A 54871-nucleotide genomic window follows, 5' to 3' on the forward strand; every position below is an offset into this window, starting at 1 on the left:
GCCAGCGCATCGAGCACCATGCCAAAGGGCTCCTTGAGCGTCAGCGTGAACGTGCGCGCGTCGACCGCCTTCCACTCGGCGCCGGCTTCGCCCATGGCTCGGCCCAGGCTGTCGCGCGCGCCCCAGCGCTGCAGCGAGGCGATCGCGTCGGCCGAGGTAACCGCGCTGCCATCCGAGAACTTCAGGCCGGGACGCAGCGTGAAGCTCCACTGCCGGCCATCCTTCGAGCTGCTGTACTTCTCGACCATCTGTGGTTGCGGCTTGCCCCTGGCGTCCTGCGCGAACAGCGTGTCGTAGACCATGTAGCCGAAGTTGCGCGTGATGTAGGCCGTGGTGAAGGTCGGATCGAGGATCTTCAGGTCGGCATGCGCCACGACCTTGAGCGTCTTGGTCTGTGCCAGCACGGGAAGGCTGGCGCCTGCCAGGACCAGGGCGCCCGCCGCGAGCGCGGCGGACAGGGATCGGTTTGGTGTCATGTGCAGTCTCCGCTTTCTTCGTTGTCGTTGTTGTCGTGATCGCAGCCAGGCGGCCGGCGCTCAGGCCGCGGCGCTGTCCAGGGGCCACTTGGGCCGCTGGATCTTGCGATAGGGCAGGGTCGTGAGGTCAAGCGTGACGGCCCCCGGGGCGCCTGCGTAGATCACGTGCCTTGCCACTTTCGAGAAGGACGCGTAGAAGTGCTGCGAGGACTTGACCACGATGATCTGCTTGCGCGCCAGGTCACAGCCCAGCTGGGTGAACATGTCCGTGCCCATGGCCTGGTTGCGCAGCGTGTTCAGCACGATGTCGATGCCGTTGGCTTCCACCAGCGCGCAGTCGCCCATCGGCACCGGCGCGTCGGACAGCCCGGTCATCACCATGTCGGGCAGCAGAGCCTTGACCGTGCAGTCCAGATCCAACGGGTCGCCCGATAGCGGACTGATCTTGCCGCCGATGCGCATCCGCAGGCGTGCGCCCACGCCGGCATCGAAGGCGATGCGCACCGCGATCGGGTCCCACATCGGGCCGACCGCCGCATTGCCGATGCCGCGCTCGATCATGCGACGCAGGACAAAGGTGGAGTCGCTGGCTGCGCCGCCGCCGGGATTGTCGGCGCCGTCGGCCAGCACCACTGGCCCGCCGTCGCAGGCCAGCGCCTCGTCAAGCGAGGTGTCGATGTCCGGGTAGCGCACCGTGAGCCCGTCGCGCATGGCGATCAGTTCGTCGGCGAGTTGCCGCGCCAGCGCATCGGCCCTGGCCTGGTTGCCATCGACGTAGACCAGGACCTTGGTGCCCATCGCCGGCACATCGCCCCATGAAAACCCATGCGCCAGCGAGATCGACAGCACGCCGTCGCGCCCTTCCAGCGACTGGATGCGGTCGATGAAGCCGCGCGCCGGCTCGCGCGAGGTGTGGACCGTGACGATCATGCTGCAATCGACCACCGCCGCCACCGGGCGAACCTTGCCTGCCACCGTGGCCGCGCACAGGTCGACCAGTTCCAGCGCGCGTTCCAGCACGTCGGTATGCGGGTATTCCTTGAAGGCGACCATCACGTCGGCGTATGCCGTCATCTCGGGCGTCAGGTGGCAGTGCGGGTCCAGCTCCGCGCCGATCACCACGTCCGGGCCGACGATGGCGCGCACACGCTGCAGCAGGTCGCCCTCGCAGTCGTCATAGCCATCGGCCACCATCGCGCCGTGCAGGCCGAGCAGCACCATGTCCACCGGCAGCGCCGCGCGCAGGTCGGCCAATAGTTCCTCGCGCAGGGTTTCGTAGGCATGGCGGGTGGTGGTGCCGCTGGGCTGCGCGCCGGCGACCATGCCTTCGCACAGCTGCCAGCCGCGCTCCTTGCCGCGGATCCGTGCAGCCCACAGCGGCCCTGAGAAAAACGTCATCTGGTCAGGATGCTGGCCGGCCGCGAAGTAGCCGCGATCCCTGAAGGACGCCAGGCCGGTGGGCATCGGCGCAAAGGTGTTGGTTTCGGTAGCGAGGGAGGCACTGAAGACACGCACGATGGTTGGCTCCTGGTCAGTCGGGGATTAGCGGTTGGGGGAAAGCGCGATTCAGGCCGAAGCGGCCAGGCGGCGCAGGCGCGCCGGCCCAAGCATCCCGGCGCTCAGGCCGAACGAAGCAGGATGCGCCGGCACCGGCAGGCCGCGCGCCAGCGCGGCACAGGTCTCGCCCATGGCCGCCGAGGTCTGGATGCCGTAGCCGCCCTGGCCCGCCACCCAGAAGAAGCCCGGCACGGCGTCGTCGAACCCGCCCACCAGGTCACCGTCGGCGACGAAGGAGCGCAGCCCGGCCCAGGTGCGCGCAGGGCGGCGGATCCTGAGCGAGGTCGCGGTCTCGATGCGGTCGATGGCAAGCGCGATATCCATTTCCTCGGGCTGGACGTCCTGTGGCTCGACCGGGTCGGCATTGGCCGGGGAGCCCAGCAACATGCCGGCATCGGGCTTGATGTACCAGTCCTCGTCGGCGCCGAAGACCATGGGCCAGCCGCTGGTGTCCATATCCGCGGGCGGAGCAAAGACGAAGGCAGAGCGGCGGCGGGGTTCAATCCCCAGCGGCTGCACGCCGGCCAGCCGCGCGATGACGTCGGCCCAGGCGCCGGCGGCGTTGAGTACCACCGGTGCCGCATATACCGCCCCGCCAGCCTCCACGCGCCAGTGGTCCCGCACGCGTGCCATGGCCGTGACTTCGGCATCGCACACCAGCTTGCCGCCGGCCTGGCGCATGCCGCGCAGGTAGCCCTGGTGGATCGCGTCCACATCCATGTCCGCGGCGCCGGGCTCATAAACGCCGCCGATCACTTGCTCCGCGCGCAGCGCTGGTACGCGCTCGCACGCTTGCGCGGCACTCAGCAGGCGGGCGTCGGGATCGACGGCGCGCACCACGTCCCAGTGCGCGTCAAGCAAATGCTGTTGCCCGGGGCCGGCGACCATCAGCGCGCCGCGCGGCGTGAGCAGCGGGTGCGAGGCAAAACCCGGCGGCGGATCCTGCAGGAAGGCGCGGCTTGCCATCGTCAGCGCGCGGACCTGCGTGGTGCCGTAGCTTTCCATGAACAACGCCGCCGAGCGGCCGGTCGAGTGGTAGCCAGGCTGGGCTTCGCGTTCGAGCAGGATGACGCGGCCATGGGGCGCGAGCCAGTACGCGACGGAAGCACCGGCAATGCCGCCTCCGATGATGAGATAGTCGGCTCGAATCGGTGAGGCAGCGTGAGTCGGGTGCATGGATCAGGTGGCAGGAGAGCGCCTGCGGGGCGCTCATGCATTCGGAATGGGAGTGAGTGTAGGCAAGAATTTGCGTATATGCAAATTGCGGATACGCAAATCTTGCGCTAAGGTGGGCGGCAAGGGGATAAGCCTTGGCGCGGTCTGCTCTGTTAGCATTCCGTCCAACGGAAAAAAGGACGCAGGCTTGAAACCACACACCGCCCAGGGGCGCGGCAGCGGCATCGGGACCGATGACGGCGAGTCGCGCACGCTCGACCGTGAAACCTTTGGCAAGCGCCTGCGCGCGGCGCGCAAGGCCTTTGGCTGGACGCTGGCGCACCTCGCCGAACTGTCGGGAGTCTCGATCACCACCATCTCGCGTGCGGAGCGCGGGCAACTGGCGCTGGGCTACGAGAATTTTGCCGCGCTGGGCCAGGCGCTGCAGATGGACATGGGCTCGATGTTCGCGGGTGCCGGCACGAAGACGTCACCGTTCCAGGGGCCGGTCGTGACCCGGGCCGGCGCGGGCGTGACCTACCGGGGATCGTCGCTGACCTATGAGTTTCTTGGCACAGAGGCCGTCGGCAAGCAGATGAGCCCGGTGGTCGGCACCGTGCATGCGCGCCGCATCGAGGGCCCCGGTGACTTCTCGCGCCATCCCGGCGAGGAGTTTGTCTATGTGCTCAGCGGCGAGATCGAAATCCATTTCGACAACGGCGAGAAGCTGCACCTGGCGCGGGGCGATGCGTTGTATTTCGATGCCCGCATGGGCCACGCCTACATCAGCGTAAGCCGGCAGCTCGCCCGGATCGTGGGTGTGACCACCAGCGAAAGCAACTTGATGAAGTCGGCCCAGGCGGCGAAGCCGGAGGCCGTGCCAAAACGGGCCGTCGGGCGCACGCAGGGGAAAGCCGCCGCGACCAGGGGCAAGGGCAAAGGCTGAAGGGGGCGGAACCCGCGCTTTCAGGTTCCGAGGTGAAACATTGCTTGCGGAGCCCCGTGTGGCCGTGGATACGGCATGGGGTCGGTGTTCTTCGCCATATTCTTCGTGGCCGACCAGCAGCTGTCGCATTTCTTTACGGCGGCGGCGCGGCTTGCATGCCGTTGCGAGCAGGCTGTCCCTGGTGAATTCGGTTTTTTTTGAATTCTGGCTTCATTTTTCTTGAAGAGCAAAATCAGAATCGCCTGATTTATTTTTTCGGCAGCACCATTTTTACTATCCATCTTGAGTTGCAGCGCCGTCATTCAATGACCGCCGCAGCGATAGCGTGCCGCGAGACGCAGCGTATCCAGTCACTAGTTTGTTTCGGCACGAAAGCGTTCAACTCCACGGAGTGCTTCGCATGGGTAGCCGATTACCGTTTTCCTCCCGTACCGTTACCGTATCCGGTGATGGGTTGCCGGAACTATTGGGACAGCCGCTGCTAGTATTTTCCAGGCTGTCCGGCACCGAGGGTATCAATTCGCTGTTCGAGTATGAGCTGGAACTCAAGACGCCGGACGACCGCAATGTCCTGTACGGTCCGGCGGGCGATTTCGACCTGGAAGCCATGCAAGGCAAGGAGCTGACAGTCAGTATCGAACTGGACGGCTCCGGCAGCGGCCTGGACGGCGGCCTCGGCAGGGGCAAGCGCGAGATAACAGGGATCGTCACCGATGTGCGCGGCCCTTACCACGAAAACGAGCGCATTCGCTATCGCCTGACCTTGCGCCCCTGGTTTTGGCTCGGCACGCTCACCTCCACCTTCAAGCGGTTCCAGAACATGAATGTCCTGGAAATCGTGGAAGTGGTGCTGAGCAGATATACATTTCCGGTCGAGCGCCGGCTTTCACTCATCGAGTATCCCAAGCGCCAGTATCAATTGCAGGCCGGCGAGACCGACTACCAGTTCGTGCGCCGGCTGCTCGCAGAGTGGGGCCTGAATTTCCATTGGGAGCACACGAACGGCCATCACCGCATGGTGCTGACGGATGGCAATGGCGCCTTCCAGAACATCCCCAGCCCCGCGTATCACACCATCAACTGGTATCCATCCTCGGACCGGGTGGACGAAGAACACCTCCACCAATTCGAGGTACGCGATTGCCTGATTACAGGCTCGTGGGCGCACGGGGATTACGACTACAACCAGCCCCGCGCCGACCTGAATGTCTCCGTTGACGACCCCCGCGAGACCAGCCATGCCACCTATGAACTGTACAGCTGGCCAGGCGATTACGTTCAGCCCAAGTCCGGCAATGACGCCCGCAAGGAAGGCGACATGCTGGCGCGCATCAATATGGAACGCCTGCGGCAACACGGCGTGCGGGTGCGCGGCCAGGGCAACGTGCGCGCAATGGCGCCGGGCCACACCTTTACGCTGAAGCGCTTCCTGCGTGCTAAGGCCAACCGCGAGTACCTGATTTTCGCTACGCGCCTGCTAATCGAGGACGTGGGCGAGTTCGCGGGTAGCGACCAGCAATGGCGCTGCGAGGTGGAATTCGAAGCCCAGCCCACCAGCGAAATCTTCCGGCCCGAGTCGGTCAAGAAGCCTTACATCGGCGGGCATCACATCGCCAGGGTCGTCGGCCCGGCCAATCAGGAAATCTGGAGCGATGATCTGGGACGGGTGCGCTGCCAGTTTGTCTGGGATCGTTACGGTAGTTTTGACGAGAATAGCTCCTGTTGGATTCGCGTAACCGGTTTTTCATCGGGCGGTCGTTTCGGCAACACGCACCTGCCGCGCATCGGCCAGGAAGTCATTGTCATATACGAGGGCGGAGACCCGGATCGGCCAATCATCATCGGGCCTGTCAATAACCGGCTGAACCTGCCGCCGTGGCAGTTGCCCAGCCAGCATGCATTGTCCGGCTACCAGAGCAAGGAACTGTTCGGCGAAGGCCGCAACCAGACCCTCTACGACGACACGCAGGGCCAGCAGCAGGTGCAAGTCGGGTCGGACTACCAGAACAGCCTGCTGGCCCTGGGCCACATTGTCCGGGTGAGGGGTTGGGAGGGACGCAAGGACAAGCGGGGAGAAGGGTTCGAACTGCGCACCGACGCGCATGGCGCGCTGCGTGCCGCACTTGGCCTGCTTATCACCACCTTTTCGCGCCTGAACGCTGAAGGCAACGCGATGAATGTGCGGGATGTCGTCCAGTTGCTCGAACAGGCACAGGGCATTGCCGCCACCATGGGAGAGAAGGCGACTGAAGCCCAGGCCCAGGACGGCGAACAGACCGACATTGCAAAACTGCTGGAGAAGCAGCTCGAGCAAATCCAGGGCGGAGGCGAACTGAAGGAATTTACCGCCCCCCATCTGGTATCGGCCAGCCCCGCCGGCATCGTCTCCACGGCAGCGGGTTCGACCCACATCGCCAGCGGTGGCGACACCGCACTGACCACGGGGGAACACCTGTCCGTCACCGCCGGTGGCGGCTTCTTTGCCAGCGTGCGCAAGGCGCTGCGCATGTTCGCCTATGAGGCTGGCATGAAGCTGGTTGCAAACATGGGCGATATCGACCTGCAAGCCCTGAAGAACAATATCAATCTGCTGGCGAAGCTCAAGATCACCCTGACCGCCGACGAGATCACCATTCAGGCCAGGCAGAAACTGTTGCTGGCAGGCGGCGGCAGCTACCTGCGACTGGACGGCAACATCGAGCATGGCACCAACGGCAGGTTCACCGTCCACGCCGCCAGCAAGCTGCTGACCGGGCCTAACAGCATCCCGACGGAACTGAGCACAAAGCAGGTCTGCCTGGAATGCCTGCTCAAGGCAGCCAGGCGCAACACGGGCCTGCTGCTGCGCTGACCCGAGACCGGCGATGACAACCGAACCAAACACCGTCTATATCTACGCGCTCGCCGACGGCGCCCAGCACCCGCTGCTGATTGGTGACCTGATGCGCGAGGCCACCGAGCACCGTAATGTGTATGCCGGCCTTCCCGAGGAAGAAGCGGGCGACGCCTCGCTGTTCCTGGCGCACATTGCAGATGCAGGCGAACCGTGGCTTGCCAGGCTGGATGAACTGGACTTGCTCGCCCCCTGCATGACCCTGATCTGGAGCCGCATCGGAATCGACGCGCTCGCCACGCACCTGCGGCAGTTCCTGATCGCCGACCTCGGCGACGGGCTGAACGCCATGGTGCGTTATTTCGATCCGCGCAACCTGCGCACAGTCATGACGCTGTGGGGCGAAGAGACGACGCACAAGCTGATGGAACCCATTCTCCAGTGGAAGTACCGCGGCCATGATCCCGAGTGGAAGCGACTGGATGGGCCGCTGAACGGCAATCAGTTCGAGACGACACCAGTTGCCATTGCATTCGATGAGCAGCAGGTTGATGACTTCATGGCGCACTGCGAGCCGGATCAGATGCTGGCGGGCCTCGTTGAAGACGGCACCGTACCGGGCGATGGTCCCTACCTGCCGCGCTTCCTGGATTTCGTTGCGCGTTACAAGCGCGTGGCTGCCTGGCGGCTCATCGAGCCCGCCGACCGCCTTGGGTACTGCCAATACTCGTACCGCTATGGCGCCGACTTTGATCAAGATCCAGACGTGTACCGCGCGTTGGAACAACGGATGCACGAGGGCTGCAGCTTCAACGCCTGCATGGCCCATGTTCCTGACTACGTGTGGAAGCGCGTGCTTGCCAGGCAGGCCGATCAACAAGCGGAGAGAAACGATGACAAGAAATAGCTTGAATCGGAAGCGCGCACATCGATGGCAAGCCGCACTGGTGTTGCTGGGCGCGCTCGGTGTCCTTTCCGCATGCTCAGGCGAATCGCGGACTGACTTGGCGGCAAAAACCACGGTTGGAGCTGAGAAGGAGCACGTAAGTCCCGGCAGCGCTCGCGGTCTGAACTACTCGTCCGATGCCATCTATAGCTATTACGTCACGGGGCCACGAGGAATGAACGGTGGCGGCGCAAACATGGGGCCTGCATACAAAGAAGGGCCTGCCGAACCTGGCGAGATGTGTTGCGTCGGCATCCCTCAGCCATGGAAGCCCGGCACGCAACTACGCATCGAATGGGAGCGCGACCGCAAGCCGTTTGACTACAAGGACAGAAGCGGGCTGGCGGTGCTGACCGCAACAGTCACCGTGCCGGAATACGGTCCGGATACCTACGGATTCTGGGCGATATTCCTACCGGGGGATCGTGTCAAGGTGATGGTCATGGACGGCAATGCGAATGGTCACAATTCCGTCAGAACGAAGCCCGCAGATGACGACCCTTTCCTCGTTCAAGGTGTACGTGACGAGGCCCTGACCCAGCAAGCACTGAAGAGGTTCCAATGATGAGCGAGGGCGCACCTTCAACGCCTGCATAGCGGACTACGTGGGGAACCGTGTGATCGTCACGCAGGCCGATCAACAAACGGAGAAGAACGATGAGAACAAGTAGCTTGATGCGAAAGCGCCTTCCTTCATGGTTCGCCGCGCTGGTGTTGCTGGGCGCGCTTGGAGCCCTTTCGGCATGCTCGGGGGAATCGCGGACTGACTTGGCGGAAAAAACCACCGCTGGAGTTGAGAAGGAGCACCTATCGGCCGATACCGCCGGCGGAGCCGCCAAGGAAGAAATCTATGGGGGTGGGGTGCGCGGGCTGAACTACTCGTCAGATGCCATCTATAGCTTCAGCGTCACCGGGCCGCGGGGCATGAACGGCGGCGGCGCAAACATGGGGCCTGCATACAAAGAAGGCCCTGGCGAAGCGGGCGAGAAATGCTGTATCGGGATTCCGAAATTCTGGAAGCCAAATACGCAACTGAAGATCAAATGGGAGCGTGACCGCAAGCCCTTCGACTACAAGGACAGAAGCGGGCTGGCAGTGCTGACCGCAACGGTCACCGTGCCGGAATACGGTCCGGATACCTACGGATTCTGGGCGATATTCCTACCGGGGGATCGTGTCAAGGTGATGGTCATGGACGGCAATGCGAATGGTCACAATTCCGTCAGAACGAAGCCCACAGAAGACGACCCTTTCGTCGTTCAAGGTGTACGTGACGAGGCCCTGACCCAGCAAGCACTGAAGAGGTTCCAATGATGACCGCTTTCCGCCTGCCTATTGCCATGCCGGAAACGGATAAGGGTCGCCTTCCCGAGGGAAAGCGCGCCTACCAGAATGGCAAGACCACCGTGGACGATCCCCATGGCGACTGTGAACAGACAATTCACATCAACCTGTTCTTCGATGGCACCAACAACAATGATGATGTCAGAACTCCTGCCCGCTGGCGGGATTCTACCTACAAGACGCATACCAATGTTGCGCGGTTGTTCCGGGCCTGCCCTACCCGCCCGCAGCAGGGGATCTTCAGTTCTTACATTGCGGGAGTCGGTACGCTCTTTCCCGAATTGGGCGAACACACCTATAGCAGTAGTGGCAAGGCTTTTGCGAGCGGCTTTGCCAAACGCTGTGCTTGGGGTTACACGCGCGTGCTGAACGCCGTGTACCAAGCTATGGTTCCGGGAGACGAAAATGGTCTCATCAAAGATGACGAAGCTGCCAAGATTTGTGCGAAGCTCGACTGGAACCTGGGTTCCTCCCTACTCACTGCCAAGGAGAAGCACCTCGGCAGCCTATACGACTCGCTGGTTCGCCAGTGCAAACGCAATCGTCTCGTCAGGAAGGCATACGTCAACGTTTTTGGCTTTTCGCGCGGCGCGGCGGGCGCCCGAGTGTTCGTCAGCAAGCTGATCAACTACTGGGCCAAGGCCGGGAAGCTGGCGGGCAAGATCGACTACGAAGTCAACTTCCTGGGGCTGTTCGATACGGTCGCGTCGGTGGGCCCGCCCGAGTCGTTTCAATCCGCCGTGGATCTGGAATACTTCGACGGGCATTTCTGGGCGGCAGGGGGCGGCGCCCTGAACATTCCCGCCCAGGTGCGGCGGTGCGTGCATTTCTTCTCCATGCATGAACAACGCATGAGCTTCCCGCTGGATTCCATCCGGAAGGGGAAGAGCTACCCGGCAGGCGACAGCAAGCTGCTGGAAGTGCCCTACCCGGGCGTCCACTCGGACGTGGGTGGCAGCTACGCGCCGGGCGATCAGGGCAAGTCGGTCAAGGGCGAGGGCCACCGGTTGGGCAAGATTCCGCTGCACGACATGTACATCGAGGCACTGAAGGTCGGTGTGCCGCTGCGGCTGGTGGATGCCAAGAACGACGAAGACCGGATGGATGCGAACAACATGCAGGATTTCGCCATCGACCCTGCCGTCGCCAAGGCCTTCAACGATTGGCGGGCAACCCTGCCCGCCATTGACGGCGTGGAGAAGGCCCTCGAATTTGGCCTGCGGCAAAGCCTGCAATGGCGCGCCTTGCGCGCACGCTGGCACACCGGCACCTACATTACCAACCAAGGGTTCTACCACTATTGCGCGGAGCCGGCGAACAAGCGCGAGGACAGCAAGACTCCCCAGCAACTGCGCACTGACGTGGATAAGGCAAGGAAGGCCGATCCCGTAATCCAGAAGCTGGAACAGGACAGCATCCAGTTGAAGCTTCAGGTCCAGCAGCTCAGAGACCGCGCAATGTTTCCCCAGACGACTTCGCAGGACATGGCGGGTTTGACCAAGCGCCGAGCCCTGGAGGCCAAGATTGCCGCGAACGATGCCGCCATCGCCGCGCGGGAGAATGAGCTGATGGCGGAGGCGGTTGGCAAGAACCCGGCCGACTGCCGCCCTGGGGAAGGTGCCGATGACTTTGTCACCAATGACCGCACCGACTTGCTGGAGGCGGCTGAGGAATTCCAGTTGCTATTGGGATACCTGCACCCTGAACTTCAGCCCGGCTTGAATGTGCGGAAGGAAATGATGGCCCGGCCGGCTTTTTCACCCATCGGGGCAGCGGAACGGGTCGCCAATGGTTTCAAGTACCTGGCGATGCCCCGCGCAGAGCGTCCACGCACGGATTCGAAGCTGCTCGTTATGGTCGACGACGATATCTTGACCAAAAGCGCTGCCGTTCGCGGTTATTGGCCCATCGATGACGTATTGGTGGAACCTGCGCCGGAGATGATCCTCTACCTGAGGGCCACGACCGCTGCCAAGGCCGTGGACGACTTTGCCTTGCGTGAGAAGGCAGCCATTGAGTTGTTCGATAACTACATCCACGACAGCCGTGCCTGGTTCCGTGTGCCGAATTTCCACGAATACGCACCGGGCGGCTACGGGTGGGCCAGGACATTCTTTGTCGGCGACAGCAAGGCAGTGCGGCACCTCGGCATGAGCGCAAAGGGCGTGTTGGACAAGGTGCAAGATACCGCTCTGGCCGTCGAGCGCGAAATCGATGCCGCCAAGGACAGGGCGATGCGGGCATTGGGCGACGCAGCAGGGCGCGCAGCGGATGCCGCCCGGGATGCAGTCATCGATCAAGGCAGGAAGGCCATGGAAAAAGTCATCCCCTCGGGATTCCCGATGCCAAGACTGTGACGGACGCATGATGGCAAATGCACCGCTCTTGCCGCATCCGTCAATCCTTGAAGGAACGCCAACATGACAGCATGGCTAGACAAAGATGATCCGGCGCCGCAACGGACACGGCCGCCGAAACCAGGCTCCTCTGCCAGGCAGGCCGTAACCGGTCAGGAGACTCAGGAACCCGCCACGAAGCTTCTCCCTTCAGCCAAGACCATCGAGGTCCGCATTGCCGAGATCAACGGTGCGCGCAATCCCCTGCTGAAAGCCGCCAGGCCGCTGCTGCGCGCACTGGCAGACATCCCGCCCAAGCTGGATAAGCGCGGTGAGGTGGAACGTCTGCGCACCCTGCTGGAGCAGGAATTGCGCACCTTCCAGGCGGTGTGCGACCGACTGAACATCGACCGCAAACACACCACCGCCGCGCACTACGCACTCTGCACCGCGCTGGATGAGGCCGTGAGCCATACCGAGTGGGGCGGCGGCAGTGCGGCTTCGCTGGGCGCATGGCCTGGCAGCGCCCTGGCCTCGACCTTTCACCAGGACCGCGAGGGCGGCACCAAGGTGTTCCTCATCCTGGGCCGGTTGGTGGAATCGGTGGCCGAGAACATCGGCACCATCGAGGTCTACTACCACATCCTCTCGCTGGGGTTTCAGGGGCGGTATCGCGGCATGGCGGACGGTGACCAGCAACTGCACGCGATCCGGGGACGCCTGCTCGATGCGATCAGCAAGCACAACGGGCCAGTGCCCAAGGAACTGTCTTCCCACTCGCAGCCCGCCCCGCCTGGCCGCTTCCATCACCTGAGCGGCATCCCGGTCTGGATGACCTGCACCGCGGGCCTTCTGGCCGTCGCTGGCCTGGCCGGATACTACAAGTACCAGCTGATGCTCCAGGAGCGTGACGTAGTGCAACAGATCGGGGCCATTGGCAACCTGACTCCACCCCCCGCACCGAAGGCGTTGCGCCTGGCCGAGCTGCTCAAGGACGAGATCGCGCGCGGCGTGGTAGCTGTCAGGGACGACAACCACCGCAGCACCGTAGTGTTTCGCGGCGACGACATGTTCGGCGCGGGCCGGGCCGAGGTCAATGCGAAGCTGACGCCGACGCTGAACAAAGTGGCGGGCGAAATCAATAAGTTGCAGGGCAAGGTGCAGGTGATCGGCCACAGCGACAACCAGCCCATCAAGAGCGCCCGCTACCCGTCCAACCAGGTCCTGTCCGAGGAGCGTGCCGCCATGGTCAGCGAATACCTCGCCAGCCAGGGCGTCGCCAAGAGACGCCTCGAAGCCATCGGCAAAGGCGACACCGAGCCGTTGACGGACAACAAGACCCCCGCCGCCCGCGCGGCGAACCGGCGGGTGGAAGTGGTCGTCACACAGTAGGAAGCTCGGACGCCAAGGCGGGCTATAAAGGGCGGTTGAACCGGCGGCTTTCCCTTCACGCCTTCTCTCCCGCTAGCTGGTTCACCGACAGGGCCTGCGCCGTCTGGATCAGCGGCGCCCGCGCTTCATCCAGGCTGAGGCTGGCACCGAGGCAGCGCAGGTTATGCCCGCGCTGCCTCGGTTGCCGCCGCAGCGCGTGTCCGGCTGACCATCAGCGCCAGCAATGCTGCAACCATGCAGGCCGCACCGGCCGCGTACAGCGCCGGCGTATAGGTCAGCAGCAGCGTACGGCTCAACCCCGCACCGAACGCTGCTACGGCCGCGCCGATCTGGTGGGCCGCGAAGATCCAGCCGAACACCATCGGCGCGCGTTCGCGCCCGAAGGCGGTGGCCGCCAGCTTGATAGTGGGCGGCACGGTGGCGATCCAGTCCAGGCCGTAGAACATCGCAAAGATCGACAGGCCGTACAGCGTGAAGGTCGAATGCGGCAGCCAGAACAGCGACAGGCCGCGCAGCGCGTAGTACCAGAACAGCAGCTTGCGGCTGTCGTAGCGGTCCGACAGCCAGCCCGACAGGATGGTGCCGATGAAATCGAACGCACCCATCATCGCCAGCGCCGAGGCGGCCGGCACCGGGCCCATGCCGAAGTCGCCGCACAGCGCGATGAAGTGGGTCTGGATCAGCCCGTTAGTGCTCAGGCCGCAGATGAAGAAGGTGCCGGCCAGTACCCAGAAGGTCTGGGTACGGGCGGCATCGCGCAGCACCAGGAAAGGCCCGCGCAGCGTGAACGGCGTGACGGTTTGTGCGGCGGGCGGCGTGGCTGGATGGGCCGGGATATCGCCAAACGCCGCCAGGCCGACATCGGCGGGTCGGTTGCGCATCAGTGCGAATACCAGCAGCGCCAGCGCCGCGCAGGCAGCCAGCACCGGCAGCACGGCCACGCGCCAGCCCATATGCTCGATCAGCCAGGCGGCCACCGGCAGGAAGGCCAGTTGCCCCGTCGCCGCGCTGGCCGTCAGGATGCCGATCACCAGCCCGCGCCGCGCGCTGAACCAGCGGTTGGCAACCAGGGCCGCCAGCACCAGCGCGGTCAGCCCGGAGCCAACGCCCAGCATCAGGCCCCAGGCGACAAAGAGCTGCCACAACTCGGTCGTCACGGTGGCCAGCGCCATGCCACCGGCAATCAGCGCCAGCGCGGCGCAGACCACGTTGCGCACCCCGAAGCGATCCATCAGCAGCGCCGAGAACGGTGCCATCAGCCCGAACAGCGCAAAGCGAAAGGCCAGGATCGATGAGATCTGGTCGGTGTTCCAACCCATCTCCTTGGTCAGCGGCTTAAGGAAGGCGCCAGGCAGGCCAAGCGCGGCCGAAGTGGTGAGCATCACCAGGAAGGTCAGGGCGGCGACCAGCCACGCGTAGTGGATGCCGCGCCGGTCGAGCCGGCTGGAAAGGGCTTGCGCGAACATGGGGGTCTCGTTGTCAGGGTCCGGGAAGGCGTTGGCAAAGGGCAAAGCGAAGCCATCCCCGCCGTGTCTGACGGCGGCGGGGTGTCTCAGCCTTGGGGAAAACGGGGTTTAGGCGGTGCTGCCCAGCAGGCGGCTCCGCACCGCATTCAGCATCTCGTCGGAGAGCGGATCGCCGTCGGCGGCACGCGCCAGCGTAAGGGCGCCGACCAGCAGGGCCATGCGCACCAGCGCTTCATCGTGGCGCAGCTGGGGGTCATCGGATTCAACGGTCTGCGCCATGTCGTCCACCAACGCGCGCAAGCCTTCCACGTAGGCCTGGCGCACGGGCTTGCCGGCCGGCTCGCGGGCCACGTCCACGGCCAGCGCCGCGGCGGCACAACCCACGCCCGGGTTGGCGCAATGCGCGGCGGTCAGGTAGGGCTCAACCAGGTTGGCCAGCATGGCCTTGCGGTCGCCATCGGCGCGGGCCAGGCGGCGTTCCCAGCGGGCGGTCGATTCTTCAAACGCGCGCTTGCAGGCCTGCGCGGCCAGCGCGTCCTTGGAGGCGAAGTGGCCATAGAAGCCGCCATGGGTCAGGCCCGCGTCGGCCATCAACTCGGCAACGCTGACGCCATTCAGTCCGCGTTCGCGGAACAGGCGCGACGACGCCTGTTCGATCGCCTCGCGGTTCTTGTCGGTTTGTTCGCGTGATGCGCGTGCCATCTGAAGACCTCTTCGGGATTTATGCCTTGACCGGAGTTTAGATGATGCCCATACTTTATTCAATAGATGATTGTCATCATCTATGTGCAGTCTCCCTTTCGCCGCATTTGTGCCGATGTGTGTCCAGGTGCCGGCTCCCAATCTTCACAGGAGTGATCAGTCATGCAGAACCTCTTCGACCTTGGCGGCCGCGTTGCCGTCATCACCGGCTCCACCCGTGGCATGGGCCTGGAAATGGCGCGCGCGCTTGGCGCGGCCGGCGCCGCCGTGGTGGTGTCCGGGCGCGATGCAGGCGCGGCGCGCGACGCCGCCAGTCAGCTGGAGGCCGAGGGCATCCGCGCCACCGGCATCGCCTGCGATATCGCCGATGTCGACAGCGTGCGCGCCTTCGCGGAGCAGGCGCTGGCCGCGTATGGGCGCGTCGATGCACTGGTGCTCAATGCCGCCGCGAGCGGCCAGCCCGGATCGATGCTGAGCCAGGGACCCGAGGTGTTCGATGCGGCCATGGCGGGCAATGTGCGCGGCAACCTGGTGCTGGTGAACGCCCTGGCGCCGCAGATGATCGGTCGCCATGACGGATCCATCATCTTCATGTCGAGCATTGCCGCCAAGCGTGGCTCTGCCTTCCTGGGGATGTACAGCGTGACCAAGGCCGCCATCGACCAGGCGGTACGCAGCCTGGCGCTGGAGCTGGGGCCGTCCGGCATCAACGTCAACGCAATCAATCCCGGCCCGGTGCGCACCGAGTTCTCGCGCGACGCGCTGTGGGGCGATCCGGAGCGCGAGGCGCGGCTGGCTGCGGGCGTGCCGATGCGGCGCATCGGCGAGGCCAGCGATGTCGCGGGTCTTGCCGTCCTGCTGGCGGCACCGGCCGGGCGCTTTATCCACGGGCAGAGCATCGGCGTGGATGGCGGGCTGTCGGCGCAGTAACCCCGTGCCGTGGCGGGCGGCCGATGCTCAGTGTCATTGGCCGGGCGGAGGCGAAATGTGCATACATAGGAACGCGCCTTCAGCACGTTGAAGGGTTTTCCCGTATCGTCTTGACCTGACGTTCACCATGCCTTGCGTGCAGCCCTCGCACCACTAGTCCCGGCATGGCGGCAACCGGTAAAGACAGTGTCCAGCACAGCACCCCTCCAATCCGCTTCCACCGCGGACGCCGCGATGACTTCGCGCGAGCGCCGCGGCATGGCCGCCATCCTCATCGCCGTCGCCCTTGCCACCCTGGATACCGCGATCGCCAACACGGCGCTGCCGTCGATCGCGGCGGACCTGCGCGCCACGCCGGCCGCGTCGGTGTGGGTGATCAATGCCTACCAGCTGGCCATGGTGTCGACGCTGCTGCCGTTCGCGGCGCTGGGCGGCGTGGTGGGCCACCGGCGCATCTACCTTGGCGGCGTGGTGCTGTTCACCGCCGCCTCCGTGGTGTGCGCGCTGGCGTGGTCGCTGCCGACGCTGGCGGCGGCGCGTGTGCTGCAAGGCATCGGCGCGGCGGCAATCATGAGCGTCAACACGGCGCTGATCAGCGCGATCTTCCCCACGCACCGGCTCGGGCGCGGGCTGGGGCTCAATGCGCTGGTGGTGGGCGTGTCGTTCGCGGTGGGCCCCACCGTGGCCTCGGTGATCCTGTCATTCGGCACGTGGCCGTGGCTGTTCGCCGTCAACCTGCCGATCGGCCTGCTCGCGCTGGCGATCGGGCGCGGCTCCTTGCCGCAGACGCCGCGCAGTGCGCATGGGTTCGACCGCGTCGCGGCGGGGCTCAGCGTGGTTGCCTTTGCCGCGCTGGTCCTTGCGCTGGGCGAAGGTGCGCAGCGCGCGCCGCTGCATCTGTCGCTGGCCGCGGCGGGCATCTTCATGGTGACGTTCGGCCTGCTGCTGTGGCGCGAGCGCGGCCATCCGGCGCCGATGCTGCCGGTGGACCTGTTCCGGCGGCCCATGTTCGCGCTGTCGACGCTGACCGCGGTGTGCTCCTTCGCCGCGCAAGGCCTGGCCTTCGTCTCGCTGCCGTTCTACTTCCAGCACGTGCTCGGGCGCGGGCAGGTCGAGACCGGTTTCCTGCTGACCCCGTGGTCCGTCGTGGTGGCGCTGATCGGGCCGCTTGCCGGGCGCCTGTCTGACCGCTACCCGCCGGCCGTGCTCGGCGGCGTGGGGCTGGCGGTGCTTAGCGTTGGCATGCTGTCGCTGGCCATGCTGCCGGCCGACCCCAGCGCGCTTGATATCGGCATCCGCATGTGCATCTGCGGTGCGGGTTTCGGCTTCTTCCAGTCGCCCAACCTCAAGGCGTTGATGACGAGCGCCCCGCGCGAGCGCAGCGGTGGCGCCAGCGGCGTGGTGGCCACGGCGCGGTTGCTGGGGCAGGCCACGGGTGCAGCACTGGTGGCGCTGTGTTTTGGCATTGCCGGGGACCACGGGCCGGGGTTGGCCCTGGCGCTGGGCGCGGGCTTCGCCGGGCTGGCCGCGATCGCGAGCTGGCTGCGCCTGGCAGCGCGCGATCCGTTGGCGGCGTCGTAGCGGCGCGGCCGGGCCGGCAGCAATTCCGGCGCCGGCCTAGAATCGATATTTCCTGTCCGATCCCTGCATGGAGCAGCACGCATGAGCTTTCTGTTCGAACCGCTCGCCATCGGCGATCTCACCCTCGCCAACCGCATCATCATCGCCCCGATGTGCCAGTACTCCGCGCGGGACGGCAACGCCGGCGACTGGCACATGATCCACCTCGGTTCGCTGGCGCTGTCCGGCGCCGGCATGCTGATCGTGGAAGCCACGGCAGTCTCGCCCGAAGGGCGCATCACGCCGCAGGACCTGGGCCTGTATTCGGACGAAAACGAGGCGGCGCTTGGCCGCGTGGTCAAGGCGATGCGCGCGCATTCGCCGATCGCCATTGCGATCCAGTTGGGGCATGCCGGCCGCAAGGCGTCGAGCCAGGCGCCATGGGATGGCGGGCAGCAGATCGCGCCGGATGCGCCTGGTGGCTGGCATGCGGTGGCGCCTTCCGCGGTACCGCATGGCGCGGAAGAAGTCGCGCCTGCCGCGCTGGACCGTGCCGGCATGGACAAGGTGCGCGACGACTTTGTCGCGGCGGCAAGGCGTGCGGCGCGGCTTGGGTTGAACGGGATCGAGATCCATGCCGCGCACGGCTACCTGCTGCACCAGTTCCTGTCGCCGCTGGCCAACCATCGTGACGACGAATACGGCGGCAGCCTGGAGAACCGCATGCGGTTCCCGATCGAGGTGTTCGACGCGGTGCGTGAGGTGTTCCCGGCTGAGCGTCCGGTGTGGATGCGTATTTCCGCAACCGACTGGGTGCCGGGCGGATGGGATATCGAAGGCACGGTGGCGTTGTCGAAGGCTCTCAAGGCGCGCGGCTGTGCGGCGATCCATGTGACCACCGGCGGCGTGTCGCCGCAGCAGGCGATCAAGCTCGGGCCCGGCTACCAGGTGCCGTACGCGCAGCGCGTAAAGGCCGAGGTTGGCCTGCCGACGATTGCGGTGGGCCTGATCACTGAGCCGGAGCAGGCCGAAGCCATCATCGCCAACCACGAAGCCGACGCGGTGTCGCTGGCCCGTGCCATGCTGTATGACCCGCGCTGGCCCTGGCATGCGGCCGCGCGGCTGGGCGCAAGCGTGCAGGCGCCGAAGCAATACTGGCGGTCGCAGCCGCGCGAACTGAAAGACCTGTTTGCCGATGCGGCTTTCGGGCAGCGCTAGGCTGCCGGTCGATACAGGAGGAACCCGCCATGAGACCCCGGATTACGCTGATCACGCTGGGTGTCGATGACCTGCAGCGTGCGGTGCGCTTCTATCGCGACGGCCTGGGACTGCCCACCGCAGGCATTGTCGGCGAGCAGTTCGAGCACGGCGCCGTGGCCTTCTTCGACCTGCAGGCCGGATTGAAGCTCGCGGTCTGGCCGCGCACCAGTCTTGCGCATGACACCGGACTGCAGCTGACACCGCGCGCGCAGACGGATTTCTCGCTGGCGCATAACGTCGGCGACAAGGCGGAAGTGGATGCGGTGATGGCCCAGGCGCTGGCCGCGGGCGCCAGCGTGGTCAAGCCGGCGCAGGATACGTTCTGGGGCGGGTACGCCGGCTATTTCCAGGATCCCGACGGGCATCTGTGGGAAATCGCCTGGAATCCTGAGATGTTGCCCGCGGATTAAGGACCGGCGCGATGCGCGCCTTGCGCACGCCCCGTTCCTTCTATCAAGACCTTGCCTTGCGGCGCTGCATCATGACTGGTGCAGTGCCGCAAAGGGATTTCCATGATTGCCACGCTCCGTCGAAGTGGTGACTATCATTTCAACAGACAGCCATAGCATGCTGGCGACGGAGCGCCCCCACGCATTCCCGGAAGACCCCCGCATCACGCCCCGTCGGCAGCCCACCGAAGTAAAGCAATAAGAACAATGGCAAGGGAGACATCCATGCAAGTCTATGACAGCCTGCTGTATGTGACTGCGATGGTGCTGGTGTGTTTGTATGTGTATCTGGGCGTGCTGTCCCGCAGCACGGCGATCCGGCTGGGTTCCCCGGCGATCGTTGCGGGGCTGGTGCTCGCCTATTCGCTGTCCCCGCTGCACTCGGGCGGCTGATGCCGCCGGCCCCCGGCTGAGCGGGGGTTCTGCTGATTCTACCGCGGCCGCCGCCTGACGGTCGGGGTTGCCTTCGCCCTGCGTGATCGAGTCGCGCGGCAGCGTATCGATCGCTGCCGGCAAGTCCTGCGGTAGCACCGGTTGTGCAGCCCAACGAAAAAAATGCCGGCGCCGCAAGGCGACACCGGCTTGAATCGCTGTCCGGACGCAGCAGTCCGGCGACTTGCAGCGGAGTTACAGACGGTTGACCGAGATGCTGAAGAACCGGCGAGCCGTATTCACGCCGATCGCCACATTCAGGCCCGTGTTGCCAATCGACATGCTGATGGCCTCACTACCGCCGCTGTTGTTGGGCGTCGGGGCACGGTAGCGCAGCCCGTCGAGCGGGGTGTTCACCTTCCAGGTGTCCACCCGTCCGTCGTCGCGCTCGCGCGTGTACGTGTTTGCCTGGGCATCCACCGCGGTGACCTTGACCGTGGAGGCCGTCGTCGTGCTGATGCCATCGGCCGTGGCGGAGTTGCTGTCCACCGGAAGAATGCTCGTGTCCCAGAACGAACTGGTCGCGCCCACGGCAGGCAGCGCACGGGCGATCCGCCTGGTGGCCATCGTGAATCCGTCACCGTGGGTGAAGACGATGACCAGTTGCCCGTCGGTGCCCTTGAACGCGTAGGCCCGCTCAACACCACCGTCCTGTTCGGTGAGGTTCAGCCCGCCATCGGGGTTGAGCGTGATGGTGGGAAATTCATCCGGCAGCCATGCCGAGCACGAATCCAGGCCCGAGCAATCTGCGCCGGCGGTCACCTTGCCCGCGGCATCCAGGCTGAAGTTCACGCGCGACGCCGCGTACGGCGACGGGCCATCGCGCTCATAGCCAAGACCATTCCAGTCGCCAGCCAGGTCGGCCAGGGCCAGTGCCTGGGCAGGAATCAGCAGGGCGGGCAGGCGGTTGACCGTGCCAGCCGGAGGCAGCACCACGCTCAGGCCCGACTTGGAGACCAGCACGGTGTCGGTGCCTGCGGTGAAGCGGCAGGCTTCCGATGCGTCGGCGGTGAAGGTGGTCACGTCGGTGCCCAGCTTGAACTGCAACGTGGCGGCGTCCATTTCGCCGGCTTCTCCAATCGGCGTGCCCAGTTCCACGACGTGGTACTTGCCGGTCTTCAACCCGGCGCAGGTGGCCGCTGCCGGTTGCAGTGCGGTCTGGACTGCCGCTGCGCCGGCATTGGCAGCGACTGCTGAAGAAAGCTCAGCCAGCGTGGTCTTGGATGCCTCCAGGCGATCGCCCAACTGGTCCAGCAGCTGGTCCTGCGCATTGCCCGCGTTGGCGCCGTTGGCGGCCACCAGCGGATCCTTGACCGGGTCGATGCTGGAAAGGTCGACCACGCCCGTCAGCACCAGGCGCACGGCGCCGATGGCACTGGTTACGTTGTCGGAGGTGAGCCTGGCTTGCGCGTTCGCATCGAACTGCTCGAAGAAGGCATCGGTGTTGCCCTGTGCCAGTGAAGCGGTGACCAGCTCGGTCAGCGGCGTGATGTTGGCCGTCGCGGTGGTGCCGGTGCCGGCTTCGACCACGGAATGCAGCGTGGTGCCGTCAGGCGCCGTGACGCTGAGCACGCAGGGACGCGTCGCGCCTTCGATGCTGATGGTGAAGCTGCCGTCCGCCGCGGTGGTGGCGGTGCCGCTGCCCGATGCGCACTTGGCCTGCACGGCGGCATTGCCCAGTGCGGCGCCAACTGCGGCGGTGCCACTGATCCTGGTGGCGGCAGGTGCCGCCGTGGTGGTGGTCGGCGCGGTCGAACCGCCATCGCCGCCTCCGCATGCAGACAGGACCGCCGTCGCCAGACCCGTCAAGAACAGTTGTTTTGTTTTCATCCCGTTTCGCCCTGTATGGTTTTTGTTCTGGCGGAGTCCTGCGGTGGTCGATATCCGGCTCATGCAGGCCCCGCCCGCAGGGTGGCTGACCCGCCCCGCGAGGCGAGTCTGCGTGATAGGGGGGATGGGGCCAACCCGAGTTCAGGCGATTGACAAACTGTCGGGAGTGTGTGGGCAGAGGCTGCTGCGGCAACGCTGCAGGATGGCTGTCACGTGCCTGGCTGCCGTGGTTGCATTCATTGGTCTGGCGGAAAAAAGAAAAGCCGGTGCCGCAGGGCGGCACCGGCTTGGTTCGTGTCCGGGCGCGGGGTGCCCGGATTCACGGTTGGGGGCGAGGTTACGGGCGGCCGACCGAGATATCGTAGAACAATCCGTTCACGCCGATGCCGAGGGTCAGGGCGGTATTGCCCGGGATCAGCGAAATCATTGCCGATGCATTGCTGGTTGCTGCGCGCGGTGGTTGACAAACTCCGCGCCATGTGACGCCCAGGCCGCTGCGTCAGGCGGCCGTCGGCACAAGGCCGGGCCAGGTGGCAGTGGGCGCTGTGGTGCGGCTGCCTGCCCGGCAATCTTCCACCAGGCGCGCCGCATCGATGCCGAACCAGTTCTGCCAGCTGCGCGCCAGCGCGCTGCCGGAACGCAGGCCGGCATGCGCCGCCAGCACGTCCAGCGAAGACACCGGGCCGGCGGCGGCCAGCGCGTGCAGGGCATGGGCGGCGCGTTGCTCGCGCAGCAGCGGGTGCAGCGCCTCGCCTTCGGCGAAGAGCCGGGCGCGCACCTGGCGGGCCGGCACCTGCCATTGCGCGGCCAGGCGCTCGACATTCCAGTCGGTATCGGGGCGGGAAAAGACCAGGCCGGCAAAGCGGCGCGACCAGGGCCTGTCGCCGGGCTTGCCGGCCAGGCGCGGGCATTCACTGTCCGGGACGGCAGTCAGGACGATGGCGCAAGGGTGCTGCCACGTGCCGGGCAGGTCGCAGTCGAAGTGGGCAAAGGCGTGGACCACGAACGGGTCGCCGGGCCGCACCTCGCGCCGCGCATTGGCGTCGCGCAGGCTGGCCGTGCCGTGCAGGGCTTGTACCTGCACGGCAAAGGGGAAGCGCAGGCGGGCAAAGCGGACGTGGTGACGGCTGACAAGCGGCATGCGGAAGACAACCCGGAAGCTGAGCGGGGGTGCGGCCGGTAACTGTCGCAGGATTCAACGGGCGGCGCAAGGCCGCGGACATCGTCCGTTTGATCGTTCACGGCGCCCGGTGACGGCGGCGTTACAGCTCGGACAGCCCGAAGTGGCGCAGCCGGGGCAGGTCGGTCACGCGGATGCTCTGGTAGGACAGGTGGACCATGCCGGCATCGGCCAGCCGGCGCAGCGCCTGGTTGACCCGCTGGCGCGACAGCCCGGTCAGCAGGCCGATCTCTTCCTGCGACAGCTCCAGCACGGGGCTGGTGCGCGGATACAGGTCCGGGTGGAACAGCTGCGCGATGGCCTGCGCCACGCGCGCATCGGCGCCCAGCAGGCGGTCGTTCTGCACGGTGGCGATGAACTGGCCCATGCGCTCATTGAGCTGGCGCACGACAAAGCTGGCGAACGGCAGGCTCTGCGCCAGCAGCGTATTGAACACCGGCTCTGGCACCAGCAGCACCTGCGAGTCACGGATCGCGATCACGTCATAGCGGCGGTCTTCGCGCTTGATCACGCTGCCTTCGCCGCACCAGCCGCCGGCGGGCACGCCGGAGAAGGTGCAGCCGCTCCCGTCGGGGGTGTACACCGCCAGCTTGATCAGGCCGCTGTCCACCCCGATCCAGTGGCGCGACGGCTCGCCGCGCCGGGCGATGAAGGCGCCCGCGGCAAAGGACTGGAGCAGCGTTTCGCGCGCGGCCAGCGCCTGGTGTTCCGGCGCCAGGGCACCGAACCAGGCATGGCCGGCAAGGACTGCGGCAGGGGCGGAAATCGGGTCTGCAGGTTCGCTCATGGCATGGACGCGCGGCTCGGGCCGGGTCCCTGTAAGAATCGTGTAAGCCTTGCCTGGCGCGGGTTTGCGGCAGGTTTGTCGTCTCGGCGACAGTGCGCCAGCGTGTGCGATGATAGCCTTGTGCCAGAAAAAGTGACAGCGCCGGATGGCGCGGACAATGGTCACCTCGCCCCGGACATCGCTGCACCCATGCAGCGCATTGACAGCATCACGCGGCCTGTTGCGCGGCCCTGCCGCCAACGCCGCCAGATACGCGGAGACACAAGCAATGCCCACCGATTTCGACAGCGGCCTGGCCCGCAACGCGGCCAACTTCGTGCCGCTTACGCCCATCGACTTCCTGGTCCGCGCCGCCGAGGTGTACGGCCAGCGCCTGGCCATCGTGCACGGCCCGCTGCGCCAGAACTGGCGCGACACCTATGCGCGCGCACGGCGCCTAGCCAGCGCGCTGGCGCGTGCCGGCATCGGCAAGGGCGATACCGTGGCCGCGCTGCTGCCCAATACGCCGGCCATGGTGGAGGCGCATTTCGGCGTGCCGATGGCGGGCGCCGTGCTCAATGCGCTCAATATCCGCCTCGACGCCGCCAACCTGGTCTTCATGCTGCGCCATGGCGAGGCGCGCGTGCTGCTGGCCGATACCGAGTTTGCCGACCTGGCGCGCCAGATGGCGCTGGAGATCCCCGGCCTGAAGGTCATCGCCGTGCATGACGTGCTGGGCCCGCAGGAGGCGCCGTTCGGCGACACCGATTACGAAGCCTTCCTCGCCTCGGGCGACTCGGACTACGCGTGGCACATGCCGGCCGACGAGTGGGAAGCCATCGCGCTGAACTACACCTCGGGCACCACCGGCGACCCCAAGGGCGTGGTCTACCACCACCGCGGCGCGGCCATCAATGCCGTGTCCAACATCCTCGAGTGGGATTTGCCCAAGCACCCGGTCTACCTGTGGACGCTGCCGATGTTCCACTGCAATGGCTGGTGCTTCCCGTGGACCGTTGCCGCGCGCGCGGGCGTCAACGTGTGCCTGCGCAAGTTCGAGCCCAGGCTGGTATTCGACCTGATGCGCGAAGAGGGCGTGACCCACTACTGCGCCGCGCCGATCGTGCATACCGCGCTGGTCAATGCGCCCGCCGCGTGGCGCGAGGGCGTGCGCGGCCCGGTGCGCGGCATGGTGGCCGGCGCGCCGCCGCCGGCCGCGGTGCTGGCGCAGATGGAGGCGATGGGGTTCGAGCTGACCCATGTCTATGGCCTGACCGAGGTCTACGGCCCGGCCGCGGTCTGCGCCGAGCAGGATGACTGGAGCACGCTGTCCGAGCAAGACCGCGCGGTCAGGAAGGCGCGTCAGGGCGTGCGCTATCACCTGCAGTCGCAGGTGGCGGTGCTCGATCCCGATTCCATGCAGCCGGTGCCGGCCGATGGCGAGACCATCGGCGAGATCATGTTCCGCGGCAATATCTGCATGAAGGGCTACCTCAAGAACGAGAAGGCCACGCGCGAGGCCTTTGCCGGCGGCTGGTTCCATACCGGCGACCTGGGTGTGTGCATGCCCGATGGCTATATCAAGATCAAGGACCGCAGCAAGGACATCATTATTTCCGGCGGCGAGAACATCTCCAGCGTTGAGGTGGAGGACGCGCTCTACCGGCATCCCGCGGTGCTGGCCGCCGCAGTGGTGGCGCAGCCCGATGCCAGGTGGGGCGAGACCCCATGCGCGTTTGTCGAACTGAAGGACGGCGCCAGCGTCAGCGCGGAAGAACTGATCGCGCATTGCCGCACGCTGCTGGCGGGCTTCAAGGTGCCCAAGGCGGTCTACTTCGGGCCGCTGCCCAAGACCTCGACCGGCAAGATCCAGAAGTTCGAGCTGCGCCGCAAGGTGAAGTCGGATTCGGCGATCGACGTTTGATGGGCTGAAGCGGCGCTGGTGCAGCGCCGCTATTGCAGCGCCGCGTCCTCGGCATCGTGCAGGCCGGCGATGTGCGTGTCGATGGCCTCGCGCCCCCAGGCAATGCCCGCGCGCGTGGCGTCGGTGGCGCAGCCAAAGCGCGTCTGCGCGGCCGGGCAGGGCAGCGCCAGCTTGCTGCCGTGATGCCAGATCTCCGCGCGCAGCGTCCACCACCCGTCATGCTGGCCGCCATAGCGCAGCGCCGCGACATGGATGCGGTGGCCGCGGTATGTCACGTTCTGGTCATGCCATCCACTGGGCATAGACGTGAGGCGCGCCGGGGCAACTCAACGCGCCCGCATCTCGGCGGGGTTGCCGGGTTTGGGCGGGCGGTGCCAGTCCTGGTCGATGTCCGGGAACACCTCACATTCACCCCGCACGATGTTTTCAATGGTGGCGCATACGCATTCGGTGCCGCGCGGCCCCACGCAGACCAGGCTGCGCGGATGGTCGGTGTGCTGCGGGATGGCATAGACGCGCATGCCCTCGCGGAAGAGGGGATGCTTGGTGAGGCGCTCGTTCATCAGTTCAACGAAGCGCTGGGGAGTGACGACCGGCTTATCCATTGCATGCTCCTGCGGCCTTGCCCACCGTGCCCGTTTCTAGGGGCGGCATGGCGACCAGGTCAGTTAAGGCCAGGAATATGACAGGCAGGTGGCAGGAAGCGCCCCGGGCAGCATACGTTGCCCGGGCGTGGCCGGAACGGAAAACCGCAGGTAAATGCATACCCCGCGTTGCCACTGCCACGCTTCCAGACTAGGACACGCGGCACGTAGTGCAAGTGTTGCGCGATGCCGTGGGGGCTTCAGGTGGCGTGCAGCTCGCCTGCGGCGCGCGGACCGTTCAGTATGCCGTTGCCGGCGGCCCAGCAGGCGGCCTCGGCCTCTGCGCGGGAACCGTAGGTGGATGGCGCTGCGACGGTGCAATCCTCGTCGGCGGCGCCACAGCGTTCTTCCATGACGATGCGCCAGGTGAACTGGCCGGGTGCATCTTCAAGGACGTGAAGCACCAATGTGCGGTGATCGTCAGTCAGCGTGAGGGGCAAAGTCGACATGGCTGTCTCCCGTTCGCGGGTGGGCGCCATTGATGCTAGCAAGAGGTCGCCGCAAATGCCATGACTGTCTTGCGGCCGCGGCATGGCAAGATACGGCCTTTGCGGCCTTCGCCGCGCCTGTACTTTCCGCCAGACCATGCCCATCTCGCCTGAGCTCAACCAAGGGGTCGCCGCCCTGACGGCACATTACGATGCCACCGTGCTGCCGCTGTGGACCGCCAGCGGCTGGAACGGCGACCTGCTGCTGCCCTACGAGGCACTCGACGGCGCCAGTGCCGCGCCGTTGGCGCCGGCCCGCTATCGCGCCATGGCATGCGCCCGCCAGCTCTATGTGTTCTCGCTGGCCGGCAACCATGCGCATGCCGATACGCTGTTCGGCTCGCTGCAGGCCTACTTCGGCAATGGCGAGGGCGCGTGGCTCTATAGCGTCGACCCGGCCGGCACGCCGCTCGATGCCACGCGCGACCTCTATACGCATGCCTTCGTGATCTTCGCCTGCGCCAACTATCATGCGCGGCGCGGCAATCCCGATGCGCTCGACGTGCTCGATGAAACCGTCGATGTCGTCGAGGACCTCTTCGGCGACGAACAGGGCCTGTACCACGCCGCGCTTACCGAGCATTTCCGGCCCAAGGGCGCCGGCGTGCTGCAGAACCCCATCATGCACCTGACCGAGGCCTACCTGGCCGCGCTGGATGCGACCGGGGACGAATGGTATGCCGAACGCCTGCGCGAGATCGCGATGGCGGTGCATGAGCGCTTTGTCGATCCGGCCAGCGGCTGCATTGCCGAGCTGCCCCAAGGCAGCCCCGGCAACCGCATCGAGCCGGGCCACCAGTTCGAGTGGTTCTCGCTGGTGGCAGGCAGGCCGGCGCTGCTCGGCGACCTGCCGCTGGCCGATACGCTGCGCCAGGCCTTTGCCTTTGCGCAGCGGCACGGCGTGGTGCCGTCGACGCAGGGCGTCAGCGCGGCACTGAACGCCGATGGCTCCATGCTGGACGATACCCAGCGCATCTGGGCGCAGACCGAATATGCGCGCGCGCTCGCCGTGCATGGCGCGCCGGAGTCGCTGGCGGCGCTGGAAGCCTGGACGCAGCAGTTCCGCAGCCGCTTCCTGCACGATCACGGCTGGCATGAATGCCTGGCGCGCTCGGGCAGCGTGGTACGCGCCGAGATGCCTTCGACCTCGCCGTACCACCTGGCGACGTCCTACTCGGCGCTCGCCGCGCTGGCCGGCGTGGCGTGGCCGGCATTGCCAGGGGCTTAGGCCACCCTGCGCGAGGCGGTGCGGCAGCACGATGCGCTGCTGCGGGGCGTTTGTGGCGGCACAGGCCCTGCAGAGGCAGCCGCGTAGGCGGCGGCTACCGCGCTCTTATCAATTCTTTGCAGTCGTCGGTGGGCACCGCGCCTACACTCAAGCCCGCGCTCCGGCCCGTGCTGTTGTTCTTCTTAACCACTGGTCGTCGTTCTGAAGTTACGGGCCGGGGCGCACCCGATGCGGCTCAGCGCCGCGCGCCCAGGGCCTGCGACAGCCGCTCCGGCTGTTGAGCGGCCGGGGACGCAGCGTGGGTCTGGATCAGGCCTGCGCCGGCGGGCTTCACCCGGACGGCCATTTGCTCGACCCTTTTGGCGGCCTGGGTCTCGGCGTGGTCATTCAGGATCAGGCACAGCAGTGTCAGCAAGGCTGCTGCGATCATGCTCAGCGCGATCCAGGCCAGGCAGTGCTTGCGTTCCATGGTAGGCGGGAGGGGGGCGTCATCAGTGCGCGAAGTTTACGCGCCCGCGCGCAATGCAATTGTCAATCTTTGCAAACGCCGGCCGCCGTCCGGCCCGCTATTCCGTCACGCCGTTTTCATGCAGCAGCCGCTCGCATTCTTCCAGCATGTCGTAGGCAAACGCAGACTGGTAGTTGGGATCGAGGGCTTCCATCATTTCGTGCGCGGCGTACAGGCCGGCCTCGCGTGACAGGGTCTCAGCCAGCTGGCGTGCAACCTGGTCGCTCAGTTCCGACAACAGGCGCCGCTCGGATAGCGGCAACTGCAGCTTCGAGCGCGACAGCCATTCGCCGGCCAGCGTCGCACCCTGGGCGTCGGTCATCCACTGGCGGTGTTCATAGTAGGCCGACAGCCGTTCGGCAGCGAGTGCGAACAGCAGTGCCTTGCGGGTATTGAAATCGATCCTGGGGAGTGGGGCGAGGGTCATGCTTGCGGCGTGGTGCGATGCGCGGCGCAGCGGCCGGCAATCATCTTGTCGGGGAGCGGATCAGGACTGCGCGGTGGCTGCCTGCGCAAAGCGCGCTGCCAGCCAGGCGCCGATGGCGGCGATCTCTTCCAGGCAGACCGAATGGCCCATCGGATAGGTGCTCCAGGTCACCGGGTGCTGCCGCGCCTGCACGAAATCGCGGGCGGCGACGCCCAGCTGCAGCGGCACCACGTCGTCCTGCGTGCCATGGGCGGCAAAAACGGGCGTGGTGGCGTTGGCGGCGCTGACCTCGGCCGCCAGCGCTTTCGGCGCAGGGATGTAGGTGGACAGCGCGACGATGCCGGCCAGCGTCTCGGCATGGCTCAGCCCGGCGGTGTAGGCAATCGCGCCGCCCTGCGAGAAGCCTGCCAGCACGATGCGGTGCGTGGGGATGCCACGGGCGTTCTCGCGCGCAATCAGTGCGCGAATGGCTTCGCAAGAGGCACGGATGCCGGCTTCATCGGCGCGTCGCCCGGATTCATCGAGGGAATAAATGTCATACCAGGCCGGCATGACATAACCGCCGTTGCAGGTCACGGGGATAGCCGGCGCGTGCGGGAAGATAAAGCGCACGCCGGGCGCTGCGGGCAGGCGCAGCTCAGGCACGACCGGGGCGAAATCGCTGCCGTCGGCGCCCAGCCCATGCATCCAGATGACGGCGCAGGCGGGATTGGGCGCGGTTTCGAATTCGATCGCGGGCAGCAGTTCGCTCATGGGGCTGGTTCCTGTGGATATGCGCCTGCGCGCCGCACGGGCGCCAGGCAGCGCGAGTATCGCACAGGTCGGGGCCTGTCCCGGCTGCGTCAGGCCGCGGACGGAACGATAGGGACCGTGGTGAGGCCAGGCGTGCGTGCCGGCAGCTCCGGCATCGCAGGCGGCGTGGCGCGGCGCTTGTCGACCACGTCTTCCACGCCCTTGGCCGCGACGTCTTCCAGGAACGCCACCATGTCGCGGTAGTAGGCCACCTGCATTTGCGCTTCGAGCAAGCGCCTTTCGGCCTGGAACAGCGTCAGCCTCATGTCTTGCAGTTCCCTCTCGGCGATTTTCTCCGGGGTCGGCGGACTGAACAGGTTTGCAAGCCAACGCATGGCAGTACCTCCAGTGCTGTCAACGGCGAAATAGCGATGCTCGTGCCATGGGGACCAATATAGACAAGAATTCGGCAAAAAGTCTCTCGGGCATCTCGCCGTGGCGCCTCGCCCACAAGGATGATTGCCGGTGGCGGACGTCTGCGGTAGATTGTTCGGCCATGGTCCGGCCGTCCCGCGACCCTACTGCCTGCGCTCGCCGCTTGCTGTCGCCAATGTGCCTGTGCGACTGGTCGATGTGCCTGCCTGATCCGCGTTGCCAGGCGGATCGCCTTCATATTTCGCGTCGTTTCCTGCCAACAGTGCCTGCATGGCATCGCCGTCCTGCGCGCGCACAAAGCGCAGGATCGGCGGCCAGAATGCCTCGATATGTTCTGGCAGGATGGCTGCGTCATGCGGCATGGCGTCCAGCATCACCAGCGCATGCAGATGCCTGGCCGCACGGGCCACGCGTTCCGCGTGGGGTGGGACGATCACCGCGTCGTCCCGGCTGTGCACCACCAGCAGCGGCCGCTCCAGCCGGCTGGCACGCGCAGCGTTGTTCCACGGATCCGGCAGCAGCCACGCGGCCCATGCGGGTATGCGCCCGGTCTGCACTGCGGCCAGGCGCGCCGAACTGAAGCCCGCCGCAATGACATAGCCGTCGGGCTGCGGATCGAAGCGCTGCGCCACCTCCAGCAGGATGCCGGATCCCAGCGAATGCCCCAGCACCACGCGCCGTTTTGCCTGCGGCGTGGCTGCCAGGAATTGCCGGTAGGCGGCCAGCGCATCCTCGCGCAGGCGGCGCACGCTTGGCCGCCCGCTGCTGCGGCCGTAGCCGCTGTAGTCGAAGACGTAGGAGGCGATGCCCGCGCCCGCCAGCATGGCCTGGACCGGGGCCCAGTCGGGCAGGCTCTCATTGTCGCCGTGGCACACCATCAGCGCTGGCGCTTCGGGGTCCGCGGCCGGCATGAAGGCGGCGTGCAGGATGCGATTGCCGCTGGCGAACGTGGCATGGCGCACCGTCAGGGCTGAAATGTCGGGTGCTGCCGCGTCCTTTGTTTCATCCGTCGGCGTGACAAAGGCTTTGCGTTCTACCGCACGAAACAGTAGATGCCGCGCAACACCCGCGGCCACGGCGAGTGCCGCGGCGGTGGCGAGCCAGCGGTGGCGGGATTCCGGCTGAGCGGGGCGGGGGCCTTCAGGCATGGCGAGTTTCGGGATGGCGTTCCCTTCAGGCTAGCAGGCCATCGGCGTCCGGGTGAAGAAAAGTTCATTCGCACGCATGCCTCAAGTGGATTCGCAGCCATATCGTGCAGCGTCGGCAGGCGGCTATCGGCCCGATAGAAAACTTTTGCCTTGACTATCTACCTAGTAGTAGATAGCATTGAGTCCATGGCACCGCTGCACCGCCGGAAGCAAGCAAGAACGGGCGGAAAAGTGGCGATCCCATCGCAAGACCGGCATGGTCATTTTTTTTAGCACCTGTCATCTATCTACTGGTAGATGCGGATCGAAAGAGTGACCCTACCACAGCCACTGATACCGAATTGACGCGATCCCGAAACATCGCACCCAGGAGCCCATCATGAATGCCAAGTTCGCCAAGACCCTGATCACCGCCGCCACCCTTGCCGCCGCACTGGCAGGTGGCGTGGCGCAAGCCGCCAGCGTGCAAGACAACACCTCGGCTGGCGACAAGTACGGCTACAGCTACCGCGCCGGCAAGTTCGACACCTTCACGGAAGGTGCCCGCATCGGCAAGTTCGACCCGTTCACGGAAGGCGCCCGCGTCGGCAAGTTTGATCCGTACACCGACGGCGCCCGCGTCGGCAAGACCGATCCCTACACGGACGGGTACCGCACCGTAGCTGGCCTGGACCGTAGTGGCGTGTCGGCCGGGCCGGCCCGCAGCTTCGACCCGTACACGGACGGCGCGCGCGTCGGCAAGGCTGACCCCTACACCGACGGCGCCCTGGCTTGATTGCTGCCGGCTGAGGCCGGCGGCCAACAACTTTACGGCGGCGGTCACGCTGACTGCCGTCCGATGGAGTCCATCATGAGTTTGCGTGACAGTATCCTGCTGCTTGGCGGATGGCTGGTGCTTTGCGTGACGAGTGGCTCGATGATCACCTTCGCCGCGCAGGTCCTGCCTGGTTAAAGCACATGCCTTAGATGCCCCGGGCTAGGGAATTACCCCAGCCCCGGGGCATTTCGGCTTGAGCGCCTATCTTCGCGTAGATAAACTGTTTTCATGAAAACGCAATCAGTACGCGAGCAACTGCTCGAGCACACCCTCGTCCTGATCCGCCGCCGCGGCTTCAACGGCTTCAGCTACCGCGACCTGGCGGAACTGGTGGGGGTCAAGACCTCCAGCATCCACTATTACTTCCCGTCCAAAGAGGACCTGGTACTGGAGGCGGTGAAGGAATACAGCGCCCGCCTGGCCGAGCGCATCCGCTCCATCGACACCAGTCTGCCGGTCGCCGAGCAGGCGGCCATCTACCTGGCGCCGTTCCGCGCCAGCTGCGGCTCGGACCAGATCTGCCTGTGCGGCATGTTGTCGACCGAGACGCTGTGCCTGCCGGAGTCCGTGCACAAGCTGCTGCAGGGCTTCTTCCTGATGAACGAACAATGGCTGGCCGGCCTGCTGGAGCGGGCTCAGCCGCAGCGCAGCACGCCGTTCCCGGTGCCGCCGGCGCGGCTGGCACAGGTGGTGTTTGGCTCGCTGCAGAGCGGGCTGATTGCGGCACGCCTGTTCGGGACCTCCGACCGGGTGGAAGCCGCTGCGGATACGCTGATGGCCGCCGTCGCCGGCTAAGGTTTTCGCGCAATATCAGTGGCGCGTCTGAAGCCGTCATGTGGCGCAAGCTGCATGGCGGCTTTTTTATTTGCAGACAGCCGGTCGGCCGCCGGCGCTTCGGAATCGGTGATAAGCGCTTTTAAAACAACGAGATAGAGCCAGAAAAGGCATAGGCTATCGGGCCGATAGAAATGTTTTTCCTTGACTCTCTACCTAGTAGTAGATAGTATTTGACTCATGGAAGCGCTGCACCGCCGGCAACAAGCAAGACAAGGCGAAAACGTGGCGGTCCCATTGCATGACCGGAGGCGGTCATTTTTTCGAGGCCGAGTATCTATCTACTAGTAGATGCGGGATCGAAAAAAGCGATCTGCCACAGCCACTGATACCGAATTGACGCGATCCCGAAACATCGCACCCTGGAGCCCATCATGACCAAGATCACCAAGACCCTGATTACCGCCGCCACCCTTGCCGCCGCGCTCGCGGGCGGTGTTGCGCAAGCGGCCAGCGTGCAGGACAGCACCTTCACCGGCGACAAGTACGGCTACACCTTCCGCACCGGCAAGTTCGACACCTTCACGGAAGGCGCCCGCACCGGCAAGTTTGATCCGTTCACCGAAGGCGCGCGCGTTGGCAAGGCCGATCCCTACACCGATGGTGCCCGCGTTGGCAAGCCCGATCCCTACACCGACGGTGCCCGCACGGTAGCCGGCCTGGACCGCAGCGGTGTTTCGGCCCAACCGTCGCGCAGCTTCGATCCGTACACCGACGGTGCGCGCGTGGGCAAGGCTGACCCTTATACCGACGGCGCCATCGCCTGAGAGCCGGCCGGCGTGATGCCGGCCATTGAAAACCGCCGGGCCGCCTGGGTGCGGCCCGTCTTCAGGAGTTGATCATGCGTTGGCGTGACACTGCGCTGATCCTTGGCGGATGGGTAGGGCTTTGCTTCGCAAGCGGGTCCCTCATCACGCTGATCGCACAAACGCTGCCGGCCTGAACGGCGCGGCAGCAAGACGATGGAGTTGATGCCATGAACACCCGATCCGTACGCGAGCAACTGGTCGAACATGCGCTGGTGCTGATCCGCCGCAGGGGGTTCAATGGCTTCAGCTACCGCGACCTGGCCGACCTGGTCGGGGTCAAGACCTCGAGCATCCACTATTACTTCCCGTCCAAGGACGACCTGGTGCTGGCAGCGGTGCGCGAATACGGCACCCGCAGGCGGGCGCGCCTGGATGCGATCGACGCCAGCCTGCCGCCCGCGGAGCAGGCGCGGCAATACCTTGCGCCTTTGCGCGCGGGTGCCGGCACCGACCAGGCTTGCCTGGTGGGCATGCTGTCGGCCGACGTGCTGATGCTGCCGGACGCGGTGCGCGCCGCGATGCAGGACTTTATCCGGCTCAATGAGCAATGGCTGGCCAGCTTGTTCGAGCGCGCCGCGGCGCAGCGCAAGTCGCCCTATCCGATTCCGCCGCAGCAGCTGGCGCAGGTGGTGTTCGGGGCGTTGCAGAACGGCTTGATCAGTGCGCGGCTGTTTGGCACGCCGGACCGGCTCGATGCCGCGGCGGCGCTGCTGACCAGCGCCATGCCGGCGGAGCAGGCCTTAGCCGCCGCTTAGTGTCAGTATCACCGAGCCGGCGACGGCATTGCACAGCCACTGCGGGTCATCGTGGGGCAGGTCATGCCCGGCCCAGTGGTGCGTCAGCAACTGCGCGTCCCAGGCTTGCGCGATGCGCGCCGAGCACACCGGGTTGACCAGGCGGTCTGCCGCCGAGGCAAGCAGCAGCGCCGGGCAGCGCGGCGCACTGGCGGGAGCGCGATAGCGGGCAGCGGCCAGCAACTGTGCCAGCGCGGCTTGGCGGCTCACCGGCGCGTCGGCGGCAATGGCCTGCCAGGTCTCGAGATCGCGTGCCAGCGTATCGGTGCGGGCACAGGTGATGGCATGGATGGTCCGCTCGCAGTACGCGCGGTCCTGCCAGCGCTGCGCCACGCGCAGCAGCTTGCCCCAGTTGCGCGGCCGCAGGCGCTGTGCGGGCGTGCAGAACGGCCGCATGCTGGTATTGACCAGCACCAGGCCGCCGACTTCCTCCGGATAGGCGCTGGCCCACTCGGTCGCGGCCATCGCACCCAGCGACATCGCCAGCACGCGGTAGGGGCCGTGCGCGCCGGTGGCCGACAACTGGCGCCGCACCGCGGTGACCATCTCAGGCACGCTCCACGGCGCCGGCTGCGCCGACAGCGCGCCGTTGCCGGGCAGGTCGGGCAGCAGCGGCCGGCCCAGCCCGGCCGCTTCCCAACGCGCCGGCAGGCTTCCCCAGTGGCGCGATTCCCGCGTCAGTCCCCGCAAGAATACCCATCGGCTCATGGCGGCGGCTCCGTCTGCCAGTGTGCGCGTGCCTGCAGCAGCAGGTCGTCACGCTGCGCGCCGCGCGGCCGCCAGCGATCCGGCGCAAAGGCCACGCGGCCCAGGAAGTCGAACAGGCTCACGTGCCGGCGCAGCACGCGCGCGGTGCGGTGCGCCTTGATCGGGTTGAAGATGCCCTCGCGCGAGAACAGCTGGCGCGGGTTCTTCTTGATCCACAGCCACGAGCCCAGTTCCAGCGTCATCGGCAGGAACAGGTTGCCGTGCGGCGTCAGGTCATAGGCATGGTCCCACAGGTCGCCGTGCAGCAGGTACTGGTGGCTTTGCGGCTCGAAGGTGTAGCCGTGGTGCGGGTGGGCCTGCTCGAACAGCGTCTTGAGCAGGTACATCTCGGGCAGGTGCGCCATCGGCCGGCGCGTGCCCGCGTACGGAAACCAGATGCTGTCGCGCCAGCCGTAGCCTGAATGGCAGTCCACCGCAAAGCTGAGCGGGCGCGGCAGCAGTTCTTCCTGCACCACGCGCAGCAGCGCGCGGCTTTCCGTTTCCATCGGCGCGCCCGCCGGGCCGCGGTACCAGGGCAGCCAGGCGCCGATGCGCTGGCCGCCGGCCAGGAAGGGCACACGCGCATCGGCGTCCTGCGGGCCATTGCGCATCAGGTCGACGCCGTTGGGGTTGGCGCGGGTGCCGGCCCACATGCCGCCGGGGTTGACGATCGGCATGAATACCAGCCGCACCGACTGCAGTTCGCGGTGCAGCAGCTCGTCCCACGCCAGCCGGCTCAGCACCGAGCGCAGGTAGTCCAGCACCAGCTGCGTGCCGATGCGTTCCAGCCCGTGGATGCCGCCGAAGATGCCGATCGCCGGCGCGCCCGGATCGCGGCTGCCGAGCGTGGCGACATGGACGCCGAAGCGATGGCCCTGCACCATGGTTTCGCAGACCACCCGCGTATCCAGCACGTGGCTGCCCGTATCCAGCAAGGCCAGCAGCTGGTCGTACTCGGGGAAGCCGGCGTGCGGATGCATGGACTCAGGCGGCCGGCACGCCTGCCGTGCCGAACAGGTGCAAGACCGGCCATCCGCGTGCCTTGGCCGCGTCCCGCAGCGTCGAATCCGGATTGACGGCGACCGGGTGGCCAACGCTTTCGAGCAGCGGCAGGTCGTTGCGGGAGTCGCTATAGAAGGTGGCCTGCGCCAGCGCCGTGTGCGCAATGCCCAGCGTGTCGAGCCACGCCAGCACGCGCAGCACCTTGCCAGGCCCAAAGGCCGGCACGCCGGCCAGCGCGCCGGTGAACTCGCCGTGCGCATCGTGTTCCGCCTCCACCGCCAGCAGGTGCGGCACGCCCAGCTGGCGCGCGATCGGCTCGGTGACAAAACGGCAGGTGGCGGTGACGATGCAGCACAGGTCGCCGGCGGAGAGGTGGCGGGCCAGCAGGTCGCGCGCCGCCGGCTGGATGGCGGGCACGATCACTTTGCGCATGAAGTCCGCGCGCCACTGCGTCAGTCGTTCACGCGGATGGCGCGCCAGCAGGCCCAGGGCAAAGCGCGCATGGGCGGCAAAGTCCAGCCGCCCCGCCTGGTAGGCCGCCAGCCAGCGCGTGTTGTGCGCATCGATTTCGGCAGCCTCGGCGCCGCCCACGGCAACGAGGTAGCGGGCCCATTCATACTCGCTGTCGAGCGGCAGCAGGGTGTGGTCGAGGTCAAACAGGGCGAGGCGGGGGGCAGCGGGCATGCGGGATAGCTCAGTTGGCGAAACCGGCAAGCTTGGCGCGGCGTGGTGACCGCGCGGTGATGAAGGACCCAAGTTTTCCGATACCGGCATTGGCGCTTTATCTTGCGCGGCAGGCATGCGGGTGTCAGGCGGCGTGGGTGGCGGCGGTCGGCTCGTCCAGCGCCACGCAGTCCAGGAAGGCGCCGACCAGCCGGGTCTCGCGCCGGCTCTGCAGGCAGTATAGGTATTCATGCAGCACCGGCGCGCCTTGTGCGAACGGCACCACGCGCAGCAGCGGGTCGCGCGGCACCTCGCCCAGCGGCACCACGCTGGCGCCCAGGCCCTGGCGGATGGCCTCGTAGATGGCCTCGCGGCTGCCGATCACGGTGTGCGGCGGCAGTCCCAGCCCGCCCGCGGCCAGTGCCGTCTCGGTGGCCTTGCGCGTCATCGAGCCGTGCTCGCGCACCAGCAGGTGGCAGCCGCGCAGTTGCGGCAGCTCGACCTGCGCCAGCCGCGCCAGCGCATGGTCCGGATGGGCCACCAGCACCATCGGGTCCGTCGCCAGCCGGATGCAGGCAAGCCGGTCGTCGTCCACCGGGTGCGACGATACCGCGGCGTCGATGCGGTACTCGAACAGCGCCTCCAGCATCTGCTGCGAATTGCCGATGTCCAGGCTCACGTCGATCGCCGGGTAGCGCTGCCGGAACGCCGCCACCGTGCGCAGGATGTAGTAGGGGCCGGTGGCGCCGATGCGCAGGTTGCCGAAGCGCAGGTTGCCGGCGTTGCGCAGCAGGTAGTCGGCATTGCCTTCCTGCTGCATCAGCTGCTCGACCACCGGCATCAGCGCCACGCCCACGTCGCTCAGGTCGACGCGGCTGGCGCGGCGGTGGAACAGCTCAACGCCGTAGGTCTCTTCCAGCTGGCGGATGCGGCCGGTGACGGTGGGCTGGCTGATGCGCAGCTGCCTGGCCGCCATGGTGATGCTGCCCTGGCGCGCCACTTCGAAAAAGGTCATCAGCAGGTCGCCGAGCATGGTTGTCCGCAGGAAAGTTGGGGGGCAGCCCGGACAGGTCCCGGACGACCGCGCAGTGTAGCGGGCCAATATGACAAAACGGCTACGCCCGCCCGCGGCCGGAGCGGCCGGGGGCGGGCGCAGCGCTGCCCGTCAGGCGACTTGCGCGTCAGCCGTTGAGGCCCATCGCCGGATCGGACACGCTGTCCTTGCCGGTCTCGATGCGGCCGGCGAAGCGGCGCGTGAAGCCGCCTTGCGCGGTGGTGACGGTGAAGTCGTACCAGTTGCCCTGGCGGGCCACGGGCCAGTGCTGCTGCAGCTGCATGCCGGCCGGCACCTCGTAGGTCCAGGGACCGTCGGTGCGGTAGGCGTTAGGCTGCACGGTGAAGGTGCAGGGGGCGCTGCCGGTGTTGATCATGTCCACGTACACCGCGGCATTGGCGATGTCATAGCAGACCCGGATCTCCGGCGCGCTGGCACCCGCCGCAGTCACGGCCCCCACGTTGCCGCGGAAGGCGCGGTGGAAGCCGTTGGGGCCAAGCACCCACAGGTCGTACTTGCCGTCGTCGCTGGCAAAGACGTCCCAGCTGCCATGCAGTTCCTTGCCCGGCTCGACCATGTAGCGGCGCGGCACGCGGTCCAGGTGCAGGCGGTCGTAGACGTGGAACACCGCCGCCGCGGTGCCGGTGTTGCTGAACAGCAGCCACACCGCGCGCTGGTCGCGGGCGTCTTCGCGGGCGCTTACGTGCAGCTCATAGGGCAGGGCGCGCGACGGGCGCGTGCCGGTGTCCTGCTGCGGCATCTGCTGGCTGCTGGCCGAAGGCAGCGGCACTTGCGGCAGCACGCCTTGCGCGGTGCGGATGGCATCGGCGCTGGCCTTGTCGCGGTTGGGCAGCGTGGGCAGCGGGTTGGTGTTCGGGCTGACGAAGTTGAAGGCCGAGGTCAGGTCGCCCGCCACCGCGCGGCGGAAGCTGCTGATATTGGTCTCGGCCACGCCAAAGCGGGCTTCCAGGAAGCGCAGCACCGAGGTGTGGTCGGACACCTGCGAGTTGACCCAGCCGCCGCGGCTCCATGGCGAGACCACGTACATCGGCACGCGCGGGCCGGGGCCGTAGGGGCGCTTGTCGACGTGGTACTCCGGCCTGACCTGTTGCGGGTCGAGCGTGGTGGCGCCGGCCAGCATGTCGCCGTCGTAGGCGGGCGCGCACGGCGGCGGCACGTGGTCGAAGTAGCCGTCGTTCTCGTCGAAGTTGATCAGCAGCACGGTCTTGCTCCAGACCGCCGGGTTGGCGGTCAGGGCATTCAGCACCTCTTGCGTATACCACGCGCCCTGTACCGGGCTGGAAGGCCCGGGGTGCTCCGAGTACGTCGCCGGCGCCACGATCCACGACACCTGCGGCAGCTTGCCCGCGGCAACGTCGTCGCGCAGCGATTGCAGGAAGCCGCCGTCAGGCATGGTGTTGGCCACGCCCTTGAGCAGCGGGCTGATGGCGTCGTCGGCGCTGGTGTATGCCGGGTAGGGGCTGCCGTTGGCCTGGTTGCCGCGCGCGGCGTTGGCGTCGCGGTATTGCTTGAAGCCCGCAAGCGGGTTGTCGGTGAAGTTGTCCGGCATGTTCTGGTAGACCTTCCAGCTCACGCCGGCGGCTTCCAGGCGCTCCGGGTAGGTCTTCCAGGTGTAGGCCGGGGCCGACCCCGTGAACGAGTCGCCGCTGTTGTCGATCACCGGCCCGCCGTTGGCGCCGCCGGGGTCGTTGGTGCCGGTCCAGTGGAACAGGCGGTTGGAGTTGGTGCCGCCGTGGAAGCTGCAATGGTAGGCGTCGCAGACGGTGAAGGCATTGGCCAGCGCCACCTGGAAGTCCAGCTCGGCCTCGGTGTAGTAGCCCATCGACTGGGTCTGCTTGTAGGTCGGCCACTTGTTCATGCGGCCCAGGTCCCAGGCGTTCTGCGCATCCGGGTAAGAGTGCGGCGTGCCGCTGACGCGCTGCGCATTGCCGGCGCTGCTGTCGAGGTGGTAAGGCAGCACGGTGCGGGTGGTGCTGCCGTTGGTATAGGTCTGCTGCCAGACGTTCAGGCCGCCCGCCAGCGGGATCGGGAAGCGGTCGCCAAAGCCGCGCACGCCGCGCAGCGTGCCGAAGTAATTGTCGAACGAGCGGTTTTCCTGCATCAGGATGACCACGTGCTCGACGTCGCGTATGGTACCGGTGGCGTTGTTGGCCGGGATTGCCAGCGCGCGGCGGATGGACGGCGGGAAGGCCGCCAGCGCGGCGGTGGCGGCGGCGCTGCCGCCGGCGAGTTTGAGGAAGTTGCGTCTGCTTTGCGGGTTCATGGATTCTGTGCCGGGTGGTTTCTGGAGGGGAGACGGGCCAGGCCCGGCTTCAGGGTGCGCAGCGCAGCTGCGGCTTCACGGCGGGCGTCTCGCCAGGCTGGTCGCTGCCATTCCCCTGGCCGGGGTTGCCGCCGGTACCCGGGGCACCCGGCGTGATCGGTGCCGCGTTGGGCGAGCCGGTGGGGCTGTCGCCGGAGTCGCCGCCGCGGGGGGCGAGCGCTGCGCACATCAGCACGGCGGCGAGCCAGTGCGGCCGCGCCAGGGTGGAAGGTCGGAAAGTCATGGTGTCAATCTCCTGCAGGGGATCGGGCGGGGGGGAAGGGTCGGTGAGGAACCCGTTCCGTGACGAAACGGGCTCCGGCCGGACTTAAGGATTCAGCGTGGACAGCGGCTGGCGTGCGCCGGTGATGGCCTTCAGCTCGTCCAGCGACAGCACGCGCGTCCACATCGCCAGGTCGTTGAAGCCCATCACGCCCTTGAGCGCGCCGGGGTTGTTGCCCACGTAGTTGTGCGTGGCATCGTCGTTCACGCCCCAGCCGGTGCCGAGCCCGGCCAGCTTGGTCACGTCGGTGTTGGTGATCGCCTTGTTCTCGGTCTTCTGCAGGCCCAGCACCGGATCGATGACATAGGCGCTGAAGCGCCTGGCTGTCGCATCGACCGACAGCGCCAGGTAGGCCCACTGGTTGGCCGACACCTTCATGCCGTTGATGTCGTCGCGTTTGCCGCTGCCGCTGCCCAGGTTGAAGCGGATCTCGCAGCTGCCGAACAGCGCGACGGCAATGCCGGGGTTGCCGCCCGAGATGTAGTTCTTGTTGGACAGGATGGGCTCGCCGGTGCCGTTGCCCTGGGCGCAGTCGGTGCGGAACCAGAAGCCGATGGTGAACTGCGGGCTCTGCGTGATATCGGCAGCGTTGTACGCCAGCTTGTAGCTGTCGACACGCGAGTCCAGCTGCAGCGACTGGCTGCTGAAGTTGTCGGCAGCCAGCGTGCCGCCGTCAAGGCTTGCCGCCCACGGGCCGAGCGTGGCGGCGTTCTTCGCATCGGCGAACGGCTTGCTGTCGAGGCTGAAGTACGTGGCCAGCCCATTGAGCAGCGTCGGCGCCAGCATGACCGGCTTGACGTAGTGGATCTGCGCCAGGTACGACACCGGCACGTCATTGCGCACCAGCGTGTAGTTGAACTGGTACAGGCCCGTGGCCATGTTGAAGGCCTTGTCGGTGAACTGCCGCACCTCAGGTCCCAGTGAGGCGATCTGCACGCCGTCGCGCAGCACGCGGGTGACGCCGAAGGCTTCGGTCGGGTTCTGCCAGCTCAGCGTGATGGCGTCGTTGTACTGGCTGATGCTGGCGCCGATGGCTCGCACGCCTGCGTTGGCGGTGGTCAGCGCCGAACCGTCCAGCCGCGTGGTGGCCGGGTCAAGCGCCACGCCGGCGTGGGCCAGCACGGTCGGGACGAGATCGGCTTCGGTCGGCAGCGCCGACAGGTCCGCCGGGGTGTCCGGCGCTGCTGCGCCAGGTTTGGCCAGTGCGCCGTTGAGCGCCTTGTTGGTGGCGAGGAAGGCGGTGCGGTTCTCCACCGTCGGCACCGTGGTGGTGGCGCCGGTGGCATCCAGGCCGTGGCTGGTGGTGACCATCACCAGCCAGTCTTCACCCGGCTGCCCCTGGCTGCGCGCGGCGACGGCGCCGAGCAGCTCGCCCAGCGCCTTGTCGATGCCGGCCAGGGCCGTGGCATAGGCGCCGTTGCCGAAGCCGCCGGCTTCTGCCGCCTGTGCCGGCGCGCTGTATTGCGCAAACACTACGCCATAGCCGGACTGCACCTGCCGCACGGCGTTCTGCGTGACGCAGCTGTCGACCCCGGCGCAGTCAACCAGCGTATCGAGCATGCCCGCTTCCTGCTCGGCCTTGAGCAGGCCCGGCAGCACCCCCGAACTGGTGGATGCGCCTTGCTGCAGGCCGGGTTTGCCGGCCGCGCGCAGGTAGCGGAATACGGTGGGGGCCTGCAGTGCGGTGCTGCCGGTATCGTCTTCGATGCCGTGGCGGTTGGCCCAGGCGCCGGTCAGCACCGTGGCCCAGCTGGGCGCGTCCAGCGGCGGCTGCGCGGTGATGGTGCCGGGCATGCCGCCGGTGGCGGTGGGCACCAGGTTCAGCCGGGCCAGGTTGGGCAGCTCGCGCCGCAGCAGCGCGCCCTGCACCTGGGCATAGGTGGCACCGTCCACGCCGACCAGCAGCACGCGCGGGCCGCCGGCACCGGCAGGCGGCGGGGTCTTGATGGTGGTGTCGTTCGGTGCGGTTGTCGGCGCGGTGTCATCGCCGCCGCCGCAGCCGGCCAGTGTTGCCGCCAGTGCGGCGATCATGGTGGCGGCCAGCACACGGCCGCGCGACATCCCCGCCAGCCTGTCCGGTGCAAGGTTCCCTGCCATCTTTGATTCCCCTGTTCATCTGCGTTGTTGTGCGCCGGCGGCAGGTGCCGCGTGGCGGATTGCGTTTGCCGCAATGCGCTCGCAGAGTAAGAACCGGGGTTGTCACCGTGGTGACAGCGGGGCAAAGAATGCTGATGGGGCTATTCGGATTCTTGGGGTGAGGGTGGCGCCAGCGTCCTATGCCTGGGGCGTGCCAACGGCATCGCCTGCCTGGATCAGCAGCACCGCGTCGCGCTTGTCCAGCAGGTGCTGGCGCAGGATGGCCGCAAGCCGCTTGCCGTCGCGTGCTTCAAGTGCCTGCAGCATCTCTTCGTGGTCGCGGATGGCGCTGTCCCACTTCGGCTTCTGATAGTTGGAGCGGAAGCGCAGTGCCTGCAGTCGCCGGTTCACAGACAGATAGGTCTGGCGCAGCGCCGAATTGCGGGCCGCCAGGTTGATGCGGTCATGGATCTGGTGGTTGATGCGGTAATAGCCGGGCAGGTCGTCATTTGCCCGGCAGGCCAGCATCGCATAGTGCAGGGCCTTGATCTCGGCCAGTTCCACGGTCGTGATGCGTTCACAGGCCAGTTCGCCGGAAAACGCTTCCAGCCCGCTCATCAGCTCAAACGTGTCCTGGATCTCCGCCCCGGACAGGCGCGAAACGGTTGCCCCGCGGTTGGGCGAGATATCGATCAGGCCCTCTGCCGCCAGCACCTTCAGGGCCTCGCGCAGCGGCGTGCGGGAGATGCCCAGGGTCTCGCACAGTTCGCGCTCATTGAGCTTCCTGCCCGGTTCCAGGGTGCCCTCGACGATGAACGTGCGCAGGTGGGCCACCACGGTGTCGTGCAAGCGTTGCCGTTCGAGCCTGGGCAGTACGGGGGCCGGCGAATCCGTGCCAGAAGTTGCGACAATTTGCATTCAAAATTCCTATCGCGTGATTGCGTTCAATTTTAGCAGACCCTTAACTGGAACTCAAAAACGCAAGTAAACCATTGTATTGTGGGGTAAACGCTAGAGAATTTCGGCGCAATCCCGGCTGTTTTCCCGTCACTCCTCTGATAAAGTATTTTGCATTCAAAACTCAACAAGAGGAGTCAAATGCTTAATCTCAACTTCCATCCGGCCGGCCGCCACTTCCTGCAGATCCCCGGGCCGAGCCCGGTTCCCGATCGCATCCTGCGCGCCATCAGCTATCCGACCATCGATCATCGCGGCCCGGAATTCGGCGCGCTGGGCCTCAAGGTGCTGGACGGCATCAAGAAGATCTTCAAGACCGAGCAGCCGGTGGTGATCTATCCGGCTTCGGGCACGGGGGCCTGGGAAGCGGCGCTGTCGAACACGCTGAGCCCTGGCGACACGGTGCTGATGTTCGAGACCGGCCACTTCGCCACACTGTGGAAGAAGATGGCCGAGAACCTGGGTATCAAGCCCGAATTCCTCGGCCTGCCGGGCGTGGAGGGCTGGCGCCACGGGGTGCAGGCCGACATGATCGAGGCCCGCCTGCGTGCCGACAGCGCGCATGTGATCAAGGCGGTGTGCGTGGTGCACAACGAGACCTCGACTGGCGTGACCTCGGATATCGCCGCCGTGCGCCGCGCCATCGATGCGGCCGGACACCCGGCGCTGCTGCTGGTCGACACCATCTCGGGGCTGGCGTCCGCCGATTACCGGCATGACGAGTGGGGCGTGGATGTGACCGTGTCCGGCTCGCAGAAGGGCCTGATGCTGCCGCCTGGCATCAGCTTCAATGCGGTCTCGCCCAAGGCCATCGCAGCTTCCCGCACGGCCCGGCTGCCGCGCAGCTTCTGGGGCTGGGATGAAATCATCGAGATGAACCGGACCGGCTACTGGCCCTATACCCCCAGCACGAACCTGCTTTATGGCCTGTCCGAAGCCCTCGACATGATCCTTGAGGAAGGGCTGGACAACGTCTTCACCCGCCACCAGCGCCTGGCCGAAGCCTGCCGCCGCGCGGTCAAGGCCTGGGGCCTGGAGATCCAGTGCGCGGACCCGGCCGTCTACAGCCCGGTGCTGACCGGCGTGATGATGCCCGAGGGGATCGACGCGGACGTGGTGCGCAGGAACATCTATGACCGCTTCAACATGTCGCTCGGCGCCGGCCTGGGCAAGGTCAAGGGCCGCATGTTCCGTATCGGCCATCTGGGCGACTGCAACGACCTCACGCTGATGGCCACGCTGGCCGGCTGCGAGATGGGCCTGAAGATCTCGGGCGTTTCGCTCGCGGGCAGCGGCACCGTTGCCGCCATGGACTATCTCGCCACGCACGCGACGCCGCTGCCGCTCAAGGCTGCCGCCTGACGCAGTCACTGCCTTCCGAGACGGGGGCGGGCGCCGCGCGTGCGCAACGCCCCCGCCGGACTGGTCGCAACGGATCAGCGCAGCACTGCCGTACCTGACAAAAAACAGAGGAGACGCTGTGGATACAACCCTGCAGGCGGGAACAAAGATCAGGACGTTCGAGGATGCGACCTATCGCAAGGTGAGCTGGAGGCTGGTGCCATTCCTGATGGTCTGCTTCCTGATCGCTTATCTCGATCGCGTCAACGTAGGTTTTGCCAAGCTCCAGATGTCGCAGCAGCTGGGCTTCAGCGAAACCGTCTACGGGCTGGGCGCCGGGATTTTCTTTATCGGCTACTTCCTGTTCGAGGTGCCGAGCAACCTGGCATTGCACAAGTTCGGCGCCAAGGTGTGGATCGGCCGGATCATGATCACGTGGGGGATACTCTCTGCGTGCTTTGCGTTCGTGCAGACGCCAACCCAGTTCTACACGCTGCGCTTCCTGCTGGGCCTGGCCGAAGCCGGCTTCACGCCAGGCATCGTGTACTACCTGTCGTGCTGGTACCCGTCGCACCGGCGTGCCAAGATCATGGCCATCTACTGCATGGGCTCACCGCTGTCCGGCATCATCGGCAACCCGCTGTCCGGCTTCCTGATGGGCAGCATGGCCGGCGTGTCTGGCCTGGGCGGCTGGCAATGGATGTTCGTCATCGAGGCGGTGCCGGCGGTGCTGCTGGGGTGCTTCTGCTTCTATTACCTGGACAACTCCATTGCCAAGGCCAAATGGCTGACCAGCGCGGAGAAGCAAGTCCTTGAACTGGCCAAGTCGGAAGACGTCAAGGCGGTGGACCCGCAGGCACGCGTCGGCAAGGTGTTTACCGATCCGCGCGTCTGGCTGATCAGCCTGATCTGCTTCTGCTATGTCACTGGCCAGTACGGCATCACGCTCTGGCTGCCCACGTTCATCAGGTCGACCGGTGTCAGCGACCCGCTCCATATCGGCATGCTGAGCGCGATACCGTATATGGCGGCCATTGTCTCGATGTACTTCTTCGGCCGCAGCGCCGACAAGCACCGCGAGCGGCGCTGGCATTTGATCATCCCGTGCATGATGGGCGCGATCGGTTTCCTGGCGTTGCCCTGGGTCATGCACAACACCGCGCTGTCCCTGGTGTTCCTGTCGATCGCCGCAGCCGGCATCCTGACCTGCACGCCGCTGTTCTGGTCCCTGCCAACGGCTTTCCTCAGCGGCGCGGCGTTGGCCACGGCCATCGCCATGAGCAACTCGATCGGCAACCTTGCCGGCTTTACCAGCGGCTACATGATCGGCTACCTGCGCGACGTGACCCAGAGCGGCAACAGTGCTTACTACATGATTGCCGGGATGCTGATGCTGGGTGCGTTCTGCATCTGGACAATACCTGCCCGCCTGGTCAACCGATAGCGAGACAAGGCGGGGTGCGGCACCGTGCCGCTGCCCCGCCTGCCCATCATCTCGCAAACACTTCGCGCCCTTGCCGGCGCATGGAAGGCTCTCATGACAAACTCGTACCAACCGGTGCCAGACGGCCCCGGCCATCACGCGCCGTTCAGCGTGGTGGAAGCCACCGTTGCCAGCGCGCATGCCGCGATGCGCGACGGCAGGCTGACGGCGCGCCAACTGGCCAGCGCCTGCCTCGCGCGCATCTCGGCCTATGACCAGGACGGTCCCGCCCTGCGCAGCATCCTGCAGCGCAACCCGCAGGCGCTGGAAGAGGCCGGCCGCATCGACGCCGTGGCGGGCCGCAACCCCACACGGCCGCTGGCGCCGCTGCATGGCATCCCGGTGCTGGTCAAGGACAACATCGAATGCGGCGGCATGGAAACCACCGCCGGCGCCGCCTGCCTGCGCGGCAACCTGTCCGCCGACGATGCCTTCGTCATCCGCCGGCTGCGCGAGGCGGGTGCCATCGTCCTGGCCAAGACCAACCTGCACGAGCTTGCCTCCGGCGGCGAGACGGTCAGCACCTTGTCCGGCCAGACCCTCAATCCCTATGACCTGACCCGCACGCCCGGCGGTTCCAGCGGCGGCACCGGCGCCGGCATCGCAGCCAGCTTCGGCCTGCTCGGCATCGGCACCGACGGGGTCAATTCCATCCGCTCGCCGGCCTCGGCCAACAACCTGGTCGGCCTGCGTCCGACCATGGGCCTGGTCAGCCGGGCCGGGCTGGTCCCTTGCGGGCTGACGCAGGACACCATCGGCCCGATCACCCGTACCGTCGCCGATACGGCGCTGCTGCTCGATGTCATCGCCGGCCATGACCCGGCCGACCCGGTCACCAGCCAGGGCGCGCCCCACATCCCGGCGAGCTATGCCGCCAGCCTCGACCGCGACGGACTCAGGGGGGCGCGCATCGGCGTGTTGCGCCATTTCTTCGGCGACCAGGATGTGCATCGTCCCGTCAACGCCGTGATGCAGGCAGCGCTGGCCACCATCGCTGCACAAGGCGCCGAGCTGATCGCGATTGAAGACGCCATCAGCCCGGACGAGCTGCTCGCGTCCACGCTTGTGCACCACTACGAGATGGAGCGCGATCTCGATGCCTACCTGGCGGGGCTGCCCCCCGGCGTCCCGGTGCGATCGATGCAGGACATCATCGCTGCCGGTTCTGTCCATCCAAGCGTGGCGGGCACCCTTACCACCGCGGCAGCGCTGAGCGAGCGGGAAGGGGAGTACCGCGAACGCCTGCAGCGCCAGCAGGCATTGCGCCAGCGGCTGCAGGACCTGATGGCGCGGCATCGGCTTGACGCGCTGGCATTTCCGCACCAGCGGCGCCTGGTGGCGCCGGTCGGCGAGACCCAGGCGGAGCGCAATGGCGTGCTCGCGTCGGCCACCGGCTTTCCGGCCATCGTGATTCCGGCCGGATTCTCGGCGCCGGACGGCAATGCCCCCCAAGGCGTACCGGTCGGGCTGGAGTTCTTTGGCCTGCCTTTCACCGAACCCGTGCTGATACGGCTGGCCTATGCGGCCGAGCAGGCCTTGCGCGCGCGCCGGCCGCCGCATTCGACGCCGGCGCTGGAATAGGCGCGCGCCGGAACGACGTTTTATCGCTGCTCTACAAACGCCCGCCGGACACGGCGGCGACAAGGTCGCGGACATAGCGCGACAACCTCGAAACGAGGAGGAGACAAAGATGGGCGCAGAAACAGTAGTTCAATCGCCGAATTCCCCACAGCAGCATGAGCTCGACCGGGCCATGGATGGCATCGGGGTGACGGCATCGCACAAGAAGATCATCCTCATGATCATGCTCGGGGTGATGTTCGATGTCTTCGAACAGAACGCCGTCGGCCTGATCGGCCCCATGCTGCGCGAGCAGTGGGGCATCTCGGTGGCGGAGATCGGCTTTCTCAATACGCTGACCTTCAGTGCCGCCGCGCTGGGACGCATCGGCTCCGGCTATATCGCGGACCGCTACGGCAGGCGCACGATGCTGAGCGCCAACCTGCTGCTGTTCACGCTGGGCGCCATCATCTGCGCGCTGGCACCGAACTATGGCGTGCTGGCGGCGGGCCGCTTTATCGTCGGTATCGGCCTGGGCGGGGAGATCTCGATCGCCGTGACCATGCTGGCCGAGCTGTGCTCGACGCGCTTCCGCGGTACCGCGGTAGGCCTGGTCAGCGTAGGTAGCGGTGGCCTGGGCAATATGCTGGCGCCGGCCTTCGGCCTGGCGGTCTTCGCCATGTTCCCGGGTCCGGACAGCTGGCGCTGGCTCTTTGCCTGCCTGGTGCTGCCGGCATTCTTCGTCGTGTTCTACCGGCGCTTTATTCCGGAGACGCCGCGCTTCCTGCTGTCCAAGGGGCGCGTGGACGAGGCCAACCGGGTGCTGTCGGTGCTGGCATCCGGCCGCCTGGGCAAGCTCGACGGCGAGCCGACGCCCTATATCAAGGCCGCGATCCAGGACGACGCGCCGCGCACCAGGGTGCGCCTGAGCGATATCTTCAAGGGCCGCCTGGGACGGCGCACGATCGCGCTGGGGATTGCGGTGTCCATGACGTACGGCGCGCAGATCTCGGTGCTGACGCTGATGCCGACCATCCTGATGTCGCAGGGCTACACCATCTCCAAGAGCTTTCTCTTCACCATGGTGATGCAGAGCGGCAGCCTGTTCGGGGCGCTCGCGGCCTCATACTGCGGCTATCACTTTCCGCGCAAGCGGGTGCTGACGACAGGCGCGGGGCTGGCCTGCGCGGCCGGGTTGTGCTTCGGCTTCCTGACGTATAACGTGGGCCTGGTGCTGCTGTTTGGCGCGTGCTTCACGTTCTGCGTGGTGTTGCTGAACACGTCAATCTGGATCTTCGCGCCGGAGCAGTATCCCACCCACGTGCGCGCATTCGGCACCTCGCTGATCCTGGCGCTGGGCACCCTGGCCGGGGCGCTGACGCCGCTGATCAGCGGGCGCGTGTTCGAAACCTACGGCGTTGGCGGCATGTTCAGCATGCTCGCGGCGATGTACGCAGTGTTTGCGCTGGCCGTGCAGTTCGCGCCGGAAACCTTCGGCCGCGCCATGGGCGAGACCGCCGCCGACGACGAAGCCGCGCCTGCGGTCAGTGGCACCGCGGCCAGCGCCAGTGGCACCTGAGACCGGCCCGCTCCCGGCAGCGTGCTGCGCGCGCTTGCCGGGAGCGGGATGCCGGGCGATATTCATCCCTCATTCAAGGAAATACCCAAGGCATGACATCTTCCAATATCGATCGGGTCGCGCAGGCCCTGCTCAGCGCGCGTAGCGAACAGGGCTGCGCCGATGCAGAGCAATTCGCCACCGTGCTTGAGAATGCGGAACAGGCCTACGCCGTGCAGTCGGCCGTGGCCCGCGCGCTTGGCTGGCAAGCGACAGGCGCCGGCTACTGGAAATCCGGCGGCGCCTCGCGCGAGGCGGTGCTGACGCATGCCGAACTGCCGCTTGCGGGGGTCTGGACCAGCCCCGCGCATGCCGGCGACTGGCCTTTCACATGGCGCGGCATCGAGGCAGAGATTGCGTTGCGGCTGGGGCAGGGCGTTGACGCCGCGCAGGCTGCCGCCCTCGACTACGCCGGCGCGGCCGGGCTGATCGATGCGATGGCGGTGTCGATTGAAGTCGTCGATTCGCGCTGGCGGCAGTACCTCGCCGCGCCCGCGCTGCTGAAGCTGGCCGACCTGCAGTCCCACGGCGCACTGGTGCTTGGCCAGTGGCGTGACTATGCGGCGCGGGACTGGGCGGCACAGCATTGCCGGGTGCGGATCGGCACGCAAACCATCGAGCGCCGCGGCACCCACGCGCTGGGCGATCCGGCCTTTGGGCTGGCCGCCTGGCTGCGCCACGCCACGCGCGACGGGCGACGCGTAGAGGCCGGCACGGTCGTCACCACCGGCACCTGGGTCGGCATCCTGGACGCATCGGCAGGCGACCTGGTGACCGCGGAGTTCGATGGCATCGGCGAGGCCTCGGTCCAGCTCTGAGGACGGCGTTGCCCTTGACGGGGCGTCAGCTGCGCAAGCCGACGCCCTGCATGATGATCCGCAGCACCCACGCGGCCACGCCCAGTGCCGCCACGCTGGCGGCCCAGATCAGCACCAGCCAGCCGATGCGCCGCAGCCAGGTGCCGGCCCCCGGGCGCTGTGTATCCATATCCATCAGTGGTAGCCCTCGCCGTGGCGCACCTTGCCGCGGAAAACGTAGTAGGCCCACACCGTGTACATCAGGATGAAGGGGATGATGAACAGCGCCCCCACCAGCGCAAAGCCCTGGCTTTGCGGCGGCGCGGCGGCGTCCCAGATCGAGATTCCCGGCGGGATGATATTGGGCCAGACGCTGATGGCCAGCCCGCTGTAGCCCAGGAACACCAGCCCCAGCGCGTACATGAACGGCGAGATATCCGGCTCATGCCGCAGCACGCGCATCAGCATGAACATGCACAGCGCCACCAGGATCGGCACCGGCGAGAACCAGAACAGGTTGGGCAGGCTGAACCAGCGCTCGGCAATCTCGGGATGCGTCAGCGGCGTCCACAGGCTGATCACCGCGATCACCGCCAGCAGCAGCCACGCCAGCGAGCCGGTCAGCCTGATCATGCGCTGTTGCAAGGCGCCCTCGGTCTTCATGATCAGCCAGGTGCTGCCCAGCACCGTGTAGGCCACCATCAGCCCCACGCCGCAGAACAGCGGGAAGGGCGTGAGCCAGTCCAGCGGCCCGCCGGCAAAGCGGTGGCCCTCCAGCTTGATGCCGTCGATATAGGCGCCCAGCGCCACGCCCTGGAAGAAACTGGCCGTGCCCGAGCCCAGGATGAAGGCGGCGTCCCACACCGGGCGCTCGCGGTCGTTGGCCTTGAAGCGGAACTCGAACGCCACGCCGCGGAAGATCAGGCCCAGCAGCATCAGCATCAGCGGCAGGTAGAGCGCGCTCAGCACCACTGAATACGCCAGCGGGAACGCCGCCAGCAGTCCGGCGCCGCCCAGCACCAGCCAGGTCTCGTTGCCGTCCCAGACCGGTGCCACCGTGTTCATCATCACGTCGCGGTCATGCCGGTCCGGCACGAACGGATAGAGCATGCCGATGCCCAGGTCGAAGCCGTCCATCACCACGTACATCATCACGCCGAAGAAGATGATGAAGATCCAGAGAAGCGAGAGGTCGATGCCCATGGTGTCAGCTCCGGGTGCGTGCAGTGGTGGCGGGGGCGAGCGCTTCGTCGTCATCCACGGCCGACAATGGCCGTGCCGGCGTATGCCCGCGTCCGGGGCCGCCTTCCGGTTTGGCTTCTTCCAGCGCCGGACCCTTGCGCACCAGCCGCATCATGTAGGCGATGCCGACGCCGAACACGAAGAGGTAGGCCACCACGAAGATCGCCAGCGTCGTTGCCAGTTCGGGCACGCCGTGCGGCGACACCGCGTCGGCGGTGCGCTGCAGCCCGTAGACTACCCACGGCTGGCGTCCGACCTCGGTGGTGAACCAGCCGGCCAGGATGGCGATCAGGCCGGTGGGCCCCATCCACAACGCCATATGCAGGAAGCCGCGCGAGCGGTACATGCGCTCGCCCCGGCGCAGCAGCAGGCTCCACACGCCCAACAGGATCATCAGCAGCCCCAGCCCCACCATCACGCGGAACGACCAGAACAGAATGGTGGAATTGGGCCGGTCCTGCGGCGCGAACTCCTTCAGGCCCTTGATCTGTCCGTCCCAGGAATGGGTCAGGATCAGGCTGCCCAGGCGCGGCACCTCGACCGCGAAGCGCGTCTCTTCGCGCGCCATGTCGGGCCAGCCGAACAGCAGCAGCGGCAGGCCTTCATTGCCTTTGTTCTCCCAGTGGCCTTCCAGCGCGGCGATCTTGGCGGGCTGGTGCTTGAGCGTGTTCAGGCCGTGCATGTCGCCGATCACGGCCTGGATCGGCGCGACGATCAGCAGCATCCACATCGCCATCGACAGCATCTTGCGGATGGCGGGGTTGTCGCGCCCGCGCAGCAGGTGCCAGGCGGCGGACGCGCCGACGAACAGCGCGGTGGCCAGGAATGCCGCCACGCTCATATGCACCAGGCGGTAGGGAAACGACGGGTTGAAGATGACTTCGAACCAGTTGGTCGGCACTACGCGGCCGTTGATGATCTCGAAGCCCGCCGGCGTCTGCATCCAGCTGTTGGAGGCCAGGATCCAGGTGGCGGAGATCAGCGTGCCGAGCGCCACCATCACCGTGGCAAAGAAATGCAGCCCCGGCCCGACGCGGTTCCAGCCGAACAGCATCACGCCCAGGAAGCCCGCTTCCAGGAAGAAGGCGGTCAGCACCTCATAGGTCAGCAGCGGCCCGGTGATGCTGCCCGCGAACTCCGAGAAGAAGCTCCAGTTGGTGCCGAACTGATAGGCCATCACCAGCCCGGACACCACCCCCATGCCGAAATTGACGGCAAAGATCTTGGACCAGAAGTGGTAGAGGTCTCGGTAATGCGGGCGCTGCGTGCGCAGCCAGCAGCCTTCCAGCACCGCCAGGTAGGCGGCCAGGCCAATGGTGATCGCCGGAAAAATGATGTGGAAGGAAATCGTGAACGCAAACTGCGTGCGGGCGAGGTCTAGCGCGGTCAAACCAAACATTGTTGTTCTCCGTGGCGCTGGCCTGGCGCACGCCTGGGACGGGCGCGGCGCTGCCGTCTGGCAGGCCGGGGCTGGTCGGCAGGGAGCGCCGGGGCGCGGGCCGTAGGCGCGTGCGGTAAGAGTAGTGTACGCCGCGCGCGCAGCAAAGGGCACCGTTGCTGCCGGTGGCGTACGGGTGACATATCGCCGCACCCCGTGCCGCCGGCGCCGCTTCACGCGGCCCGTTGCCCTTGTCGATGGCGACCATGCTAACGGAGCCGAAATGAACCGAACAGCATCACCTCATTGAAAAAATACCGTATCAGTTTTGCGCGGCGCAGCAGAGGCAGCGGCTGACAAGCAAGGCAAAGAAGTGCATAGTCATGCGCTTCCCAGAAGCCTTTGAACATCGCGTCCGCCACTGCCTGACGCGGCCCCGCTTGCCATGGATTCCACCTTGCTGATCGTGATCGCCGGCGCCGCCGTGGCCGGCTTTGTCCAGGGGCTGTCGGGCTTTGCCTTCGGCATGGTGGCGATGTCGTTCTGGGCCTGGGCGATCGAGCCGCAGCTGGCGTCGGCCATGACCGTGTTCGGCGCGCTTACCGGCCAGCTGCTGGCGGCGGTGTCGGTGCGGCGCGGGCTGTCGTGGCGGAGGCTGTGGCCGTTCGTGGCCGGCGGCGTGGCCGGCATCCCCCTGGGCGTGGCGATCCTGCCGATGCTCGACGCACAGTGGTTCAAGGTCGTGCTCGGCGGCTTTCTGACCCTGTGGTGCCCGGTGATGCTGATGGTGCGCAAGTTGCCCCATATCGGCGTGGGCGGGCGCGTGGCCGATGGCGTTGCCGGTGCGGCCGGCGGCGTGATGGGCGGCATCGGTGGTTTTACCGGCGTGGTCCCCACGCTGTGGTGCACGCTGCGCGGCTTCGACAAGGACGAACAGCGCGCGGTGATCCAGAACTTCAACCTCGCCACGCTGGCCATGACCATGGCCGCGTATGTGGGCAAGGGCATCGTCACGCGCGAGATGCTGCCGATGTTCCTGGTGGTGGCGCCCGCGATGCTGGTGCCAACGCTGCTGGGCACGCGGCTCTATCTGGGGATCAGCGAGGCCACCTTCCGCAAGGTCGTGCTGACGTTGCTGACCGTATCCGGCGTGGCGCTGCTGGCCACGTCGGCGCCGGTGTTGATGGCGCGTGCGGGCTAGACGGCCCTGACCTGCGCCGCAGCCTCGCGCAGGCATTCCACCAGCTGGTCGGTGCCGAGCGACGGCGCCCGTTCGCGCAGCGTGATGATGCCGACCGGGGGCAGGTCGACCGGCACGGCCATCTTCAGCACGTGCAACCGGCCTTCCTCCTGCAACGACAGCGCCACCGACTCAGCCATGAAACCGGCCGCGCCGCGCTGGCCGACGAAGGTGGCCTGCGCCAGGTAGGACGAGCAAGCCCCTCAAAGAGGCACGCGGCGAGGTACAGTACGGCGCGTCCTATGTCGAGTGGTTTGCCGAAGAGGCCACCCGCATCTGCGGCGATATCGTCGCCGAAGCCGAGCCTGGCCGCAAACTGCTGGTGCTGAAGGAGCCGGTGGGCGTGGTCGCGGCAATCACGCCGTGGAACTTCCCGCTGGCGATGATTGCCCGCAAGATCGCCCCCGCGCTGGCCGCCGGTTGCACGGTGGTGGCCAAGCCCGCCGAGGACACCCCGCTGACCGCGCTGGCGCTGGTATGGCTGGCGCAGCAGGCCGGCATGCCCGCGGGCGTGCTCAACATCGTCACCGCATCGCGCGAGCACACGCCGGGCATGGTCGATGCCTGGCTGGCCGACAGCCGCGTGCGCAAGATCACCTTTACCGGTTCCACGCCCGTGGGCAAGCACCTCGCGCGCGAATCGGCGGCCACGCTGAAGAAGCTGTCGCTGGAGCTGGGCGGCAACGCGCCCTTCATCGTCTTCGAGGACGCCGATCTCGATGCCGCCGTCGATGGCCTGATGGCGTTCAAGTTCCGCAA

Annotated in this window: 53 protein-coding genes and 1 pseudogene (2 of these 54 running past the window's edge); 25 read left to right on the forward strand and 29 right to left on the reverse strand. The window is 66.5% G+C overall.

Going from position 1 to position 54871, the window contains the following annotated elements:
* The 3 genes in view from AC3WRI_RS04245 to AC3WRI_RS04255 are tightly spaced (at most 60 nt apart) and all read right to left on the reverse strand, a layout consistent with a single transcriptional unit that may run on beyond the window.
* A protein-coding gene (locus AC3WRI_RS04245) for an ABC transporter substrate-binding protein (RefSeq protein ID WP_011617027.1) crosses the window boundary here: on the reverse strand, window positions 1-476 show its 5' end (the start). It extends 1108 nt beyond the left edge of the window; the window shows 476 of its 1584 coding nt (coding positions 1-476); the start codon lies at window positions 474-476; its stop codon lies beyond the left edge, outside the window.
* Window positions 477-536: 60 nt separating this feature from the next.
* The gene (locus AC3WRI_RS04250) at window positions 537-1991 is read right to left on the reverse strand and encodes a M81 family metallopeptidase (RefSeq protein WP_011617028.1); all 1455 of its coding nucleotides are present in this window, start codon (window positions 1989-1991) and stop codon (window positions 537-539) included.
* A 51-nt stretch (window positions 1992-2042) separates the two neighbouring features.
* Window positions 2043-3209, reverse strand: a complete 1167-nt coding sequence (locus AC3WRI_RS04255; protein WP_011617029.1) for an NAD(P)/FAD-dependent oxidoreductase — start codon at window positions 3207-3209, stop codon at window positions 2043-2045.
* Between the two features lie 187 nt (window positions 3210-3396).
* Here AC3WRI_RS04255 and AC3WRI_RS04260 point away from each other — a divergent pair, with 187 nt between their 5' ends.
* Window positions 3397-4134, forward strand: coding sequence for a helix-turn-helix domain-containing protein (locus tag AC3WRI_RS04260; RefSeq protein WP_011617030.1), 738 nt, complete (start codon window positions 3397-3399; stop codon window positions 4132-4134).
* Between the two features lie 20 nt (window positions 4135-4154).
* Here the strand turns inward: AC3WRI_RS04260 and AC3WRI_RS04265 are convergent, their stop codons facing one another.
* Window positions 4155-4436: a hypothetical protein gene (locus AC3WRI_RS04265; protein WP_155737077.1), complete on the reverse strand. Its 282-nt coding sequence runs from the start codon at window positions 4434-4436 to the stop codon at window positions 4155-4157.
* Between the two features lie 98 nt (window positions 4437-4534).
* On the opposite strand from AC3WRI_RS04265, the gene AC3WRI_RS04270 reads away from it, so the two are divergent.
* From AC3WRI_RS04270 to tssL, 6 genes are all read left to right on the forward strand, one after another.
* Window positions 4535-6985 carry a type VI secretion system Vgr family protein gene (locus AC3WRI_RS04270; protein ID WP_011617031.1) on the forward strand — a complete coding sequence of 817 codons (2451 nt, stop codon included), beginning with the start codon at window positions 4535-4537 and terminating at the stop codon, window positions 6983-6985.
* A gap of 13 nt (window positions 6986-6998) precedes the next feature.
* The gene (locus AC3WRI_RS04275; RefSeq protein ID WP_010812478.1) at window positions 6999-7874 is read left to right on the forward strand and encodes a DUF4123 domain-containing protein; all 876 of its coding nucleotides are present in this window, start codon (window positions 6999-7001) and stop codon (window positions 7872-7874) included.
* Entirely contained in the window at window positions 7861-8478 is a 618-nt protein-coding gene (locus tag AC3WRI_RS04280) for a DUF3304 domain-containing protein (protein ID WP_439672657.1), read from the forward strand. Before AC3WRI_RS04275 ends, AC3WRI_RS04280 begins: the two co-directional genes overlap by 14 nt.
* Window positions 8479-8570: 92 nt before the next feature.
* Window positions 8571-9227 (forward strand): DUF3304 domain-containing protein, encoded by a 657-nt coding sequence (locus AC3WRI_RS04285; protein WP_439672658.1) that lies wholly within the window; start codon window positions 8571-8573, stop codon window positions 9225-9227.
* Entirely contained in the window at window positions 9224-11614 is a 2391-nt protein-coding gene (locus tag AC3WRI_RS04290; protein WP_011617035.1) for a T6SS phospholipase effector Tle1-like catalytic domain-containing protein, read from the forward strand. The genes AC3WRI_RS04285 and AC3WRI_RS04290 overlap by 4 nt, the downstream gene beginning before the upstream one ends.
* A gap of 63 nt (window positions 11615-11677) precedes the next feature.
* A complete protein-coding gene (gene tssL, locus AC3WRI_RS04295) occupies window positions 11678-12985 on the forward strand; it encodes a type VI secretion system protein TssL, long form (protein ID WP_011617036.1) in 1308 nt (435 codons plus the stop codon).
* Between the two features lie 161 nt (window positions 12986-13146).
* On the opposite strand, the gene AC3WRI_RS04300 is transcribed toward tssL, so the two are convergent.
* On the reverse strand, window positions 13147-14451 hold the full coding sequence (locus tag AC3WRI_RS04300; protein ID WP_011617037.1) for an MFS transporter: 1305 nt from the start codon (window positions 14449-14451) through the stop codon (window positions 13147-13149).
* Between the two features lie 108 nt (window positions 14452-14559).
* Window positions 14560-15153 carry a TetR/AcrR family transcriptional regulator gene (locus AC3WRI_RS04305; protein WP_011617038.1) on the reverse strand — a complete coding sequence of 198 codons (594 nt, stop codon included), beginning with the start codon at window positions 15151-15153 and terminating at the stop codon, window positions 14560-14562.
* A gap of 162 nt (window positions 15154-15315) precedes the next feature.
* Here AC3WRI_RS04305 and AC3WRI_RS04310 point away from each other — a divergent pair, with 162 nt between their 5' ends.
* From AC3WRI_RS04310 to AC3WRI_RS04330, 5 genes are all read left to right on the forward strand, one after another.
* Window positions 15316-16083 (forward strand): SDR family NAD(P)-dependent oxidoreductase, encoded by a 768-nt coding sequence (locus AC3WRI_RS04310; protein ID WP_010812484.1) that lies wholly within the window; start codon window positions 15316-15318, stop codon window positions 16081-16083.
* A gap of 234 nt (window positions 16084-16317) precedes the next feature.
* Window positions 16318-17664, forward strand: coding sequence for an MFS transporter (locus tag AC3WRI_RS04315; protein ID WP_010812485.1), 1347 nt, complete (start codon window positions 16318-16320; stop codon window positions 17662-17664).
* A gap of 81 nt (window positions 17665-17745) precedes the next feature.
* Entirely contained in the window at window positions 17746-18861 is a 1116-nt protein-coding gene (locus tag AC3WRI_RS04320) for an NADH:flavin oxidoreductase/NADH oxidase (RefSeq protein ID WP_010812486.1), read from the forward strand.
* A 29-nt stretch (window positions 18862-18890) separates the two neighbouring features.
* Window positions 18891-19313 (forward strand): VOC family protein, encoded by a 423-nt coding sequence (locus AC3WRI_RS04325; RefSeq protein WP_011617040.1) that lies wholly within the window; start codon window positions 18891-18893, stop codon window positions 19311-19313.
* A gap of 264 nt (window positions 19314-19577) precedes the next feature.
* Window positions 19578-19745, forward strand: coding sequence for a hypothetical protein (locus AC3WRI_RS04330; RefSeq protein WP_010812488.1), 168 nt, complete (start codon window positions 19578-19580; stop codon window positions 19743-19745).
* 234 nt (window positions 19746-19979) lie between these two features.
* Here AC3WRI_RS04330 and AC3WRI_RS04335 read toward each other — a convergent pair whose 3' ends face one another.
* The 3 genes from AC3WRI_RS04335 to AC3WRI_RS04345 all read right to left on the reverse strand — a co-directional run bounded on the left by AC3WRI_RS04335 (window position 19980) and on the right by AC3WRI_RS04345 (window position 23581).
* Window positions 19980-21614: a hypothetical protein gene (locus AC3WRI_RS04335; RefSeq protein ID WP_037025481.1), complete on the reverse strand. Its 1635-nt coding sequence runs from the start codon at window positions 21612-21614 to the stop codon at window positions 19980-19982.
* A 499-nt stretch (window positions 21615-22113) separates the two neighbouring features.
* Window positions 22114-22755, reverse strand: coding sequence for a hypothetical protein (locus AC3WRI_RS04340; RefSeq protein ID WP_010812490.1), 642 nt, complete (start codon window positions 22753-22755; stop codon window positions 22114-22116).
* A gap of 121 nt (window positions 22756-22876) precedes the next feature.
* Window positions 22877-23581, reverse strand: coding sequence for a Crp/Fnr family transcriptional regulator (locus tag AC3WRI_RS04345; RefSeq protein WP_492292631.1), 705 nt, complete (start codon window positions 23579-23581; stop codon window positions 22877-22879).
* A gap of 268 nt (window positions 23582-23849) precedes the next feature.
* Here AC3WRI_RS04345 and AC3WRI_RS04350 point away from each other — a divergent pair, with 268 nt between their 5' ends.
* A complete protein-coding gene (locus AC3WRI_RS04350) occupies window positions 23850-25484 on the forward strand; it encodes an acyl-CoA synthetase (RefSeq protein ID WP_011617043.1) in 1635 nt (544 codons plus the stop codon).
* A 29-nt stretch (window positions 25485-25513) separates the two neighbouring features.
* Here the strand turns inward: AC3WRI_RS04350 and AC3WRI_RS04355 are convergent, their stop codons facing one another.
* The 3 genes from AC3WRI_RS04355 to AC3WRI_RS04365 form a co-directional block, all read right to left on the reverse strand.
* Window positions 25514-25759 (reverse strand): DUF6566 family protein, encoded by a 246-nt coding sequence (locus tag AC3WRI_RS04355; RefSeq protein WP_231881500.1) that lies wholly within the window; start codon window positions 25757-25759, stop codon window positions 25514-25516.
* A gap of 51 nt (window positions 25760-25810) precedes the next feature.
* A complete protein-coding gene (locus AC3WRI_RS04360) occupies window positions 25811-26089 on the reverse strand; it encodes a hypothetical protein (RefSeq protein WP_010812494.1) in 279 nt (92 codons plus the stop codon).
* A gap of 239 nt (window positions 26090-26328) precedes the next feature.
* Window positions 26329-26577, reverse strand: a complete 249-nt coding sequence (locus AC3WRI_RS04365; RefSeq protein ID WP_010812495.1) for a hypothetical protein — start codon at window positions 26575-26577, stop codon at window positions 26329-26331.
* Window positions 26578-26713: 136 nt separating this feature from the next.
* On the opposite strand from AC3WRI_RS04365, the gene AC3WRI_RS04370 reads away from it, so the two are divergent.
* Window positions 26714-27844 carry an AGE family epimerase/isomerase gene (locus AC3WRI_RS04370; protein WP_010812496.1) on the forward strand — a complete coding sequence of 377 codons (1131 nt, stop codon included), beginning with the start codon at window positions 26714-26716 and terminating at the stop codon, window positions 27842-27844.
* 235 nt (window positions 27845-28079) lie between these two features.
* Here the strand turns inward: AC3WRI_RS04370 and AC3WRI_RS04375 are convergent, their stop codons facing one another.
* From AC3WRI_RS04375 to AC3WRI_RS04395, 5 genes are all read right to left on the reverse strand, one after another.
* Window positions 28080-28313 carry a hypothetical protein gene (locus tag AC3WRI_RS04375; protein ID WP_010812497.1) on the reverse strand — a complete coding sequence of 78 codons (234 nt, stop codon included), beginning with the start codon at window positions 28311-28313 and terminating at the stop codon, window positions 28080-28082.
* Window positions 28314-28410: 97 nt separating this feature from the next.
* On the reverse strand, window positions 28411-28779 hold the full coding sequence (locus tag AC3WRI_RS04380; RefSeq protein WP_492292632.1) for a hypothetical protein: 369 nt from the start codon (window positions 28777-28779) through the stop codon (window positions 28411-28413).
* Between the two features lie 60 nt (window positions 28780-28839).
* Window positions 28840-29532 (reverse strand): alpha/beta hydrolase, encoded by a 693-nt coding sequence (locus AC3WRI_RS04385; protein WP_011617045.1) that lies wholly within the window; start codon window positions 29530-29532, stop codon window positions 28840-28842.
* 89 nt (window positions 29533-29621) lie between these two features.
* Window positions 29622-29906 carry a hypothetical protein gene (locus AC3WRI_RS04390; protein ID WP_010812500.1) on the reverse strand — a complete coding sequence of 95 codons (285 nt, stop codon included), beginning with the start codon at window positions 29904-29906 and terminating at the stop codon, window positions 29622-29624.
* 183 nt (window positions 29907-30089) lie between these two features.
* Window positions 30090-31094 carry an alpha/beta hydrolase gene (locus AC3WRI_RS04395; protein ID WP_011617046.1) on the reverse strand — a complete coding sequence of 335 codons (1005 nt, stop codon included), beginning with the start codon at window positions 31092-31094 and terminating at the stop codon, window positions 30090-30092.
* Between the two features lie 379 nt (window positions 31095-31473).
* On the opposite strand from AC3WRI_RS04395, the gene AC3WRI_RS04400 reads away from it, so the two are divergent.
* The 4 genes from AC3WRI_RS04400 to AC3WRI_RS04415 all read left to right on the forward strand — a co-directional run bounded on the left by AC3WRI_RS04400 (window position 31474) and on the right by AC3WRI_RS04415 (window position 34309).
* Window positions 31474-31869 (forward strand): hypothetical protein, encoded by a 396-nt coding sequence (locus AC3WRI_RS04400; protein ID WP_492292634.1) that lies wholly within the window; start codon window positions 31474-31476, stop codon window positions 31867-31869.
* Window positions 31870-32139: 270 nt separating this feature from the next.
* Window positions 32140-32706 (forward strand): TetR/AcrR family transcriptional regulator, encoded by a 567-nt coding sequence (locus AC3WRI_RS04405; RefSeq protein WP_010812504.1) that lies wholly within the window; start codon window positions 32140-32142, stop codon window positions 32704-32706.
* 413 nt (window positions 32707-33119) lie between these two features.
* A complete protein-coding gene (locus AC3WRI_RS04410; RefSeq protein ID WP_492292635.1) occupies window positions 33120-33512 on the forward strand; it encodes a hypothetical protein in 393 nt (130 codons plus the stop codon).
* A gap of 209 nt (window positions 33513-33721) precedes the next feature.
* Entirely contained in the window at window positions 33722-34309 is a 588-nt protein-coding gene (locus AC3WRI_RS04415) for a TetR/AcrR family transcriptional regulator (protein WP_011617048.1), read from the forward strand.
* On the opposite strand, the gene AC3WRI_RS04420 is transcribed toward AC3WRI_RS04415, so the two are convergent.
* The 8 genes from AC3WRI_RS04420 to AC3WRI_RS04455 all read right to left on the reverse strand — a co-directional run bounded on the left by AC3WRI_RS04420 (window position 34295) and on the right by AC3WRI_RS04455 (window position 43414).
* Window positions 34295-35056 carry an alpha/beta fold hydrolase gene (locus tag AC3WRI_RS04420; RefSeq protein ID WP_010814088.1) on the reverse strand — a complete coding sequence of 254 codons (762 nt, stop codon included), beginning with the start codon at window positions 35054-35056 and terminating at the stop codon, window positions 34295-34297. The two genes, AC3WRI_RS04415 and AC3WRI_RS04420, sit on opposite strands and share 15 nt — an antisense overlap.
* Window positions 35053-36075 (reverse strand): M14 family zinc carboxypeptidase, encoded by a 1023-nt coding sequence (locus tag AC3WRI_RS04425; protein ID WP_058697056.1) that lies wholly within the window; start codon window positions 36073-36075, stop codon window positions 35053-35055. Before AC3WRI_RS04425 ends, AC3WRI_RS04420 begins: the two co-directional genes overlap by 4 nt.
* A gap of 4 nt (window positions 36076-36079) precedes the next feature.
* Window positions 36080-36781, reverse strand: coding sequence for an HAD family hydrolase (locus AC3WRI_RS04430; RefSeq protein ID WP_492292636.1), 702 nt, complete (start codon window positions 36779-36781; stop codon window positions 36080-36082).
* 124 nt (window positions 36782-36905) lie between these two features.
* On the reverse strand, window positions 36906-37793 hold the full coding sequence (locus AC3WRI_RS04435) for a LysR substrate-binding domain-containing protein (RefSeq protein ID WP_492292638.1): 888 nt from the start codon (window positions 37791-37793) through the stop codon (window positions 36906-36908).
* A gap of 148 nt (window positions 37794-37941) precedes the next feature.
* The gene (locus AC3WRI_RS04440; protein WP_492292639.1) at window positions 37942-40098 is read right to left on the reverse strand and encodes a phosphocholine-specific phospholipase C; all 2157 of its coding nucleotides are present in this window, start codon (window positions 40096-40098) and stop codon (window positions 37942-37944) included.
* Window positions 40099-40147: 49 nt separating this feature from the next.
* A complete protein-coding gene (locus AC3WRI_RS04445; protein WP_492292640.1) occupies window positions 40148-40381 on the reverse strand; it encodes a hypothetical protein in 234 nt (77 codons plus the stop codon).
* Window positions 40382-40465: 84 nt separating this feature from the next.
* Window positions 40466-42517 (reverse strand): LamG-like jellyroll fold domain-containing protein, encoded by a 2052-nt coding sequence (locus tag AC3WRI_RS04450; protein ID WP_492292642.1) that lies wholly within the window; start codon window positions 42515-42517, stop codon window positions 40466-40468.
* 177 nt (window positions 42518-42694) lie between these two features.
* Window positions 42695-43414 carry a GntR family transcriptional regulator gene (locus tag AC3WRI_RS04455; protein ID WP_011617054.1) on the reverse strand — a complete coding sequence of 240 codons (720 nt, stop codon included), beginning with the start codon at window positions 43412-43414 and terminating at the stop codon, window positions 42695-42697.
* 180 nt (window positions 43415-43594) lie between these two features.
* Here AC3WRI_RS04455 and AC3WRI_RS04460 point away from each other — a divergent pair, with 180 nt between their 5' ends.
* From AC3WRI_RS04460 to AC3WRI_RS04480, 5 genes are all read left to right on the forward strand, one after another.
* Entirely contained in the window at window positions 43595-44815 is a 1221-nt protein-coding gene (locus AC3WRI_RS04460; protein WP_010814096.1) for a pyridoxal-phosphate-dependent aminotransferase family protein, read from the forward strand.
* Between the two features lie 118 nt (window positions 44816-44933).
* Window positions 44934-46238: an MFS transporter gene (locus AC3WRI_RS04465; RefSeq protein WP_010814097.1), complete on the forward strand. Its 1305-nt coding sequence runs from the start codon at window positions 44934-44936 to the stop codon at window positions 46236-46238.
* Window positions 46239-46331: 93 nt separating this feature from the next.
* Window positions 46332-47858, forward strand: coding sequence for an amidase family protein (locus tag AC3WRI_RS04470; protein ID WP_010814098.1), 1527 nt, complete (start codon window positions 46332-46334; stop codon window positions 47856-47858).
* 109 nt (window positions 47859-47967) lie between these two features.
* On the forward strand, window positions 47968-49416 hold the full coding sequence (locus AC3WRI_RS04475; RefSeq protein ID WP_492292643.1) for an MFS transporter: 1449 nt from the start codon (window positions 47968-47970) through the stop codon (window positions 49414-49416).
* A 92-nt stretch (window positions 49417-49508) separates the two neighbouring features.
* Window positions 49509-50273 (forward strand): fumarylacetoacetate hydrolase family protein, encoded by a 765-nt coding sequence (locus tag AC3WRI_RS04480; RefSeq protein WP_058697059.1) that lies wholly within the window; start codon window positions 49509-49511, stop codon window positions 50271-50273.
* A gap of 25 nt (window positions 50274-50298) precedes the next feature.
* On the opposite strand, the gene AC3WRI_RS04485 is transcribed toward AC3WRI_RS04480, so the two are convergent.
* Genes AC3WRI_RS04485 through AC3WRI_RS04495 form a run of 3 tightly spaced genes read right to left on the reverse strand, consistent with a single transcriptional unit; the run spans window position 50299 to window position 52893 of the window.
* Window positions 50299-50448 (reverse strand): DUF2474 domain-containing protein, encoded by a 150-nt coding sequence (locus AC3WRI_RS04485; RefSeq protein WP_010814101.1) that lies wholly within the window; start codon window positions 50446-50448, stop codon window positions 50299-50301.
* The gene (gene cydB / locus AC3WRI_RS04490; protein WP_011617058.1) at window positions 50448-51455 is read right to left on the reverse strand and encodes a cytochrome d ubiquinol oxidase subunit II; all 1008 of its coding nucleotides are present in this window, start codon (window positions 51453-51455) and stop codon (window positions 50448-50450) included. Before cydB ends, AC3WRI_RS04485 begins: the two co-directional genes overlap by 1 nt.
* A 4-nt stretch (window positions 51456-51459) precedes the next feature.
* A complete protein-coding gene (locus tag AC3WRI_RS04495; protein ID WP_011617059.1) occupies window positions 51460-52893 on the reverse strand; it encodes a cytochrome ubiquinol oxidase subunit I in 1434 nt (477 codons plus the stop codon).
* A gap of 424 nt (window positions 52894-53317) precedes the next feature.
* Between AC3WRI_RS04495 and AC3WRI_RS04500 the strand changes: the two genes are divergently transcribed.
* Window positions 53318-54073 (forward strand): sulfite exporter TauE/SafE family protein, encoded by a 756-nt coding sequence (locus AC3WRI_RS04500; protein ID WP_011617060.1) that lies wholly within the window; start codon window positions 53318-53320, stop codon window positions 54071-54073.
* On the opposite strand, the gene AC3WRI_RS04505 is transcribed toward AC3WRI_RS04500, so the two are convergent.
* A complete protein-coding gene (locus AC3WRI_RS04505; protein WP_041688072.1) occupies window positions 54070-54252 on the reverse strand; it encodes a hypothetical protein in 183 nt (60 codons plus the stop codon). The two genes, AC3WRI_RS04500 and AC3WRI_RS04505, sit on opposite strands and share 4 nt — an antisense overlap.
* A 56-nt stretch (window positions 54253-54308) precedes the next feature.
* Here AC3WRI_RS04505 and AC3WRI_RS04510 point away from each other — a divergent pair.
* Window positions 54309-54871 (forward strand): annotated as a pseudogene (locus tag AC3WRI_RS04510) (NAD-dependent succinate-semialdehyde dehydrogenase) (its annotated part continues 610 nt past the right edge of the window); the annotation flags it as partial.

It is taken from the genome of Cupriavidus sp. FW305-27 (genome assembly GCF_058787995.1).

What these genes read in the sequence shown, in the direction of transcription:
- AC3WRI_RS04255 (WP_011617029.1), bottom strand. Translation starts at nt 3,209, where the DNA reads ATGCACCCGACTCACGCTGCCTCACCGATTCGAGCCGACTATCTCATC.
- AC3WRI_RS04265 (WP_155737077.1), bottom strand. Translation starts at nt 4,436, where the DNA reads ATGACGGCGCTGCAACTCAAGATGGATAGTAAAAATGGTGCTGCCGAA.
- AC3WRI_RS04270 (WP_011617031.1), top strand. Translation starts at nt 4,535, where the DNA reads ATGGGTAGCCGATTACCGTTTTCCTCCCGTACCGTTACCGTATCCGGT.
- AC3WRI_RS04275 (WP_010812478.1), top strand. Translation starts at nt 6,999, where the DNA reads ATGACAACCGAACCAAACACCGTCTATATCTACGCGCTCGCCGACGGC.
- AC3WRI_RS04280 (WP_439672657.1), top strand. Translation starts at nt 7,861, where the DNA reads ATGACAAGAAATAGCTTGAATCGGAAGCGCGCACATCGATGGCAAGCC.
- AC3WRI_RS04285 (WP_439672658.1), top strand. Translation starts at nt 8,571, where the DNA reads ATGAGAACAAGTAGCTTGATGCGAAAGCGCCTTCCTTCATGGTTCGCC.
- AC3WRI_RS04290 (WP_011617035.1), top strand. Translation starts at nt 9,224, where the DNA reads ATGATGACCGCTTTCCGCCTGCCTATTGCCATGCCGGAAACGGATAAG.
- tssL (WP_011617036.1), top strand. Translation starts at nt 11,678, where the DNA reads ATGACAGCATGGCTAGACAAAGATGATCCGGCGCCGCAACGGACACGG.
- AC3WRI_RS04300 (WP_011617037.1), bottom strand. Translation starts at nt 14,451, where the DNA reads ATGTTCGCGCAAGCCCTTTCCAGCCGGCTCGACCGGCGCGGCATCCAC.
- AC3WRI_RS04305 (WP_011617038.1), bottom strand. Translation starts at nt 15,153, where the DNA reads ATGGCACGCGCATCACGCGAACAAACCGACAAGAACCGCGAGGCGATC.
- AC3WRI_RS04310 (WP_010812484.1), top strand. Translation starts at nt 15,316, where the DNA reads ATGCAGAACCTCTTCGACCTTGGCGGCCGCGTTGCCGTCATCACCGGC.
- AC3WRI_RS04315 (WP_010812485.1), top strand. Translation starts at nt 16,318, where the DNA reads ATGACTTCGCGCGAGCGCCGCGGCATGGCCGCCATCCTCATCGCCGTC.
- AC3WRI_RS04320 (WP_010812486.1), top strand. Translation starts at nt 17,746, where the DNA reads ATGAGCTTTCTGTTCGAACCGCTCGCCATCGGCGATCTCACCCTCGCC.
- AC3WRI_RS04325 (WP_011617040.1), top strand. Translation starts at nt 18,891, where the DNA reads ATGAGACCCCGGATTACGCTGATCACGCTGGGTGTCGATGACCTGCAG.
- AC3WRI_RS04330 (WP_010812488.1), top strand. Translation starts at nt 19,578, where the DNA reads ATGCAAGTCTATGACAGCCTGCTGTATGTGACTGCGATGGTGCTGGTG.
- AC3WRI_RS04335 (WP_037025481.1), bottom strand. Translation starts at nt 21,614, where the DNA reads ATGAAAACAAAACAACTGTTCTTGACGGGTCTGGCGACGGCGGTCCTG.
- AC3WRI_RS04340 (WP_010812490.1), bottom strand. Translation starts at nt 22,755, where the DNA reads ATGCCGCTTGTCAGCCGTCACCACGTCCGCTTTGCCCGCCTGCGCTTC.
- AC3WRI_RS04345 (WP_492292631.1), bottom strand. Translation starts at nt 23,581, where the DNA reads ATGAGCGAACCTGCAGACCCGATTTCCGCCCCTGCCGCAGTCCTTGCC.
- AC3WRI_RS04350 (WP_011617043.1), top strand. Translation starts at nt 23,850, where the DNA reads ATGCCCACCGATTTCGACAGCGGCCTGGCCCGCAACGCGGCCAACTTC.
- AC3WRI_RS04360 (WP_010812494.1), bottom strand. Translation starts at nt 26,089, where the DNA reads ATGGATAAGCCGGTCGTCACTCCCCAGCGCTTCGTTGAACTGATGAAC.
- AC3WRI_RS04365 (WP_010812495.1), bottom strand. Translation starts at nt 26,577, where the DNA reads ATGTCGACTTTGCCCCTCACGCTGACTGACGATCACCGCACATTGGTG.
- AC3WRI_RS04370 (WP_010812496.1), top strand. Translation starts at nt 26,714, where the DNA reads ATGCCCATCTCGCCTGAGCTCAACCAAGGGGTCGCCGCCCTGACGGCA.
- AC3WRI_RS04375 (WP_010812497.1), bottom strand. Translation starts at nt 28,313, where the DNA reads ATGGAACGCAAGCACTGCCTGGCCTGGATCGCGCTGAGCATGATCGCA.
- AC3WRI_RS04380 (WP_492292632.1), bottom strand. Translation starts at nt 28,779, where the DNA reads ATGACCCTCGCCCCACTCCCCAGGATCGATTTCAATACCCGCAAGGCA.
- AC3WRI_RS04385 (WP_011617045.1), bottom strand. Translation starts at nt 29,532, where the DNA reads ATGAGCGAACTGCTGCCCGCGATCGAATTCGAAACCGCGCCCAATCCC.
- AC3WRI_RS04390 (WP_010812500.1), bottom strand. Translation starts at nt 29,906, where the DNA reads ATGCGTTGGCTTGCAAACCTGTTCAGTCCGCCGACCCCGGAGAAAATC.
- AC3WRI_RS04395 (WP_011617046.1), bottom strand. Translation starts at nt 31,094, where the DNA reads ATGCCTGAAGGCCCCCGCCCCGCTCAGCCGGAATCCCGCCACCGCTGG.
- AC3WRI_RS04400 (WP_492292634.1), top strand. Translation starts at nt 31,474, where the DNA reads ATGAATGCCAAGTTCGCCAAGACCCTGATCACCGCCGCCACCCTTGCC.
- AC3WRI_RS04405 (WP_010812504.1), top strand. Translation starts at nt 32,140, where the DNA reads ATGAAAACGCAATCAGTACGCGAGCAACTGCTCGAGCACACCCTCGTC.
- AC3WRI_RS04410 (WP_492292635.1), top strand. Translation starts at nt 33,120, where the DNA reads ATGACCAAGATCACCAAGACCCTGATTACCGCCGCCACCCTTGCCGCC.
- AC3WRI_RS04415 (WP_011617048.1), top strand. Translation starts at nt 33,722, where the DNA reads ATGAACACCCGATCCGTACGCGAGCAACTGGTCGAACATGCGCTGGTG.
- AC3WRI_RS04420 (WP_010814088.1), bottom strand. Translation starts at nt 35,056, where the DNA reads ATGAGCCGATGGGTATTCTTGCGGGGACTGACGCGGGAATCGCGCCAC.
- AC3WRI_RS04425 (WP_058697056.1), bottom strand. Translation starts at nt 36,075, where the DNA reads ATGCATCCGCACGCCGGCTTCCCCGAGTACGACCAGCTGCTGGCCTTG.
- AC3WRI_RS04430 (WP_492292636.1), bottom strand. Translation starts at nt 36,781, where the DNA reads ATGCCCGCTGCCCCCCGCCTCGCCCTGTTTGACCTCGACCACACCCTG.
- AC3WRI_RS04435 (WP_492292638.1), bottom strand. Translation starts at nt 37,793, where the DNA reads ATGCTCGGCGACCTGCTGATGACCTTTTTCGAAGTGGCGCGCCAGGGC.
- AC3WRI_RS04440 (WP_492292639.1), bottom strand. Translation starts at nt 40,098, where the DNA reads ATGAACCCGCAAAGCAGACGCAACTTCCTCAAACTCGCCGGCGGCAGC.
- AC3WRI_RS04445 (WP_492292640.1), bottom strand. Translation starts at nt 40,381, where the DNA reads ATGACTTTCCGACCTTCCACCCTGGCGCGGCCGCACTGGCTCGCCGCC.
- AC3WRI_RS04450 (WP_492292642.1), bottom strand. Translation starts at nt 42,517, where the DNA reads ATGGCAGGGAACCTTGCACCGGACAGGCTGGCGGGGATGTCGCGCGGC.
- AC3WRI_RS04455 (WP_011617054.1), bottom strand. Translation starts at nt 43,414, where the DNA reads ATGCAAATTGTCGCAACTTCTGGCACGGATTCGCCGGCCCCCGTACTG.
- AC3WRI_RS04460 (WP_010814096.1), top strand. Translation starts at nt 43,595, where the DNA reads ATGCTTAATCTCAACTTCCATCCGGCCGGCCGCCACTTCCTGCAGATC.
- AC3WRI_RS04470 (WP_010814098.1), top strand. Translation starts at nt 46,332, where the DNA reads ATGACAAACTCGTACCAACCGGTGCCAGACGGCCCCGGCCATCACGCG.
- AC3WRI_RS04475 (WP_492292643.1), top strand. Translation starts at nt 47,968, where the DNA reads ATGGGCGCAGAAACAGTAGTTCAATCGCCGAATTCCCCACAGCAGCAT.
- AC3WRI_RS04480 (WP_058697059.1), top strand. Translation starts at nt 49,509, where the DNA reads ATGACATCTTCCAATATCGATCGGGTCGCGCAGGCCCTGCTCAGCGCG.
- AC3WRI_RS04485 (WP_010814101.1), bottom strand. Translation starts at nt 50,448, where the DNA reads ATGGATATGGATACACAGCGCCCGGGGGCCGGCACCTGGCTGCGGCGC.
- cydB (WP_011617058.1), bottom strand. Translation starts at nt 51,455, where the DNA reads ATGGGCATCGACCTCTCGCTTCTCTGGATCTTCATCATCTTCTTCGGC.
- AC3WRI_RS04495 (WP_011617059.1), bottom strand. Translation starts at nt 52,893, where the DNA reads ATGTTTGGTTTGACCGCGCTAGACCTCGCCCGCACGCAGTTTGCGTTC.
- AC3WRI_RS04500 (WP_011617060.1), top strand. Translation starts at nt 53,318, where the DNA reads ATGGATTCCACCTTGCTGATCGTGATCGCCGGCGCCGCCGTGGCCGGC.
- AC3WRI_RS04505 (WP_041688072.1), bottom strand. Translation starts at nt 54,252, where the DNA reads ATGGCTGAGTCGGTGGCGCTGTCGTTGCAGGAGGAAGGCCGGTTGCAC.